The 57,671-nt window shown below is 69.7% G+C and carries 48 protein-coding genes and 1 pseudogene (1 of these 49 running past the window's edge); 28 read left to right on the top strand and 21 right to left on the bottom strand.

The window, feature by feature from the left end; translation table 11 throughout:
• A protein-coding gene (locus EV659_RS13260; protein ID WP_165878906.1) for a type I polyketide synthase crosses the window boundary here: on the bottom strand, window positions 1-6,535 show its 5' portion. It extends 3,758 nt beyond the left edge of the window; only the first 6,535 of its 10,293 coding nucleotides appear in the window; the start codon lies at window positions 6,533-6,535; its stop codon lies beyond the left edge, outside the window.
• A gap of 16 nt (window positions 6,536-6,551) precedes the next feature.
• Window positions 6,552-7,808, bottom strand: coding sequence for a cupin domain-containing protein (locus EV659_RS13255; RefSeq protein WP_132709374.1), 1,257 nt, complete (start codon window positions 7,806-7,808; stop codon window positions 6,552-6,554).
• A gap of 144 nt (window positions 7,809-7,952) precedes the next feature.
• Between EV659_RS13255 and EV659_RS13250 the strand changes: the two genes are divergently transcribed.
• The 5 genes from EV659_RS13250 to EV659_RS13230 all read left to right on the top strand — a co-directional run bounded on the left by EV659_RS13250 (window position 7,953) and on the right by EV659_RS13230 (window position 10,700).
• Window positions 7,953-8,594 (top strand): hypothetical protein, encoded by a 642-nt coding sequence (locus tag EV659_RS13250; protein WP_132709373.1) that lies wholly within the window; start codon window positions 7,953-7,955, stop codon window positions 8,592-8,594.
• Window positions 8,578-8,784 carry an MbtH family protein gene (locus EV659_RS13245; RefSeq protein WP_132709372.1) on the top strand — a complete coding sequence of 69 codons (207 nt, stop codon included), beginning with the start codon at window positions 8,578-8,580 and terminating at the stop codon, window positions 8,782-8,784. The genes EV659_RS13250 and EV659_RS13245 overlap by 17 nt, the downstream gene beginning before the upstream one ends.
• Entirely contained in the window at window positions 8,781-9,557 is a 777-nt protein-coding gene (locus tag EV659_RS13240) for a thioesterase II family protein (RefSeq protein WP_165878905.1), read from the top strand. Before EV659_RS13245 ends, EV659_RS13240 begins: the two co-directional genes overlap by 4 nt.
• Before the next feature lie 134 nt (window positions 9,558-9,691).
• Entirely contained in the window at window positions 9,692-10,135 is a 444-nt protein-coding gene (locus EV659_RS13235; RefSeq protein ID WP_165878904.1) for a RidA family protein, read from the top strand.
• Window positions 10,119-10,700, top strand: coding sequence for a RidA family protein (locus tag EV659_RS13230; protein ID WP_165878903.1), 582 nt, complete (start codon window positions 10,119-10,121; stop codon window positions 10,698-10,700). Before EV659_RS13235 ends, EV659_RS13230 begins: the two co-directional genes overlap by 17 nt.
• 39 nt (window positions 10,701-10,739) lie before the next feature.
• Here EV659_RS13230 and EV659_RS13225 read toward each other — a convergent pair whose 3' ends face one another.
• The 3 genes from EV659_RS13225 to EV659_RS13215 all read right to left on the bottom strand — a co-directional run bounded on the left by EV659_RS13225 (window position 10,740) and on the right by EV659_RS13215 (window position 14,047).
• On the bottom strand, window positions 10,740-12,173 hold the full coding sequence (locus EV659_RS13225) for a condensation domain-containing protein (RefSeq protein WP_132709368.1): 1,434 nt from the start codon (window positions 12,171-12,173) through the stop codon (window positions 10,740-10,742).
• A gap of 207 nt (window positions 12,174-12,380) precedes the next feature.
• A complete protein-coding gene (locus EV659_RS13220; RefSeq protein WP_132709367.1) occupies window positions 12,381-13,427 on the bottom strand; it encodes a RidA family protein in 1,047 nt (348 codons plus the stop codon).
• Between the two features lie 122 nt (window positions 13,428-13,549).
• Window positions 13,550-14,047 (bottom strand): RidA family protein, encoded by a 498-nt coding sequence (locus EV659_RS13215; RefSeq protein WP_165878902.1) that lies wholly within the window; start codon window positions 14,045-14,047, stop codon window positions 13,550-13,552.
• Between the two features lie 737 nt (window positions 14,048-14,784).
• On the opposite strand from EV659_RS13215, the gene EV659_RS13210 reads away from it, so the two are divergent.
• The 9 genes from EV659_RS13210 (at window position 14,785) to EV659_RS13165 (ending at window position 26,045) form a co-directional block, all read left to right on the top strand.
• A complete protein-coding gene (locus EV659_RS13210) occupies window positions 14,785-15,600 on the top strand; it encodes an efflux RND transporter periplasmic adaptor subunit (protein ID WP_165878901.1) in 816 nt (271 codons plus the stop codon).
• A gap of 60 nt (window positions 15,601-15,660) precedes the next feature.
• Window positions 15,661-17,832, top strand: a complete 2,172-nt coding sequence (locus tag EV659_RS13205) for a non-ribosomal peptide synthetase (RefSeq protein WP_132709364.1) — start codon at window positions 15,661-15,663, stop codon at window positions 17,830-17,832.
• Window positions 17,829-19,157, top strand: coding sequence for a cytochrome P450 (locus tag EV659_RS13200; RefSeq protein ID WP_132709363.1), 1,329 nt, complete (start codon window positions 17,829-17,831; stop codon window positions 19,155-19,157). Before EV659_RS13205 ends, EV659_RS13200 begins: the two co-directional genes overlap by 4 nt.
• A 179-nt stretch (window positions 19,158-19,336) precedes the next feature.
• Complete coding sequence (locus tag EV659_RS13195) at window positions 19,337-20,032, top strand: ABC transporter ATP-binding protein (RefSeq protein WP_132709362.1); 696 nt, start codon at window positions 19,337-19,339, stop codon at window positions 20,030-20,032.
• Window positions 20,025-21,167, top strand: coding sequence for an ABC transporter permease (locus tag EV659_RS13190; protein WP_132709361.1), 1,143 nt, complete (start codon window positions 20,025-20,027; stop codon window positions 21,165-21,167). Before EV659_RS13195 ends, EV659_RS13190 begins: the two co-directional genes overlap by 8 nt.
• A complete protein-coding gene (locus EV659_RS13185) occupies window positions 21,164-22,393 on the top strand; it encodes an ABC transporter permease (protein ID WP_132709360.1) in 1,230 nt (409 codons plus the stop codon). Before EV659_RS13190 ends, EV659_RS13185 begins: the two co-directional genes overlap by 4 nt.
• 144 nt (window positions 22,394-22,537) lie before the next feature.
• The gene (locus EV659_RS13180) at window positions 22,538-24,364 is read left to right on the top strand and encodes a hypothetical protein (RefSeq protein WP_132709359.1); all 1,827 of its coding nucleotides are present in this window, start codon (window positions 22,538-22,540) and stop codon (window positions 24,362-24,364) included.
• 316 nt (window positions 24,365-24,680) lie between these two features.
• Complete coding sequence (locus EV659_RS13175) at window positions 24,681-25,079, top strand: VOC family protein (RefSeq protein ID WP_132709358.1); 399 nt, start codon at window positions 24,681-24,683, stop codon at window positions 25,077-25,079.
• A gap of 69 nt (window positions 25,080-25,148) precedes the next feature.
• Complete coding sequence (locus EV659_RS13165; RefSeq protein WP_165878900.1) at window positions 25,149-26,045, top strand: alpha/beta hydrolase family protein; 897 nt, start codon at window positions 25,149-25,151, stop codon at window positions 26,043-26,045.
• A 124-nt stretch (window positions 26,046-26,169) separates the two neighbouring features.
• Here EV659_RS13165 and EV659_RS13160 read toward each other — a convergent pair whose 3' ends face one another.
• Both EV659_RS13160 and EV659_RS13155 read right to left on the bottom strand, forming a co-directional pair.
• Window positions 26,170-27,024, bottom strand: a complete 855-nt coding sequence (locus tag EV659_RS13160) for a universal stress protein (protein ID WP_132709355.1) — start codon at window positions 27,022-27,024, stop codon at window positions 26,170-26,172.
• Between the two features lie 43 nt (window positions 27,025-27,067).
• Window positions 27,068-28,558: a SulP family inorganic anion transporter gene (locus EV659_RS13155; protein WP_184409833.1), complete on the bottom strand. Its 1,491-nt coding sequence runs from the start codon at window positions 28,556-28,558 to the stop codon at window positions 27,068-27,070.
• Window positions 28,559-29,029: 471 nt separating this feature from the next.
• On the opposite strand from EV659_RS13155, the gene EV659_RS13150 reads away from it, so the two are divergent.
• The 5 genes from EV659_RS13150 (at window position 29,030) to rfbA (ending at window position 33,307) form a co-directional block, all read left to right on the top strand.
• The gene (locus EV659_RS13150; protein WP_132709354.1) at window positions 29,030-29,491 is read left to right on the top strand and encodes a hypothetical protein; all 462 of its coding nucleotides are present in this window, start codon (window positions 29,030-29,032) and stop codon (window positions 29,489-29,491) included.
• A gap of 54 nt (window positions 29,492-29,545) precedes the next feature.
• Complete coding sequence (locus EV659_RS13145; RefSeq protein WP_132709353.1) at window positions 29,546-30,124, top strand: hypothetical protein; 579 nt, start codon at window positions 29,546-29,548, stop codon at window positions 30,122-30,124.
• 215 nt (window positions 30,125-30,339) lie between these two features.
• Window positions 30,340-31,407 carry a dTDP-glucose 4,6-dehydratase gene (gene rfbB / locus EV659_RS13140; RefSeq protein WP_132709352.1) on the top strand — a complete coding sequence of 356 codons (1,068 nt, stop codon included), beginning with the start codon at window positions 30,340-30,342 and terminating at the stop codon, window positions 31,405-31,407.
• Window positions 31,404-32,423 (top strand): dTDP-4-dehydrorhamnose reductase, encoded by a 1,020-nt coding sequence (rfbD, locus tag EV659_RS13135; protein WP_132709351.1) that lies wholly within the window; start codon window positions 31,404-31,406, stop codon window positions 32,421-32,423. Before rfbB ends, rfbD begins: the two co-directional genes overlap by 4 nt.
• Window positions 32,420-33,307 (top strand): glucose-1-phosphate thymidylyltransferase RfbA, encoded by an 888-nt coding sequence (gene rfbA / locus EV659_RS13130; RefSeq protein ID WP_132709350.1) that lies wholly within the window; start codon window positions 32,420-32,422, stop codon window positions 33,305-33,307. Before rfbD ends, rfbA begins: the two co-directional genes overlap by 4 nt.
• Before the next feature lie 27 nt (window positions 33,308-33,334).
• Here rfbA and EV659_RS13125 read toward each other — a convergent pair whose 3' ends face one another.
• Both EV659_RS13125 and EV659_RS13120 read right to left on the bottom strand, forming a co-directional pair.
• On the bottom strand, window positions 33,335-36,523 hold the full coding sequence (locus EV659_RS13125; protein ID WP_132709349.1) for an efflux RND transporter permease subunit: 3,189 nt from the start codon (window positions 36,521-36,523) through the stop codon (window positions 33,335-33,337).
• A gap of 11 nt (window positions 36,524-36,534) precedes the next feature.
• On the bottom strand, window positions 36,535-37,680 hold the full coding sequence (locus tag EV659_RS13120; protein ID WP_165878899.1) for an efflux RND transporter periplasmic adaptor subunit: 1,146 nt from the start codon (window positions 37,678-37,680) through the stop codon (window positions 36,535-36,537).
• Between the two features lie 195 nt (window positions 37,681-37,875).
• Between EV659_RS13120 and EV659_RS13115 the strand changes: the two genes are divergently transcribed.
• Complete coding sequence (locus EV659_RS13115) at window positions 37,876-38,760, top strand: TetR/AcrR family transcriptional regulator (protein WP_132709347.1); 885 nt, start codon at window positions 37,876-37,878, stop codon at window positions 38,758-38,760.
• Here EV659_RS13115 and EV659_RS13110 read toward each other — a convergent pair.
• Window positions 38,697-38,939: a hypothetical protein gene (locus EV659_RS13110; protein WP_132709346.1), complete on the bottom strand. Its 243-nt coding sequence runs from the start codon at window positions 38,937-38,939 to the stop codon at window positions 38,697-38,699. The two genes, EV659_RS13115 and EV659_RS13110, sit on opposite strands and share 64 nt — an antisense overlap.
• A 149-nt stretch (window positions 38,940-39,088) precedes the next feature.
• Here EV659_RS13110 and EV659_RS13105 point away from each other — a divergent pair, with 149 nt between their 5' ends.
• The 4 genes from EV659_RS13105 to EV659_RS13090 all read left to right on the top strand — a co-directional run bounded on the left by EV659_RS13105 (window position 39,089) and on the right by EV659_RS13090 (window position 42,129).
• Complete coding sequence (locus tag EV659_RS13105) at window positions 39,089-39,499, top strand: 3TM-type holin (RefSeq protein ID WP_132709345.1); 411 nt, start codon at window positions 39,089-39,091, stop codon at window positions 39,497-39,499.
• 87 nt (window positions 39,500-39,586) lie between these two features.
• Window positions 39,587-40,294, top strand: a complete 708-nt coding sequence (cobB, locus tag EV659_RS13100; protein ID WP_132709344.1) for a Sir2 family NAD+-dependent deacetylase — start codon at window positions 39,587-39,589, stop codon at window positions 40,292-40,294.
• A gap of 120 nt (window positions 40,295-40,414) precedes the next feature.
• Entirely contained in the window at window positions 40,415-41,332 is a 918-nt protein-coding gene (locus EV659_RS13095) for a sulfite exporter TauE/SafE family protein (protein WP_132709343.1), read from the top strand.
• Entirely contained in the window at window positions 41,329-42,129 is an 801-nt protein-coding gene (locus EV659_RS13090) for a TIGR02186 family protein (RefSeq protein WP_132709342.1), read from the top strand. The genes EV659_RS13095 and EV659_RS13090 overlap by 4 nt, the downstream gene beginning before the upstream one ends.
• A 103-nt stretch (window positions 42,130-42,232) precedes the next feature.
• On the opposite strand, the gene EV659_RS13085 is transcribed toward EV659_RS13090, so the two are convergent.
• Window positions 42,233-42,550 carry a sulfurtransferase TusA family protein gene (locus EV659_RS13085; RefSeq protein WP_165878898.1) on the bottom strand — a complete coding sequence of 106 codons (318 nt, stop codon included), beginning with the start codon at window positions 42,548-42,550 and terminating at the stop codon, window positions 42,233-42,235.
• A gap of 147 nt (window positions 42,551-42,697) precedes the next feature.
• Here EV659_RS13085 and EV659_RS13080 point away from each other — a divergent pair, with 147 nt between their 5' ends.
• The gene (locus EV659_RS13080) at window positions 42,698-43,579 is read left to right on the top strand and encodes an SDR family oxidoreductase (protein WP_200287932.1); all 882 of its coding nucleotides are present in this window, start codon (window positions 42,698-42,700) and stop codon (window positions 43,577-43,579) included.
• 45 nt (window positions 43,580-43,624) lie between these two features.
• On the opposite strand, the gene EV659_RS13075 is transcribed toward EV659_RS13080, so the two are convergent.
• The 3 genes from EV659_RS13075 to EV659_RS13065 form a co-directional block, all read right to left on the bottom strand.
• Window positions 43,625-43,855, bottom strand: a complete 231-nt coding sequence (locus EV659_RS13075) for a hypothetical protein (RefSeq protein ID WP_132709340.1) — start codon at window positions 43,853-43,855, stop codon at window positions 43,625-43,627.
• A 149-nt stretch (window positions 43,856-44,004) separates the two neighbouring features.
• A complete protein-coding gene (gene bioD / locus EV659_RS13070) occupies window positions 44,005-44,691 on the bottom strand; it encodes a dethiobiotin synthase (protein WP_132709339.1) in 687 nt (228 codons plus the stop codon).
• Window positions 44,688-45,887 (bottom strand): aminotransferase class I/II-fold pyridoxal phosphate-dependent enzyme, encoded by a 1,200-nt coding sequence (locus tag EV659_RS13065; protein ID WP_132709338.1) that lies wholly within the window; start codon window positions 45,885-45,887, stop codon window positions 44,688-44,690. The genes bioD and EV659_RS13065 overlap by 4 nt, the downstream gene beginning before the upstream one ends.
• Window positions 45,888-46,091: 204 nt before the next feature.
• Between EV659_RS13065 and bioB the strand changes: the two genes are divergently transcribed.
• Complete coding sequence (gene bioB / locus EV659_RS13060) at window positions 46,092-47,054, top strand: biotin synthase BioB (RefSeq protein ID WP_200287929.1); 963 nt, start codon at window positions 46,092-46,094, stop codon at window positions 47,052-47,054.
• A gap of 67 nt (window positions 47,055-47,121) precedes the next feature.
• On the opposite strand, the gene EV659_RS13055 is transcribed toward bioB, so the two are convergent.
• From EV659_RS13055 to EV659_RS13040, 4 genes are all read right to left on the bottom strand, one after another.
• Complete coding sequence (locus EV659_RS13055) at window positions 47,122-49,149, bottom strand: TonB-dependent receptor (protein WP_165878897.1); 2,028 nt, start codon at window positions 49,147-49,149, stop codon at window positions 47,122-47,124.
• 431 nt (window positions 49,150-49,580) lie between these two features.
• Window positions 49,581-49,772: a hypothetical protein gene (locus tag EV659_RS13050; protein ID WP_132709335.1), complete on the bottom strand. Its 192-nt coding sequence runs from the start codon at window positions 49,770-49,772 to the stop codon at window positions 49,581-49,583.
• Window positions 49,769-50,200: a hypothetical protein gene (locus EV659_RS13045; RefSeq protein ID WP_132709334.1), complete on the bottom strand. Its 432-nt coding sequence runs from the start codon at window positions 50,198-50,200 to the stop codon at window positions 49,769-49,771. Before EV659_RS13045 ends, EV659_RS13050 begins: the two co-directional genes overlap by 4 nt.
• A 161-nt stretch (window positions 50,201-50,361) precedes the next feature.
• Window positions 50,362-53,112 (bottom strand): ATP-dependent DNA helicase, encoded by a 2,751-nt coding sequence (locus EV659_RS13040; RefSeq protein ID WP_132709333.1) that lies wholly within the window; start codon window positions 53,110-53,112, stop codon window positions 50,362-50,364.
• Window positions 53,113-53,180: 68 nt separating this feature from the next.
• Between EV659_RS13040 and EV659_RS13035 the strand changes: the two genes are divergently transcribed.
• Window positions 53,181-53,873: a metallophosphoesterase gene (locus tag EV659_RS13035; RefSeq protein ID WP_165878896.1), complete on the top strand. Its 693-nt coding sequence runs from the start codon at window positions 53,181-53,183 to the stop codon at window positions 53,871-53,873.
• A gap of 74 nt (window positions 53,874-53,947) precedes the next feature.
• On the opposite strand, the gene EV659_RS13030 is transcribed toward EV659_RS13035, so the two are convergent.
• From EV659_RS13030 to EV659_RS13020, 3 genes and pseudogenes are all read right to left on the bottom strand, one after another.
• Window positions 53,948-54,388 carry a metallopeptidase family protein gene (locus EV659_RS13030; protein WP_132709331.1) on the bottom strand — a complete coding sequence of 147 codons (441 nt, stop codon included), beginning with the start codon at window positions 54,386-54,388 and terminating at the stop codon, window positions 53,948-53,950.
• A gap of 140 nt (window positions 54,389-54,528) precedes the next feature.
• The gene (locus EV659_RS13025) at window positions 54,529-55,281 is read right to left on the bottom strand and encodes a hypothetical protein (protein WP_132709330.1); all 753 of its coding nucleotides are present in this window, start codon (window positions 55,279-55,281) and stop codon (window positions 54,529-54,531) included.
• Between the two features lie 75 nt (window positions 55,282-55,356).
• Window positions 55,357-55,434: pseudogene (locus EV659_RS13020) on the bottom strand (IS5/IS1182 family transposase); the annotation flags it as partial.
• Window positions 55,435-55,761: 327 nt separating this feature from the next.
• On the opposite strand from EV659_RS13020, the gene EV659_RS13015 reads away from it, so the two are divergent.
• Complete coding sequence (locus EV659_RS13015) at window positions 55,762-57,579, top strand: ABC transporter ATP-binding protein (RefSeq protein ID WP_132709329.1); 1,818 nt, start codon at window positions 55,762-55,764, stop codon at window positions 57,577-57,579.
• The last annotated feature ends 92 nt before the right edge of the window (window positions 57,580-57,671 follow it).

Here is a 57,671-nt window from a genome sequence, read left to right as displayed (position 1 = left end):
GCAGAGCGTGGGCCAAATCGGGCAACGGCGGCGGCTCGGGCGTCGCGGCCAAGGCACCGAGCGCGGCAATCTGCCGACGCAGGGCATCGGCGCTGCGGGCCGATACGGTGATCAACTGCGCACCCGGCGCCGCGGCCTCGGCGCGGGGCGGCACCGCCGGCGCCTCCTCGACCACCAAATGGGCGTTGACGCCGCCAATGCCGAACGCGCTGACGCCGGCGCGCGCCGGCCGCCCCCGATGGGGCCAGGGGGCGGCATGGCCGACCACGCGCAGCGGCGCATCGGCACGGTCGAGCCCCAGCGCCGGGTTGGCGTGGTCCAGGCCGGGCACGGGCGGCAGCAGGCGGCGTTCCAAGCACAGCACCGTCTTGATCAGGCCGGCAATGCCCGCAGCAGGGTCCAGATGACCGACGCTGCCCTTGACCGCGCCGAGCATCAAGGGATCGACACCGTCCTCGCCGGCACGCCGGGCGGCGCCATAGGTGGCGTCGAGGGCGGCGGCTTCGATGGCATCGCCGAGCGCCGTGCCGGTGCCATGGGTCTCCACATAGTCGACGGTCGCCGCGTCGACGCCGGCGGCGGCCAGAGCGTCGCGGATCACCGCCGCCTGGCCGGTCTGACTGGGCGCGGTGTAGCCGGCCTTGACTGCGCCGTCATTATTGACCGCGCTGCCGCGGATCACCGCGCGGACCCGATCGCCATCGGCCAGCGCGTCGTCCAGGCGCTTGAGCGCCACGAGCCCGCCGCCATTGGCGAACACGGTGCCGTCGGCGGCCGCGTCGAACGGCCGGCAGCGCCCCGACGCCGAGACGATGCCACCGGGCGCGGCCAGATAACCGCGCGCTTCGGGCACGGTGATCTTGACCGCCCCGGCCAGCGCCATGCGGCATTCGCCCGCCAGCAGGCTGCGCCGGGCGTGGTGGATACAGACCAACGCGGTGGAACAGGCCGTGGCGATGGTCTGGCACGGTCCGGTCAGCCCGAACTGATAAGCCAGACGCGAGGCGGCATAGTCCTTCTCGACCCCGTAAAGCACCTCGAACGGCGAAACCCCCTTCAAGGTCTCGGGCGCCTGCAACAGATTGCGCACCAGATAGGCGCTGATCCCGACGCCGGTGAACACCCCCACCGAGGTATCGCCCGGCCCGCCGACCGATGCCGGCGCCAACCCGGCATCGTCGAAGGCGTGCTGAGCCAAGCTCAGCAACAGCCGATGCTGGGGATCGAGCAGCCGCGCCTCCTGCGCCGACAGCGAGAAGAACCCGGCGTCGAACCGGTCCACATCGCCAAGACTGCCAGCCATGGGCACATAGCCCGGCAGGCCGGACAACGGATCGGCCGCAGGGTCGGGCACCGGCGCCAGCCCGCAGCCGCCGTCGACGATCAGGTCCCAGAACGCGTCCAGGTCGGCCGCGCCGGGAAAGCGCCCGGCCATGCCGACGATGGCGATGGCGTCGTCGCCCGCCGCGCGCCGACCGGCGACCGGCGGTGCCAGGCGGGTGGCAACCGGCTGCCTGCCCGCCGCCGCGTTGGCCGCCGGGTGGGCGGGCGTGTCCAGCAACGCCGCCTGCAACGCGACGGTCGGCAGACTGAACAGGTCAGCCATATCGGGCAGGCGTCCGAAGGCGTCGCCCAGCCGACGGCGCAGGGCAGCCAATGCCAGCGAGGTGCCGCCGACATCGAAGAAGGTGTCGTCGTCGCCGATATCGCGCCGGCCCAGCACCTCCACCCAGGCGGCGCGGACGCGCGCACGCACCGCCGCGCTGACCGGACCGTTCGCGCCCGGGAGCCCACCGCCGCCTGCGCCGCCGCTGCCCTTTGCCCCAGCGCTGGCGCCGGCGCCGGCCGCTTGATCGGCCGTGGCGAGAGCGACGGCCCCGGCCCGGTCCAGTTTGCCATTCGCCAGCCGGGGCAGCCGATCGACCCGTGTCAGGGCCCCGGGGATGGCGAAGGGCGGCAGGTGCCGAGCCAGATGGTCGCGCAGATCCGCCGCGGTCGGAGATCCGGCGGACGCGGCCGGCCCGGCTGCCTCGACGGCCAACGCCAAGGCGGGCCCGGCAGGCGTTTGATACAGGCCCGCAGCCGCCGCCGCGATCCCCGGCAACGCCAAGGCCGCGTGCTCCACCTCGCCCAGTTCCAGCCGCTGGCCGTTCACCTTCACCTGACCATCCAAGCGCCCCAGGCAGCGCCATTGCCCGTCGGCGCCCAGCAACGCCCGGTCACCGGTCCGAAACGCCCAGACCGCGTCGCCCGCAGCCGCCGCGTCGGCCGCCGTCCCCGCATCGCCGCCCATATCGCCGACGTCGCGTACAAAAGCCCGCCAGCGGCCGAAGCGGGCGGGGTCGACCCGGCCAAGATAGCCCGGCGACACGCCCTCACCGCCGACGATCAGTTCGCCCGGCCGCCCCGGCGGCACCGAACGACCATGCGGATCGACCACGGCAACCCGCGTGCCGGGCAGAGGCCGGCCCACCGGCACCGGATCGTCGGGCACCGTGTCGAGCCGCGCCGCCGTCGACCAGATCGTCGTCTCGGTGGGCCCGTACAGATTCCACAGCCCGGCGACGCGGGCGCTCAGATCGCCGGCCAGGCGCGCCGACAAGGGCTCGCCGCCGCACAAGGCCTTGATGGCCACGTCGGGCAGCTCCGCCGCCACCAGCGCCGACCACAGGCTCGGCGTCGCCTGCATCATGGTGATGGCGGGCGCAGCGACCGCGCTGCGGGATACCGGCGGTTGCGCGGGCGGTTGCGCGGGCTCGGACCGGTCAGCGGACCCCGGCGCCCGGTCGGACGGCGCGCCGGTCAGTCGGGCGATCAGCCGTTCCGGCTCGGCCACCGCCCGGTCGTCGGCCATCACCACCGTGCCACCGGTGGCCAGAGGCAGACCGTAGTCCACCAACGCGATATCGAAGAACAGCGGCGTGACCGCCAACAGGGTCTCGGGCCCGGACACCAAATCACTGGCGATCAGCGCCGACAGCAGCCCATCGAAGGCGGCGCGGGTCACCGGCACGCCCTTGGGCGCCCCCGTCGACCCGGAGGTAAACAGAATATAGGCCAGCGCGTCGGCGGCCGGCAGCACCGGCGTGGGGGCTGTGCGGGCCGGGCGCAGTGCGGCGTCGCGAATGTCGAGCCGGGGCAGATGCGCCAGCGCCTCGCCGGCCGCCGCCCGATCGGCCGCGGCGCCAAAGCCGGTCAGTACCAGCGCCGGATCGGCCGCGCGCACACCGGCGGCCAGCCGCGCCGCAGGCTGGGTCGGATCGACCGCCACGAACGGCATCCCGGCCATCAGACAGGCGAGCATCGCCAACGGTGCCTGGGGCGAGCGGCCAACCGGCAGCACCACCCGATCGCCCGGCTCAAGGCCGCGGTCGCTCAGATGCCCGTGGAGGCGGCCGGCCGCCGCCCACAAGGCGCCATAGCTGAACCCGCCCGCGTCGGCGATCACCGCGGGACGGTCGGGGTCGTCCACCGCCACCGCCTTGACCCGGTCGGCCAGCGACCGCTCGGCCGCAATGGCGGGGCGGGCCAGCGGTGGCGTAAAACCGGCGGTGCGCAACCGGTCGCGCTCGTCGCCCAGCAACACCCCATGGGTCTCGGGTGCGACCGCCAGCCGCTCGGGCAGCCGCATGGCATCCACCACGCCCGCCCGGCCGACGACCCGCAACGCCGCCACACCGGCCGCATCGAGGCCGATATCGAAACGCACGCCGTCACCGGGGTCCAGCGGCCGGGGCGTTGCATCGAGGCCATCGCGATGGACCACGGCGCACACGCCATAGCCTGTGGAAACCGGCCGCTCGGTACCGGGCGACGATACCGGCCCCAGCACCAGCCGGCCGCCTTCGGCCGTCGTCGCGTCGACGTCCTCGACCCACAGACCGCCGGCATCGCCGGCGCCGTCCGACACCGGCAAGCCGACCGTCCCGCCCACGCCCGCCAGATAGGCCAGCACCCGCGCCGCGCGGCCCAGCAGTGCGGCCACCGACAGGTCGGCGTCGACCGCCACGCCACGGCTGACGCGGTCGCCGACGACCAGATCATGGGGCAATCGCAACGGCGCGGGCAGATCGTCCGTCGGTGCGCGTTCCGCCGGCGGCAAACCGGCGATCGCAACCGCCGCCGAAGTGCGCGGGCGGGCGACCGGGCCGGCCAGCCGGTCGCCCGCCCGTGCGACCAGGTCGTCGAAACCGGTCTCCGCCGCCGCCAGCATCAGGCTCAGGAACGCGGCATAATCCTCGGCCAATCGCGCCACCGCCGCGGCGCCGAACACGGCCCGGCGCGCTTCGACGGTGATCGACAATCCGCCGCCCCGCCGCACCACGATGGCCATCAGGTCGAACACCACATGGGCCCGCGGTGTCCGCGGCGACGGCGCGTCGGCCGGCACCAGCGCCCCGCCGCCGGGCCGGCGGTCGGCGTCGATATAGTTGAACGCCACTTTCGACAGACGCTCCAGGTCATGCCGCCGACCGCCGCTCTTCAACAGAAACTGCGCCACCACCTCAATCGGCACCGCCTTGTGGCGCAGGATCTGCGCCTGCTCGCGCTGGGCCCGGGCGAGGATGGTCGCCACCGGCTCGTCGCCGCGGAACCGCAGTCGAGCGACCAGGTTATGGGTCAAATTGCCGATCAGGGCCGGCGCCGCGGCCTCGTCGCGTGCCGCCACCGGCGTCAAAATCGTCACGTCGCGCAGGCCGGTACGGGCCGCCAGAAGGAGTTGAAAGGCGCCCTGACAAAGCACGCTGCGCGCCAGCCTGTGCCGACGGCAAAAGGCGTCGACCGCGTCGAGCATCGACCGATCCAGCGTCACATCGGCCGACACCGCCGCGGTGTCACCGCATCGCTCGGCCCGGCCCAGCGCCGGCAAGACCGGCGCCAAGCCGCGCACCTTCTCACGCCAATAGCTCAGATGAGCGGCATAGGCACCGCCGCGAAGCGCCGCCTTCTGACGCCGCGCCAGAGCCGCCAGATCAAGGGTCAGTGGCGGCAGCGACGGCGCCCGGCCCGCCGCCAGTGCCTCATAGGCGGCCAACAGATGGGTGAACAACAGGTCGAGCGCGTCGGCGTCACAGATCAGATGGGCGGCATGAAAGGCGATCACATGATCGTCGGGACCGAGCCGGATGCAATCGAAACGGAACAGCGGCGGCCGCGCCAGGTCGAACGGCGTCTGGCGCAACTGCGTCAACCGCTCGGTCAATGCAACCTGGCGCGCGTCGGGGTCCAACGCCGACAGGTCGGAGACATAGAAGGGTAGAGGCACGGCCGCGGCGACGCGCTGACGCGGTATCTGGTCGCGATCAACCACATGGGTGCGCAATGCCGGCTGCCAGGCGATCACGGCGCCCAACGCCCGGGCGGCCAGATCGGCGTCCACCGGGCGGGGCAGGCGCTGGATCGACTGGATCGGATAGGCATCGCCCGCCATGCCCAATTGGGACAGATAGACGAACGGTTCCTGCGCGAAGGTCAGCGGCGCATCGCCTGGGTCGCCTGGGGTGCCTTGGTCGGCAGGGACGCCTGGCGCCCCTTGCTCGCCTCGCTCGGCGGCGGCGCCACGCCCACCCGGCCCGGTCGCATCGCCCGTCGCCGCGCCGGCGCGGAGATGGGCCAGCAAAGCGGGCTTGGCATCGGCCAGGGCGGTGCGCAGATCGGCGTCAATCGCGCCGGTCGGCGCTTCGATCCGCAATCGATCACCGGTTGCGCTGATCCGGCCGCCGCGCGCTTCGACGCGGGCGACCAGCGCCCCGGGGTCGTCGGCCACGGCCGGGGCGCGCGGCGCGGCAACCAGCGGGCAGCGGTCATAAAGCCGCTGGTCGTCGTCGGCGAGGAAGTATTGCCGCCATTCCAGATTGTCGGCGTCGCCGTAGACGCCCAGATCCCGATGTGGTGCCACGCTGTCCCAAGCGCCCAGACGGGTGCGTACCGTGTCGCGTGCCTTGTCGTCGATCAACGCACCGGTGGCGTGATCCATAAAGACGCTGCGCGGCTGGAACAGCAGCACCTGCGCGTCGCCCAGATTACGACTTAACCGACGCGCATAGCTGGGCGCCGCGCCGACCACGAAGAACTGATGGCGGGCGAACTCGAACTCCCAAAGCGCATCGTCGGGCGCCAGCCGGGTGGATGCGTCGGCCGGCGCCGGGTCGGCGGCCTGCAGATCGCCCAAAAGACGCCAGAACCGGTCGCCATACGCGCGGTGGTCAAGCCGGGCGCACGGTTCCAGGAACACCGCCAGATTGTTGCGCACCGCCGGCGACCCGCCCCAGACGTGGATAAACGCCGACAATGCCTCGGCGAGCCGCGCCTCCTCGCCCGCGTCGAGAAAGGCGTAGTAGATCTCCCCCCGGCTTTCCGCCCGATAGCCGAAATGGCAGGGATAGCGCTTGTCGGTCAGGCGGGCGCGATATTGGGCATACACCCGCTCGACCCAGGGGCGCGGCGGCGTGTCGGCGGCCAGGGTCGGCACCAGCACCCGGTCGTGCCAGCGCGCCGGCAACGCGACCGGGTCGGCATCGAACGGTCGGCTCACCCTGCCCTCCGCACCGTCAACGCCCGCCACCGACGGGCGCGTCGGCCAGCCAGTCCTCGGGGATCACCGGTTGATGGTAGCGGCACGTCTCGGTCAGGACCGACGAACCGTGCAGACGGCCGCGCGGCACATAGATCGCCTCGCCCGCCTTGACCCGGCAGCGCATGCCAGGCACGGCCCAGAATACCATCTCGCCGGTCTCCACGATGACCAGGCGGTGGTCGTCGTGCACATGGGTGGTCGACACCATGTGGCGCGGCTCGATGAAGGTATCGAGCGGCAACGGCACCGACAGCGTGGCCATGCGGCGCCGGCAGCGCGCCGCAAACGCGGTATGCGCCTCGAACTCAGACAACCACACCAGATGAGCCGCAAGGTCGGCTGCGAACCCGGCGGCCAACGCCGCCGCCGGCCCGCCGGTTGACCGCCACGACCCCAGATCGGTGATGACCGGTGCCAGGTCGATGTCCGCATCGCTCGGCGCCGCGGTCTGCGCGGCCCGCAAAATCCGGCCGAGCAGCGCGGCCACCGCCTCGGCGACCTCGGTCGGCTCGACAACCCGGCTTCTCAAGGCGTTGGCCAGCGCCAGCGCGGTCGGCAGATAGAATTGCCAATCAACGTGCCGGTTGCCCGGCCCATGGCCAGACGACGCAGCGACACCACCACCCGCGGCCCGACCCACAAGGCCCGCCGCGCCGCGATGCAGCGGCGCGCAGCGTGCGGCGAGCGTCGGCGTGCGTTGAAAAACCGCAACCAATGGCTGCATCTGCAAGGCCAGGGCCGCAACGCCGGTGCCCCATGCGGCGCGCTCACCCAGCGCCGTCCAAAAGCCCGGCGCCGCGAGATCGAGGCGGTCGCTCGCCGCACCCGGCGGACCGGCATGGCGCACCCGGGACGCAAAACACATGCGATCGAGGGCCGGGAGAATCGCCCGGGCATCCCGGCGGAGCGCCGGATCGCCGCCCACATCATCCGCCAAACCGTCGGCCAGCTCGTGTGCGACGAACAATAAGCGATGATAGGTCAAGGCGCGCAGGTCGACACCCGCGTCCACATCGAGCGGCCGATCGAAGCCGACCAGATCGAAATCCTCGCCCCGTTGCGGCCGGCGATAGTCGGGCCGATCCAGCGATAGCTCATCCACCTGTGCCGGGTGCAATGCCGGATGCCCGGCCAGGCGCGTAGCCATGGCCGCACAGTCGCCGAGGCCTAGCCCCCCCACAGAGCGCGCGCCAGCATCGGCCTCTGTCCGATCGGGCGTCGCCATGGTCATGAACGCTCCCCTTCATCGTTCGGTTAGAAAGCCCGTGGCAACCTCGGACATGCACTTATTGCGCGATTTATAGATTTTCTATCTCGCATGAGTTATAGGTTATTACAAATCCTGGATGCTCGCAATAAGGATGCGTTAAAAGTCATGAAACTACTATTGCTGGCAAATTGTTGGTGCGCGCTGGCAGCGCTTTGGGGGCTGGCCGGCGAGATCGAACCGGCCGCTGCCCGGGCCCCGATGGCGGACGATCCGGCCGCTCCCGACAGCGGCGCGCTGTCGAGCCGCGACGCTCGCGTTTTGCGGGTGGAAGAGACCGTCGATCCGCCGCAGCGGTTCATTTACGCGCGGTTTCACCTGCCCTCGCTCGCCGACTCCTACACCATCGAATTGCGCGAAACGCGGCGCCTTGAGCGCTTGCTCGGACACCATGGCCGCGACCGATTCGGCCCGGTCGCCTATCATGTGGATTTCGCCCAAGACGAGACCGGCGCGCTGCGGCTGGATGTGGCCGCCGCGATCCATAGCAAAGACGCCCTGGCCGCCGACGACCTGCCGCCGGGCTATGCCATCAAGACCTCGACGCCTTATCGATCGCTGACGCTGGTATTCAAGGGCTCTCCCGTGGACGCCAGCGTGTTCTGGGGCCGGCTCGAACAGATGGCGGTCGCGCGCGGGCTGACCCTGTCCGGCCGGAATCGCGAAGTGCTGGTGGACCATGACGGCTTCGTGGCCACCGATTATGTGACCAAGCTGCAATTGGGGGTGCGCCATGACCGCCGATCCTGACCCGCCGCAGGTCTTCGCCGTCGTCGTCAACGACGAAGAACAATACTCGCTCTGGCCCGACGCGCGCCCCTTACCGCCGGGCTGGCGCCGCGACGGCTTCACCGGGCCGGAGACGGCATGCCTGGCGCATATAGAGACCGTATGGACGGACATGCGCCCGCTCAGCCTGCGCCGCGAGACCGCGCCGTGAGCGGTGGGCACTGGCTGGTCCGCCTGACCGGCACCGGCACAGCCCGGCAGCGGCTGGTCTGTTTCCACCACGCCGCCGGCGGGCCGGCCTTTTTCTGGCCGGTGGCGCGGGCCATGGGACCGACGGTCGAGGTTCTGGCGGTGCAGTTGCCCGGTCGCGAACGCCGCATCCGGGCCCGCCATCTGACCGACTATCGCGCCGCCCTGGACGGCGTGACCGACGCCCTGGCCGCCGAGCCCGACAAACCGACGGTGTTGTTCGGGCACAGCATGGGCGCCGCCCTGGCCTATGACACGGCAGCCCGGCTTGGCCCGGCGCTGGCGACCGCCGCGATCGCGGTCTCGGCCCGTGCCACCCCGGGCGAAAAGCCGGCCACCGACCCCGCGACCCTGTCGGAACCCGATCTGATCGCGCATCTGACCAAGTATGGCGGGGTCAGCGACGCGGTCCTGGCCGACGCGGCTCTGCGCCGTTTGTTCCTGCCGCTGTTTCGCTCGGACCTGCGGCTGATTGCCAGCCGCCCGGAGATCACCGCCGCCACCGAGCGGCCGCTGCTCGCCCTGGCCGGCCGCAACGATCGCCACGCCCTTCCCGACGCCATGGAAGCGGGCTGGGCACCGCTGGCCCGGGGCGGTTTTACGCTCGAACGGGTCGAGGGGGGGCACTTCTTCCCGGCCGAACGCCCCGACACCGTCGCACGCTGTCTGCACCGGACGCTCGACGCGCTGGCTCCGGCGGCACCCCGGAAGCCCGCCCCCGCCTTGTCGCCCTGAACCGCACTCGGAGCGCGCCCATGCCCCCGGCCCACCGCCCCCCGCAACGGCACCGCCAATGGCCCCGGCAACAGCACCGGCAACAGCATCGGCCATACCGCGCTGCTGCACCCGCGATCCGCCGCGCGGTGGCCGTGGCGCTGGCACTGGCCAGCGGTGCGGGCATGGCCCAGACACCGCCATCGATCGACCGTTTGCACCCCCCGGGCTTGACCAGTTCCGACGGCACCCCGGCAGTGGTGGCTGTGCGCAACGCCGGCACGACCATCCACATCGCCGGCCAGACCGCAATCACCACCGACTTCGAACTGGGCAGCGACGCCTTCGAAGACCAGGTCCGGCTGGCCCTGGCCAATCTGGACCACGCCCTGGACGCCGCCGGCGCCCAACGAACCGATCTGGTGTTCCTGCGGGTCTTCTATGTGGTCGATCCACGGGTCGACCGCAGCCGCATCGCGGCGGCGTTGGACAGCTATTTCGGAACCGAGCCCCGACCCGCGATCACCTGGGTCGGCACGCCGGCCCTGGTTGGTGAGGGCATGTTGGTGGAGGTGGAAGGCATTGCCGTGGCGCCGTGAACTCCTGACGCGCACCGCCGGTACGCTGGCCCTGCTCGGCCTATCGGCGGCGGGCGCCGTCGCTGGCGGAGCGTCCGCCGCCGATACGCCGAGCAGGGCGGCCCAAGAGCCCGTTCCCTCGCCCCGCACGGCCGGGGTGACCCGCTTCAACCCGCCGACGCTGTTCGACAGTCGCGACTTCTCCCATGTGGCCGTGGTCACCGGACGGCCGGGGCGGGCGTATGTGGCCGGCCTTGGCCCGCACGACGCCGATGGGCGGATCAGCGCCGGGCATCGCTTGCAGAAACAGGTGCAGGCGGTGCTGGCCAATGCCCGCCGGGCCCTCGACGCGGTTGGCGCGGGGCCCGAGGATGTGGTGCGTCTCCACATCTATGTGGCCGACTATCACCCGATGCATGGGCTGATCGTCTCGCCCAAGGTGCGGGCCTTCTTCGACGGTCGCATGCCGGTGTCGTCCTTCGTCCCCGTGGCCGGCCTCGCCTGGCCCGGGGCACGCATCCAGATCGATATGGAAGTGGCCCTGCCGCCCGAGCCTCCAGCCGGCCCCGACGGCCGCGGCCCTTAACGCCGCGCCGGGACCGATCCCAAGCAGTTGCCCGAGCCGCTAGATTTCCACCGTCTCGGTCATCCCGTCCGGACGGGCCGTGGCCGACGGGGTCGCCAGGGGCGCCTGGCCAGCGGCGGATGAACCGACCGCAGCGCCCGGCCGCTCACTCACCGCGTCCCGGACAAATGCCGCGAACGCCGCCGCCAGGGCCAAAGCGGACCCCGGCGCCATCGCGTCATGGTCGATCTGCCACAGCGTTTCGACGCGGTCGGCGCTCTCCTCCACGGTTAGCATAACCGCCTGCAGACATCCCGCAGGCAGCGCCGCCGCCGGCCGGTACAGCCCGGTCAGAGCGCGCCATCCCTGCGGCGCGGGCAGGCCGAACCGGCGCTCGAACCGCACATAATTGAACAGGAGCCGAAACGGCGGCCCGTGCCAATCGACACCCGCCGTCGCCTGCACGGCCGACGGCGCCAGACGCGCGTGGGCACTGACCGCGTGTAACGCCTGGCCCGCCGCGCGGAGCGCCGCCGCAGGATCGGCATCGTCGGCGCCATGAACCACCACCGGCAGGGCCGCCATGTGGTAGCCGAACGCACCGCGCGCGGCCCGGCCGACGCGGCGGTCGAAGGTGGCACCCAGAACCACCGGCCCGGCAACCGGTGCGCCGGCCGCCGTTTGGCCGCGTCGGGTGGCGACGAACCGGGCCAACAATCCAAAAACAAAGGCGCAGGGTGTCATGCCCATCGTCCGTGCCGCGGCGCGCAGTCGACCGGCCGGAACGCCGGGGTCGGCGCGGTACAGCGCGCCCTCGCCGCGCCGCCAGCCCGACGCCGCCACGCCGCGTTCGGCACCATCGGCCAAGCCGGACACGTCCGTCGGCCCGCGGACACCGCCCAGATGACGGGCCCAGAACGCCCGGTCGGCCGCCCCCGAGGCCGAGCGAGCGTGGGCCTCCTCAGCCGCAGCGCGCGCTGCCTGGACCGCGGCGTCGTCCGCGACCGGCGGCGCCGGGATCGTCCCGCCCAGCTCGGCTTCGAGGAAGCGAGCGATCAGATCCAGGGTGGGGAAATCCGCACAGCGGTGATCGAGGCGTACCGCCAACAGCCGCGTTTCGCCTCCGCTGATCGAGACGAACCGGGCCATGGGCGCCCGGGTCGTATCGCCGCGCTGGCGCACCTCGGCGCCCACCACGCCGTCGACCGCCACCCGGTCGCCGGCCGACAGCCGCACCGAGCGCAGCCGCGGGCCAACCGCCGAATGCTCGGTCAGCCGCGGGCCGGCAGCGGTCTCCACCAAACGCCAGCGCAACGCCGCATGGCGCGCGACCAGGCGATCGATCGCGGCGGCCAACGCGGCGTCGGTGACCGGAGCGGCGAGCGTGAACAGCCCGACCACCTCGCCCACCGGCACCGGCGCAAACCGGCCCACGGCGTCGTGGAGCGCCCGTTGCGCGCCGGTTAACGGCAGCAGGGTCCGGGTCACCGCCATGATGCCACGCCCGCGATCGGGGCGCGTGGACCGGCAAGAGCCGCCGACAGACCGCGGCTTTGCAGCCCACCACGGAACCGTTTAACCGCCGGGGCGAAACGCCTGTGGCGTTCGACCCGACCGCTAAACCGCTCGCATTTGGGAAGACGACGCCCGCCCCTCGGCCAAGCGGGGCCACGGCGTGACCCAGCTCGATCGGCCGCGGCGCTAGTTGGCAATGATCCCGGTGCCTTCAAGCGAAACACCCAGTTCCTGGACACCACAAGCAACCCTGACCGGCTCCATTTTCATGGTCACGGCGTCGGCGTCGAACGCCGACCCGATCTCGCGGGTCATGAAGTCGGCGATCGCCCGCGAGATGACCTTCTCGCTGCCGGCGTCGCGGGCCAGGGCGAGCTTGGCGCGGTCGGCCCCCAGATTGGCCCGGCGCGACGCCACCTGACGCGGCTCGCCCGCCCCGGCGAGGACACGCAGCCCCTCGGGCACGTAGTGCACGGTCAGCGAGTCGATATCGGCCATGGACCCGCCGGCGTCCTTGACCACGGCGGCGAAATTCTCAAGCGCCGCCGTGACCTCGGCCGACAGATCACCATACCCCTTGATCATGAAGTTCTGCTGCATGGCGGTAACATTGCCGATCATCATGCGGCGTTCGGCGCTGGCGCCCCGGATCCGGGCCATGCGCTTCTGCGGCGTCAGCATTTCCGCATAGGTTTGTTCGTGGACGTTGGCCAGCGTCACGTCCATGGCCATCATCACCCCGTCGCGGCCGAGTGTGTCGACGCCGAGCACGCTGCTGACCGGATAGTCGGAAAAGCCCTGAGCCTTGGGGCCATAGTTCACGCGCGGCTGAAAGAAGGCGCGCCGGACATCCGACAAATCGGCCAGGGCGTCGAGCGATTCTTCGCTGGTCAGGCCCTTGCCGGCGAACACCAGGTCGATGCCGACCACATACAGGTCTTCGGCCCCCATTTCTTCCAACGTCGCCGCCAATTGCTTGAAGGCCGAGCGGGCCTGCGCCTTCATGCTGGTGCTGCGGTCGGTGGGATAGATGCGCTTGAGCGTGATCGGCTCGAGCCACGATTCGAAGGTCGCGCCATAGGAGAAATCCCAGCGCGGCAGCGTTTCGGGATTGTGGTAGCTGATCATCGGCCCGGCGTCGGCCTGACTATCGGCGGCCGCGGCGGTGCCCGGCATGCCCATAAGCGAGAGCGTCGCCGCGACGCCCACCAATCCTTGGAGTGGTCTCAACATGGTCCGTTCCTTTCCGTTGCAACAGGGGTTCATGCGAAACGCCGTCCGCGGCGCGAAGACCCCGGTGCCCGAACGGCGTCGGTCGGCTTTGGGTTTTGCACTCAGAGACTCTTCTTGTTGTTTCAGTTGCTCACTTTCGGTCTCATGGCGCCGACCGCGACCGCGTCCACTTGGACCCGTATGCCGTCGACGATGAGATGGCTGACGCCCGCCATGGTGGTGGCGGGCATATCCTCGCGCGCGAAAAACGCCTTCAACTCCTCCGAAATCACGAACGGGTCGCGGGGCGTTTCATAGACGTACTGGACGTTGAGCCTGATCACGTCATCGGCGCTGACCCCGGCGGCGGCCAGCGCCTCGCACAGATTGTCGAGGGCGACGCCGACCTGGCCGCGCAGGTCGTCGCCCAGAACCTCGTAAGACGCGCTGACCGGGATCTGGCCAGAGATGTGGACCGTCGCCCGCCCCGGCGGCACCACCACCGCTGAGGAGTAGGCATCGGACTCGAAAAGGCTTTCCGGGTTGACATGACGCACCTTCACCGGCGGCCCCTCGCGCCGGGCGTCGCACCCGGTCTGGGCACCGGCGATGCTGGCCGGCCCGACGACTGCCAGGGCCAAGGCGCATCCCAGGGCGGACCCCGGCCCTGCCCCCGCGGCCGACCTCGGGGGTGAGACACGTCTAGCGGCACCATATTTCGCGCATTGGTTCATTTGCGTTTCCATGTTTCAGCTTTAACGTGCTATTTTGTTGACAATTACTTGATATAATCTGGGGAGTCAATATATCCTAAGCTTCAATCATAGATAGCAGGACGCCGACGCGGCGGTACCCGATGCGCCGGACGCCACCCGCGCCCGGCGCCCGTCCCAACGCGCCCGAGGCGCGCACAGGCGGCAAATTGGCCGCTCCGGGAAAACGTGCTACGCTTGCTTAACTCATTCTGATTTTTCTCTTTCTGAGGCGCTTTGCGATGGCTCCCCCCCAGGCGTCCGACATTGCCGACAAACTGGACCACCTCAAGAATGTTCAAGCCATCGATCCGGCGCGCCAGAAAGCGGCCAGGCCCCGACGCATTCCCCCGGCGATTCTGTTTCTGGCCGGTGGGCTTACGGGCGGCGCCGGGGTGGCGCTGGCATTCCTCCTCGCTGTGCCGGGGCTGCCCCGGGTGACGCCCGGCGCGGCGACCGACGACGCCGCGGCCACGCCCGCCCCCCTCGCGGGCGGGTCACGGACTGACACGGCAACCGATGCGCCACCGCGGGCGAACGCCGCCGCCCCGGATGGAGCATTGCGCCCGGCCGCCCCCGCGACCACGGGCGCCGGCTCGTCAGCACCGCCCCTTGCCACCGCGTCGATGCCCGCCCCGACCATCCAGGCCGCCGGTTTTTCTGCCTCGGGCTTCGTGGTGGCGCGGCGCAAGGCCACCGTCTCGGCCCAGATCACCGGCCAGATCGTCCGCATCGAGGTGGAAGAGGGCGAGCGGGTCGCCGCCGGCGACGTGATCGCCCGGCTCGACGCCCAGGCGGCCGACGCCGAAGTTGCCCGCATGACCGCCGAGTTGGCCGCCGCCCGCGCCGACCGGGCCGCCGCCGACAGCCAGATCGACGAAGCCGAACGCGCCCTTGCCCGGACCCAGGCGCTGATCGAACGCGCCTTCGCCACCGAGGCGCTGCTGATCGAACGCCGGACCCGGCTGGCGCGCTTACGCGCCGAAAGCCGCCAGGCCGATGCGCGGGTACAGGCGACCAAGGCCGGGCTGGCCACCGCAAGGGTGCGGCGCGACCAGCACATCATCCGCGCGCCCTTCGCCGGCGTCGTGGTCGAAAAGAACGCCCAGCCCGGCGAAATCATCTCGCCCGTCTCGGCCGGCGGCGGGTTCACCCGCACCGGTATCTGCACCTTGATCGACATGGCCAGCCTGGAACTGGAGGTGGACGTCAACGAATCGTTCATCGCCCGCGTGCGCCCGGGCCAGCGGGTGCGCGCCGAACTCAACGCCTATCCCGACACCCCGATCGCCGGCCGTGTGGTCGCAAAACTTGCTACCGCAGATAGAAATAAGGCGACGGTTCGCACAAGAATTGCTATTCTCGACCAAAATGAGAACATTCTACCGGAGATGGCCGTAACGGTTTTCTTCCCCGCAACGCGGGACGACACGCCGGGCTGAGCCGGCCCGCGCCGACCGCGCGGCCACCGCCCCCGGCCGCGGAATCAAGAGGGCGGGCGCATGATCGACGTCTCCAGATCCGAGACACCCGAGACTGGCCGAACCGGGGCTGGCCGATCCGAAACCGACACCAAGCGGACACCGCCGCCGACCTTGCTGCATCTTTTGGCGCGGCACGCCGTCGAGCGTCCCCACCACATCGCGCTGCGCCATTTGGACGGTGACGGCCAGGTTCGCGAGGCGATCGACTATGCGACCCTGGCCGGCCGGGTCGAAGCGTGCCGCGCCCGTCTCCGCGCCCAAGTGCCGGGCGACGCCCGGGTAATCGTCGATGCGGAAACCGGGATCGACACGGTGATAGCGCTGTTGGGGATCATGGCCGCCGGGCGCTGCGCGATCCCGGTGCGGCCGACCAAATCGGCCGCCCAGGGCGCCGCACGCGCCGCCCTTGCCGAGCGCTGCGGGGCGGCGGCGCTGGTCCTCGGCGCCACGGTCCGGCCGGTCGACGACGCCGCTGCCGCACCGCCGGTCTTGCCGCTCGCCGCAGTCACCGCCCCGGCCAACCCGACAAGCGCGGCCCAACCGATGACCACCATGCTGCGACCCGACGCCCGGGCCGACCAGACCGCCTATATCCAGTGCACTTCCGGCACCATGAGCGCCGCCAAGGCCGTCTGTATCGGCCACGCCAACCTGCTGGCCAACCAAAGGGCGATCTGTGACGCCTTCGGCCACGATGGCGACACCCGAGTGGTCACCTGGCTGCCGCACTATCACGATATGGGGCTGGTCGGGACGCTGATGCAGCCGCTGTTCGTCGGCGCCACCGTGACGTTCATGGCGCCCCACCTGTTCGCCGCCAAACCGGCCCGCTGGCTCGACGCCATCCACCGCCACCGGGCGACCACCAGCGGCGCCCCCACCTTCGCCTATGAACTGTGCGTCCGGCGCATCGCAACGCCGCCGGCGGATTGGGACCTGTCCGGTTGGCAGGTGGCATTCGTGGGTGCCGAGCCGGTGCGCGCGGCGGTGCTGCGCGCCTTCGCCGACCGCTTCGCCGCGACCGGCTTCAAGGCCGACGCGCTGTTTCCCTGCTACGGGCTGGCCGAGGCCACCTTGTTCGTCACCGGCGGACCGCGCGGCGTCGGGCTGACCAGCCGGCCGCGCCCCGATGGCGGCGGCGAGGCGGTCGCCTGCGGCACCCCGGCGGCGGGCACGCGGGTCCGCATCGTCGACCCGGGAACCCTGGCATCGGTGGCGCCGGGGCGGACCGGCGAGGTCTGCATTGCCGGGCCCGGTGTCGCCCAAGGCTATGCCCACGACCCGGACGCCACCGCCGCAACCTTCGGCGCGGTGACCGACGCCGACGGCCGCGCCTATCTGCGCACCGGCGATCTGGGCTTTCTGACCGACGGGGCGCTGCACCTGGTGGGCCGGGCCAAGAACACCGTGATCTGCGACGGCGTCAGCCACTTGGCGGAGGATCTGGAAGCTGTCGCCGCGGCCGCCACCGACCTGTTCGCACCCGGCGCCGTCGCGGTCTGGCCGGGCGAACCGGAGCACGGAACCGACGATCCCGCCGACCGGCCCCCCGCCGGCGCGGCGACCGGCTTCTGTCTGGCCGGCGAGATCGCCCGCACCGCCTGGCGTTCGGCCGACGCCGACGCACTCGCCGAGCGGGTCGCCGCCGCCCTGATCGACCGCGCCGGCGCGCGGCCCGCCGCGGTCCATATCCTGCCGCCGTACAGCCTGCCCCGGACCACCAGCGGCAAGCCACGCCGACACGCCTGTGCGCGCGGCATCGCCGCCGGGCAGATCCGGCCGCTGGCCCGCTGGACCGCGCCGCACCGCCCGGTCACCGCCCCGACCGCGTCCGACGACGACGGATTACCCAACCAACCCCGAAACGGCAGCGCCGACAAAACCGAGACCGCCGGTCCGCCGGACCGGATCGACGCGATGCACCGGTTCGTGATCGGCTGGATCGCCGATGTGGTGGGGCTCGCCGCCGACCAGGTGCCATCCGACACACCGTTCCCCGAATTGGGCCTCGACTCGCGCGACCTGATGGAACTGGCCGACGCCGTCTCCGAACGCCTCGACCGCGACATCGACCCCCAGATCATGTGGGAGTTCCCAACGCCTCGAAGCTTCGCCGACGCCGCCGCCCGAATGGCCAGCGCGGATGCCGACACCACCGCCGCGGCCGCCGGCACGGACGCCGCCGAATGACCCTCGCCAGCGACCATGGCGCCCCAGCGGCAACCGCCACGCCGCCTGCGCCACCGCGCTTCAACCCGTTCACCCGCGCCTATGCCGACGACCCCTACCCCACGCTTGCGGCCCTGCGCAGCCGGCGACCGGTTCTGCCGGTCGCCGGCTGCGACGGTCGCGACTGGGTGGTCACCGGACAGGCCGCCTTACGTCACGCTCTCAGCCACCCGGATGTGGGCGTCGACGACCTGCCCGCCAGGGTCAACCGGGCCGCCGCCGAGGCCGGAGCAAGCCCATCGCTGCACACGCTGGCGCACCATCTGGGCCATTGGTTGTTCTTCATGGACGGCGCGTCCCATCGCGCGCTGCGCGGTTTGCTGGCCCCGATCGGCCGACGCGACGCCATGGTCGCCCATCGCGCGCGCCTGACCGACCTCGCCGACCGGTCCATCGACGCCCTGGCGCGCACGCTGGACCACACCGGTGGCGTCGATCTGGTGCCCGATTTGGCGGCGCCCTACGTGTTCCAGGCCAATGCGCTGGTCCTGGGGCTCGACCGCGACATGCCGGCCGATGCCTGTCACCTCGGCGGATCCGATGGCGCATGGGCATGGGCGAGCCACGCCTCGCGGCTGTTCGACATCTTCACCCAGCCGATGCCGCCACGGCGCCTAAACGCCATCGCCGACGCCGCGGCCGCGCTCGACGCACCGATCGCCGCCGCCCTGGCCACTGGCGACGTCGATGCCGACCCCGCCCGCGCCGCCCCCCTGCCGGCCCTGCTGCGACGCGGGCTCGACGCACACCGCCTCACCCGCGAAGCGGCCACGGCGCTCGTCGTGATGATGCTGGCGGTCGGACAGGACACAGCCCAAAACCTGATCGCCAACGCCATCGCCGCGCTGTTCGCGGCGCCGGACCAAGCCCGTCGGCTGACCGCCCGGCCCGATCTGGCCGCTGCCGCGGCGCGTGAATGCGCGCGCTACGACAGCCCGGTGCAGATGATCGTGCGCCGGACCGAACGACCGCTCGCATTGGGCGGTGAAGCCATCGCCGCCGGGGAACGCTTGTTCTTGATGTTGGGCGCCGCCAACCGCGACCCCGCAACCGTCAACGCACCCGACCGCCTTTGGTTGGCACGCGAGGACGCATCGCTGCTGCCGTTCGGCCACGGACCGCATTTCTGCCTCGGCGCCCAGGCCGCCCTTGTTCAGACCGAATGCCTGCTTGCTGCGCTTGCCCGGCGCGACTTCTGGGCGCGCCACCGACTCGAGGCCAGCGAACGGCTGCGCGCCCCCCATCTGCGCGGGTTCGCCCGGCTCTGCGTCCGACCAAGCGATTGATCCCGCGGCACCAACTGATCCGCCTTGGTGAAATCTTGGCAGCATGAAATTATCTTGGTAAAAGCTCCTTGGGGTTGCATCCGCGTGGTTTTCAACAATCAAAGATGACCGCCGATCGGCAGTGCCCGGCAACTTGGCCGATCGCCGCGACGGCGCGCAAACCGCACGGGAGGATCCACATGCCGATGGCCGTGGACGTGGACGGGGTCAGCAAGACCTATGTGACCGACGGCGTGAAAACGCCAGCGCTCAATGCCGTGTCGCTCAGCGTCGGCGAAGCGGAGTTCGTCGGCATCTGCGGGCCATCGGGCTCGGGCAAATCCACCCTGCTCAGCCTGATCGGCGGGCTAGAGCGGCCCGATCGCGGCCAAATCACCGTGTTTGGCCAGGATCTGGGAGCGCTGTCGGACAGCCAGTTGATCGATTTCCGCAAGCGTCACATCGGCTTCGTGTTTCAGGATTTCTACTTTCTCGAAGTCTTATCGGTGCGCAAGAACGTCGCGCTGCCGCTACGATTGCGTCGGCTGTCGCGGCGCCAGATTCGCGACAGCGTCGACACCGCGCTCGATCTGGTCGGCCTCGGCCATGTGGCCGACAAGCGCACGCGCTACCTGTCCGGCGGTGAAAAGCAACGCGCCGCCATCGCCCGCGCGTTCATCGCCAATCCCGGACTGATCATCTGCGACGAGCCCACGGGCCAGCTCGACCGCGTCAACGCCCGGCAAGTGCTGGACCTGCTGCGCGCGCTGTCGGACCGCGGCACCACGGTGGTCATGGTCACCCACGACCTGGTCGCGGCCGACGCCTGCGACCGGGTCATCCTGCTCGACAAGGGCCGCGTCGAGCCCGCCCCCCGGCAACAAGCCCATGCTTGACCTGATCGCCAACAGCCTGCGCCGCACCTGGCTGCGCACCGTGCTGATGATCGCTGCGTCGACCATGTGCTTCCTGCTCTTCGGCCTACTCGGCACGGTGTTCCTGTCGCTGAACAAAAGCGTCACCGGCGACGACAGCGGCCGGGTCATCACCGTCAACCGGATCAACATTCAACAGCCCCTGCCAGTGCGCTACGCCGACGAGATCGCGCGCACCGAGGGGGTCGCGGATGTCAGCCTCGGGGTCTGGTTTGGCGGCTATACCGAGCAGCCGGGCCAGCAGTTCCCCGCCTTTCCAGTGCGCGGCGCGCCCTATCTGGCGCTCTACCCCGAAATCGCCGTCGACCCGGCGGGACGCGCGCGCTGGCTCGACGAACGGCGCGGCGTGCTCGTGGAGCAAAGGCTGGCCGACGAGGAAGGTTGGCAGGTGGGCGACGCGGTGGTGGTCAACAGCCTGATCTGGCCGCAGCAAGACGGCTCCAAGGCGTGGTCGTTCACGGTATCGGGGATCTATCGCGACGACAGCCCGTTCGGCGCCCGCACGCTGCTGATGCACTATGATGCGTTCAACGAGGCGCGGCGCTTCGGCACCGACACCGTCGCCTGGCTGGTGTTCGACCTGGCGCCCGGCGCCGACGTGGCCGACGTGGCCCGGCGCATCGACGACCGCTATCTGAATTCGGGCAACGCCACGCGCACCCAGTCGGAAGAGGTCTATCAGCAAGCCTATCTCAACCAGTTCGGCAATCTGAGCCAGATCGTCATGATCCTGGCCGCCGCCGGCTTCCTGACCTCGTTCCTGGTGCTCGCCAACGCCCAGGCGCTGACGTTGAAGGAACGCGCGCGCGACTATGCCGTGCTACTGACGCTGGGCTTCCGGCGCGCCACCCTGGCCCTGGCGGCGGTCGGCGAGACCCTGCTGACCGTCGGCATCGGCGCGGTGATCGGGCTGTCCGTCGCCTGGGCCTATATCGTCTGGCAACCGATCGACCTGGGCTCGTTCCTGCCCGACATCGACTTCCACGGCGAGGTGCTGTGGGCGGCGCTACCGATCCTGCTGTTGCTCGCCGTGCTGGCCAGTGCTGCGCCGCTGGCCAGCACCTTCCGACTGCAGATCATGGAGTCGCTGCGATGACCGGGCCAGCATCCGGGCCGGCCGCCAGCCCGCGCCGCGACGGGGCCGCGCCGCTGTCCGCCTTGATGACCGTGATCGGCATCAATCTGGGTGTCTCGGCCCGCCGGCCGGGGCGCACCCTCGCCGCGGTCGGCGCGACAATGATCGTAGTCGCCGCCTTTCTGGCCTTCGTCGGCCTCGGCGAAGGCTTTCAACGGACGCTGGACAGCGCCGGCGACCCTCAGGTCGCGGTGGTTCTGAGCCGCGGCGCCCAGTCCGAGTCTAACTCCACGATCACCACCCCCACCGCCGACGCCCTGATCGCCGCAGCGAGCAACCTGATCGCCAGCAGCCGGCGCCCCGCCTCGCAAGAGGTGCTGGTGGTGGTCAACAGCGAACGCCGCGACACCGGCATGCCCGCCAACACGACGCTGCGCGGCGTGACCGACGCGGGCTATGCCTATCGCGCGGGCTTCCACCTGCTTGCCGGACGCCGACCGATCCCGGGCGAGAACGAACTGATCGCCGGTCGGGCCGCCGCTCGTCTCTACGCCGATCTGGACCCCGGCGCCACGGTGCGCTTTGGCGAGACCGAGTGGCGCGTGGTGGGCCTGTTCGCCACCCGCTCCATCGTCCACGAGTCGGAAATCTGGACCTCGGTGACGGCGGCGCAGAGCCTGTTCCGGCGCCAAGGCCAGGTTCAGACGGTGCGGCTCGACCTGGGGCCGGACGCAAACCTGGAAGCGCTGAGCAACTTGATCGACGACGACCCGCGCCTGTCGCTGTCGGCGGTCGCGGAAGACGCCTATTTCGCCCGTCAGGCTGGGTCGCTCGCCGCGTTCGTGCGCAAGGTGGGCTATCCTATGGCGGCGATCATGGCCATCGGCGCGATCGCCGGCATGGTCAATTCGATCCATTCGCTGATCATGAGCCGGCGGCGCGAGACCGGCATGATGCGCGCCTTCGGCTACCGGCCGGGGACGATCGCCGGCGGCATCGTGGTCGAAGCCCTGGTGCTGGCGCTGATCGGCGGCGCGCTCGGCGTGGGGGTGGCCTGGCTGGGCTTCGACGGCCGCATGTCCAGCACGCTGGGCCCGTCCTTCTCCCAGATCGTCTTCGCGTTCGACGTGTCAGGCTTGCTGGCCGCGCAGGGCATGGCTCTGGCGCTCGCCATCGGCCTGCTCGGCGGCTTGCCCACCGCCCTGTGGTGCGCCCGTCGCCCGGTGCTGGAGATGATACGGAGATGACAGCGCGCCGCACGCAGCCCGACCCTGTCGGTCGGGGCAGCCGGGGACAGTTCGGTCTCCCGCCGAGGCCGCCGAGACAGCCAGACAGCCAGACAGCCATGACGACACACCAGCCCAGGAGGTCGATCCGCCATGAACATCCGCATGTCCCGCCCCTCGCGGCGCGCGCGGCTGCGCTGGACCGTGCTGCTTGGCCTGCTCGCCAGCGCCGCCGCGGCAACGGAGGCTGCCGGCAGCCGGGCTCACACCGCTCGGACGACCGACTTGGACGCCCCCCCGCCACCGACCGCCGAGGCCGCCCCATCGACCGACCGGGCGGCAGACGCGCCGCTTGACTTGCCGGCCGGGTTCATCGGCCCCGCCCTGCCGCGCGACATAACGGGCGGTGCGCCTGCGGCGACCCTGACCGACGCCGCCCTGTTCGCTTGGCGCGACTTCCTGGCCCTCAACTGGCCGGCCGCCGCCGGGGCCCGCGGCAAGGCCCGGGCGGACGCGCCGCTGGACGGCGGCGCCTTGGGTGATGACGCTGACGGGCTTCCGGCGACGCGCGTCTGGTCCACGTTCAAGGCACGGGTCGAGACCTATCCGGGCCAGGGCGATCCGTTCGCCCCCGGTGCGGCGGACTATGGCGCCCAAGCCCCGCCGCGCTACATCTATGGACCCGATGCCGGCGACGACCCGGCGCATCCGGGCCGGATCACCCCTTGCGACCGCACCGCCGACCGCCTTGCCGTGCCCTGGCACAATCTGGACGAACCCAATCACAACAATCTGCGCGCCGGCCTGTCGCCCGAAGCCCCCTTTCCGGGTCAGCAGGTGCTCTTGGAGACCAAGATCAATCCGGTGGGCTATCGCTATGTGGCCGAGCGCGGCTGGTACGGCGCCCGATCGATCCGCAAGGCGTATCGCCGCACCGGCGATTTCATCCGCCGCGAACAACGCGCGCCGGAACCCGGCAGCACCGACGATCAGGGCCGCGCTTATGTGGTGTTTCCCGACCAGACCATGAGGCTCAAGGCCGGCTGGCGACGGCTTGGCGCGCAGGACGATCCAGCGCGCTTCCTGATCGAGCGCGTGCGCTATTACGAACCGCGCGGCGACGGCGTGTGCTACCGCGACTCCGACCCGGCGGGGGTCGGCGGCGACCAGGCGGGCGGCGAAAACGCCCGCGACCGTTGGGGTCTGCTGGCCTTCCATATCACCCACAAAACGCCGTCGGCGCCCTATTTCATCTGGGCGACGTTCGAGCATGTGGACGCGTTGGTGCGCAACCAGCCGGCCGGCAGCCCGGTCGAGACGCTCGAAACCCCCGCCGGCGGTCGTACGCGACCGGTCGAGCGCGTCTACACGCCAGCCCTTGAGGTCGTCGCCGCCGCCACCAAGGACAGCGAACAGCATGTGCGCGTGCGCGGATCGGACCCCGCCCCCGCGGGCCAAGCGCTCTATTTCATCCAGGAAGCGCGCCACGGCGTGCCTGGCGTCGAGCGCGTGGCGGTGGAGGCCCGGCTGTTCGAGACGCCGGCCGAAATCCGCGCCGTCAACCGCGCCGTCCAGGCCCGGCTGGCCGCCGCCTATCCGGCCTCGCCGCTCAGCCACTACCGCTTGGTCAGCGTGCAATGGGTGCCGGTGGACAAGCCGGTGCCCGGCCGGCCCTACACCGACGGCGCCGTCGATCCGGCGGTCTATTATGCCGCCAATGTGGTGCTCGAACCCCAGCCGGTGCACCAAGCATTCTCGGGCCAGTTCATTGCCGGCTTCACCCTCGCCAGCGATTTCCTGCACCAAGACCTGATCTTCCTCAACCCGCGGCCCAATCCAGGTAAACCGGTGTTCCTGAACACCTTCTATCAAGGCCGCGGCTATCTGGCCGGCGGCTGCATGGGCTGCCATGGCAGCCGCCAAGCCTATGGCACCGACTGGAGTTTCACGCTTTATCGCGGCCGGGTGATGGCACCGGAAACCAAGCCCTGAGCTTCGCACCAAAGTGCGCATAGCGAGCACGATTTATAATGAAACACAACGAAAACGCGATTTTCGATAGACCGAATACCTTGAACCGATTACTCTTCACCCGAGGCAACGACCGCCCGCCCTGGCGCACTCAAGCCCGGCCGGCGCTGGCCGGGGGCTCGGCGGAACACCCGGACGCGGGCGACAGCGGCGCCATGAAACGCCGGTCCGGCGGGATATCTCCGCGCCAGAACCGGGGTGCGGCACGACCCGCCGCGCGGCAGGACAGGCGGCAGGACAGGTGCCAGGAAAGGTGCCAGGAAAGGGAGAGCGACGCATGGCCCATTCGGTGGTGCATTTCGAGATCTTGGCCGACGATCTGGAGCGGGCGCAGAAGTTCTACGGCGACGTCTTCGGCTGGACATTCCAGGCTTGGGGACCGCCCGACTTCTTTCTCATCCACACGCCCAAGAGCGACGACCCCGGTATCGTCGAAGGCGCGCTGGCCAAACGGACCGCCCCGGCGGGCGACGGCGTCAACGGCTTTCGCTGCACGATCACCGTGCCGGACGTGGCCGCGGTGGCGGCACGCATCACCGAAGCCGGCGGCACCCTGCTCAACGAGCCGATGGAGATTCCCACCGTCGGCAAGGTGGCCGCGTTCAAGGACAGCGAAGGGAATGAAGTGGCGGTGATGGAGTACGACCCGGCCGACCGCCGCCATGTGAAGGACTGACCCGCGACCCACCCGGCCGCCCCGGCGCCGGCTGCGATCGCTCAACCGCTCAACGCCTGGAGAGCCATCATGCCCCGCCCGCGCTCCCGTCCCATGACCGCCACCGGCTTCGTCCTGGTCGCCGTCGGCCTGGCCGCCTGCCAGGAAGGCGAGGCCGGCCAACCCCTTGCCTGTCCCGACGTCGCAGGGCTCGGCGCCGGTCTGCATCGGCTGGAATTGGCCGGCTTCGACGCCACCGTCTCGGTGCCTGAAAGCTGCGCGGCGGGCGGCGGCGGGCCGGCCTGCGGGCTGATCGTCGAAGCGCACGGCGCCTCGATGTCCGCCGACAAGATGGACAGCGAAACCAACATGCGCCGGCTTGGCGCGCAGGCACCGGCGCACGGCGCGGCAACCCCTTATGTGGTGGTCCATCCCGAAGCCCACGGGCCGGGCGCACAATGGCAGCAAGGCGACGAACGCGGCGTGCTGGCGCTGGCCGATTGCCTGATCGCCGATCTGGGGCTCGACGGCACCCGCCGCCACATGGCGGGCTATTCGCTCGGCGGCTACATGGTCGCCGGCACCTACTGCCAAGCCGCCGGCGCCTATACCAGCTTCGCCGCCATGGCCGGCGGCGTCGACGTGATACAGCAGTGCATGGACGATACCGACACGCCGACCCGTCTGCTCTACATCCACGGCCGCGGCGACCGGATGGTACCGTTCGCGGCGGTGAAGGCGTTCATCGCCGAGGTCGCCGGCGACGCCCAGGCCGCGGCGATCCTTGCCCAGGGCCAAGGCCGCGCCCGGTTCGGCGCGCTCGACGTCGACATCCGCCTGCATGACGGCGACCGGCCGGGGCTCGTCGGCGGTCACTGCCTGCCCGGCGGGTCGGGCTTCGCCGGCTGCACCGAAGGGGCCGACTTCGACGTCGGCGAGACCCTGCTGGACTTCTTCATCGCCGCCGAGGCCGACGCGGCCGGTTGATCGGAGCGGCGCCGCCGGGTTTGCCGGGGCCGCCGGGTCTGCCGAGCCGGCCGACGCCGCCGGCGGCGCCCCGGCGGTCGACGGGGTAAGCCCCTCTAAGGGTCAGCGGCGAAGGGTCAGCGGGTCAGCGGAACAACAGCACCGGCACCCGGCACGAGCGCATCATCTCGGTGGTGGTCGAGCCGATGATCAGCGTGCGCACGCGCGAATGGCCATAGGCGCCCATGACCAACAGGTCGACGCCGTCACGCTCGATCCGCGCCTGGATGGCGGCTTCGGGTTCGCCGCTTTCGAAGCCCGCGTCGACGGTGAAGCCGGCGTCGGTGAGCAGGCGCTCGGCCTCTTCGAGCCGGCGCGAGGCATCGGCGGTCGGCGCGCCCACGGTGACCAACGAGCAGGCGAGCCCCTTGAACAGGTCGCCCTCGGCGATGTGGCGCACCGCCTTCATGGCACTGGGCCCGCCGTCGAAGGCGATCAGGAAGCTTTCGATCGGGCGGAAGGCGCGCGCAGTGACCAGAACCGGCTTGGTGGCGCCGCGGACCGCGCGCTCCAGGTTCGAGCCCAGGTGCAGCTTGGCGAAGTCCGCCGCCTCGCCGCGCTTGCCGATGACGATCAGGTCGGCGTCGCTCTCGAACTCGTGCACCGCGTCGATCAGATCGCCGTGGCGCAGCCGGGTGGTCACGTCCGCCACGCCGTCGGCGGTGACCCGCGCGACCGCGTCGTCGAGCACCTGGCGGCCGTGCTGCATCTCCAGCTTGGCACGGCGCTCGTCCAGTTCGGTGAGCTGCGCCAACAGCGTGCTGCGCGCGCCAAGGCCGATATTGCCGCTCAGATTGAGCCCGTCGCCGCCGGCCTTGCGCTTGTCGAGCACATGGATCAACTCCACCGACGCGCCGGTCCGCCGGGCCGCCCAGGCGGCGTGGTCACACACGCTTTCCGCATAGACCGAGCCGTCGATCATGGCGATCAGTTTGGTCATGGGGTCACTCCTCAGATCAGAAAATGGCACCGCACACGCCCAATCAATGGCCCATCAGGCGGTCGAACGCATCGGATTTGTCGTGGATCGCCAGCTTGTCGACGATGGTTTCGCTGGCCGCGTTCATGCCGGTAAGCGACACCTCGGCGCCCTCGCGGCGGAACTTCAAGATCACCGTATCCAACGCCGCGACGCTGGAGATATCCCAGATATGGGCCTGGCTCACATCGATGGTGACCCGTTCCACCGCCTCCTTGAAGTCGAAGGCGGCCAGGAAATCGTCGGCCGAGACGAAGAAGATCTGGCCTTCGACCCGATAGGTGCGCTGGCGCCCGTCGGCCGACAGGGTCGAGGTGACGCGGAACACCTGGGCGATCTTCCAGGCGAAGAAGGTCACCGACAGCAGCACGCCGACCAGCACGCCGATGGCCAGATTATGGGTCGCCACCACGGTCGCCACGGTGGCCAGCATGACCAGGCTGGCGCTTCTGGGGTGGGTCTTCAGGTCGGTGATCGACGACCAGCTGAACGTGCCGATGGAGACCATGATCATGATCGCCACCAGGGCGGCCATGGGGATGATCGCCACCAGATCGCCCAGGGCGACGATCAGGATCAGCAAAAACAGGCCGGCGACGAAGGTGGACAGCCGGCCGCGCCCGCCCGACTTCACGTTGATGATCGACTGGCCGATCATCGCGCAGCCGGCCATGCCGCCGATGAAGCCGGTGGCCACATTGGCGATGCCCTGGCCGTAGCATTCGCGGTTCTTGTTGCTTTGGGTATCGGTCAGGTCGTCGACGATCGACGCGGTCATCAGCGATTCGAGCAGCCCGACCACCGCCACCGCCGCCGAATAGGGCAGGATGATCATCAGGGTCTCGAAGGTCAGCGGGATGTCGGGCAACAGGAACACCGGCAGCGTGTCGGGCAATTCGCCCATATCGCCCACGGTGTTCAGGTCCACGTCGAGGAACAGCGACACCACGGTCAACACGACGATGCAGACCAGCGGCGACGGTACCACGCTGGTCAGGCGCGGCAGCAGATAGATGATCGCCAGGCCCGCCGCCACCAGCACATAGGTCAGCCACGGCACGCCGATCAGTTCCGGGATCTGGGCCATGAAGATCAGGATCGCCAGCGCGTTGACGAAACCGGTCATCACCGACTTCGAGACCAGCCGCATCAACCGGTCGAGCCGCAGCGCACCGGCCCCCAGTTGCAACAGCCCGGCCAGCACCGTGGCGGCGAGCAGATATTGCAGCCCATGGTCGCGCACCAGCGTGGTCATCAGCACCGCCGTCGCTGCGGTGGCGGCCGAGATCATGCCCGGCCGGCCGCCGACGATGGCGGTAATCACCGCGATGGAGAAAGAGGCATAAAGCCCAACCTTGGGGTCGACGCCGGCGATGATCGAAAACGCGATCGCCTCGGGGATCAGCGCCAGGGCCACCACCAGGCCGGCCAAAAGATCGGCGCGCACATTGCCCAGCCACTGGCTGCGCAAGCTCGTGAGAAGGTCGGCTGTCAACGGATATCTCCCAAAGGATCGCTGGATGAAGGCATACGTTAAAAAGGCTTCCCCACCGTCGGCGCGGCGCGCGCAAAGCCCGACGCGGCCGCCAATGACAAGGCTCGGACCGGGTCCAAGCCTGGTTTTCTCAGACGCCGCGGGCCGCGACCCCGGACGCCGTTGCTGCGCCGCAAAAAGGGGAAACGGAAGCGCATAGAGGGTTCGCCGCGCGCTGGCAACAGCGGATTGACCGCCGCGCAAAGCGCCCAGCCCGGGCAGCGCCCCGGCGCGATCACCCAGCCACCCCGCTCCCCACAACCCAGGGAAACAAAAAATACCTCCACACAATTTTGAGTATAGATTTTCTCCCTCAGACGCGATATGATCGCATTGTTGTTTCTCGCTTATTGTTAACAGTATAAGCCGCGACGCACCTAGTGGCTGCATCGCGCTACCCCGTCCCATGCTGTTTTCAACGATAGGTGACCCATGCCCCAGGACGATCTCGACCCCGAACGACTCAAGGCAATCACGTCTCAGATGGTCGAAGCGATCACCTCGCCCGCTTATGTGGAGGCCATGCGCAAGGTGAAAGCCGCCAGCAATGACAAGCGGCTCGACGAGGCGATGCGCCGATTGACACCCAAGGCATTGCGCGAGCAGGGCGTGCGCCTGCCCGAAGACATGCGGATTTCCAGCCGCTATTTCGAGGAGGGCTTCAAGCCCATCGAAGTGGGCGAACCCGCCGGCAAGCGCAATCTGCTGGCCGAGTTGCATGCCGCCGAGCCCGAGATGTTCAACCTGATCGGCCGGCTGCGCGATCGCAAGCCCGATCTCTATCAGGAACTGACCGAACGGCTCAGCGTCGAGGATGCCATATCGCCGCTCGCCTTGTGCGGCTGCGCGTGCGGCGGGGCCGCCACCGCGTGCGGCGGCGCGGGCGCCGGCTGACCGCCCGCGCCCCGCCGATCCCATTGCGTTCACTGACCACAAGGACCGTTGATCATGTCCGATAGCGCCCAAGCCATGGCCCCCGCCGACGCCGAGCGCCCGGCCCTCGACGACCCGCACGTCTATGACAATCTGGGCTTCACCCGGGCGGAATTGGCCGCCGCCATGCGCGCCACCTATGCCGAATTGATCGCCTTCGTCACCCAACCGGCGTTCGTCGCCATCTATAATGACTTATGGTCGCGCGACGCCGCCGATCGGCCGCGTTTCGTCAACGAGGTGATCGTCAACCGCGCCGAATTGGAGCGCCGCGGGGTCGATATCCCCGAGGGCATCCTGGTGCAGACCTCGGCTTTCGGCGACCGCCGGCCGACCCTGTTCGCGGTCAAGAAGTTCCTGCCCGACCGGTTTCACGATGCCTGGGAAAACGTCAATCTGACCTTCGACAATGAATATGACGACGCCGCCGTGTCGCGCGACCCCGAGATGGCGTGGCGCCGGCCGCTGCCGGTGTCGATCCAGAACACGCTGCTGGCCGAGGCCGCCGATCTCGACGCCTACCCCGATGTGGGCGCAGGCGACCGAGATTGGTCGCGCGGTCTGGGCGACACCTATTACGAACGCGACGGCTGACCGGCGCGCGCGAGCCTCTCCCACCCACCTTGCGGGGCCCGCACTCGCGGCGGCAGGCCCCGCTTTTTTGCCCCGGCGCCGGCGGCGCCGGCGCCGTGAGTGCGGCCCCGACCACCACCCCGGCATGATTGGGCCTTGACGAACGCGCGCCGATCCTGTGCCAAGAACGGGCCGGGCAATGACGCACCGGCGGCGAGCGCGGGGGCGATGGCGGCATGAAGGTGATGGTCACGGGCGGGGCGGGCTTTATCGGCTCGGCGGTGGTGCGGCTGCTGGTCGACACCCTCGACGTCCAGGTGGTGACCGTGGACGCGCTCACCTATGCGGGCAATCTGGCCTCGCTCGCCCCAGTGGCGGAGCGCCCCGGCCATCGCTTCGTCCACGCCGATATCCGCGACCGCGCCCGGCTCGACGCCCTGTTCGCCGAGGAACGCCCCGACGCGGTGCTGCACCTGGCCGCCGAAAGCCATGTGGACCGCTCGATCGACGGGCCGGCGGCCTTCGTCGACACCAATATCGTCGGCACCTACACGGTGCTGGAAGCGGCGCGCGCCTATTGGTCGGCGCTGCCCGCCGCCGCGCGCGACGCGTTCCGCTTCCACCACGTCTCCACCGACGAGGTGTTCGGCGAACTGGGCCCCGACGGCGCCTTCACCGAAGACAGCCCCTATGCGCCGCGGTCGCCCTATTCGGCGTCGAAGGCGGCGTCCGACCATCTGGTGCGCGCCTGGGCCCACACCTACGGGCTGCCGGTGCTGATCAGCAATTGTTCCAACAATTACGGCCCCTATCAGTTTCCTGAAAAGCTGATCCCGCTGATGATCCTCAACGGCCTCGACGGCCGCGACCTGCCGGTCTATGGCGCCGGTGCGCAGGTGCGTGACTGGCTGCATGTGGACGACCACGCCCGCGCGCTGTGGGCGGTGCTGACCCGCGGCCGCCCGGGCGAGACCTACGCCATCGGCGGCGGGGCCGAGCGCCGCAACCTGGCGGTGGTCGAAGCCTTGTGCGAGCGTCTCGACGCCCGCCGCCCCCAAGGCGCGCCGCACCGCCGGCTGATCCGCTTCGTCGCCGACCGCCCGGGCCATGACGCGCGCTATGCCATCGACGCAGCCAAGGCCCGGCGCGCGCTCGGCTGGCGGCCGGAGCACAGCTTCGACAGCGGCCTCGACCACACCGTCGACTGGTATCTGGCCAACCCCGACTGGTGGCAGCCGATCCGCGACGGCAGCTATCGCGGCGACCGGCTGGGCCTCGCCGCCGGATCGGGAGACCAACCATGACCGGCAACCAGACAGAGACCGGCGGGCAGACCAAAACCGGCCCGGTCCTGCTGACCGGCGCGGGCGGACAGTTGGGACGGGCGGTGCAACGCCGGGCGGCGACCGGGGCCCTGGCGCTCGACCCGCTGGACCGCGCCGGCCTCGACATCACCGACGCCGATGCCGTGCGCGCCTGCCTCGCCGCCCGGCGGCCCGCGGTGGTGATCAATGCCGCCGGCTATACCGCCGTCGACCGGGCCGAAGAGGCGGCCGAGGCGGGGGCTGTCTGGGCGGTCAATCGCGACGGTGCCGCCAATCTGGCGCGCGCTTGTGCGGCCATCGGCGCGCCGCTGATCCACCTGTCCACCGATTATGTGTTCGACGGCACCAAGCCCGGCGCCTATGACGAGGACGACCGGGCCGACCCGATCAATGTCTACGGCGCCAGCAAATGGGCCGGCGAAGCGGCGGTGCGGGCGCGCGCGCCGCGCCACCTGATCCTGCGCACCGGCTGGCTGTTCGGCCCGGACGGGCGCAACTTCGTCACCACCATGTGGCGCCTGGGCGCCACGCGTGACCGGCTGCGGGTGGTCGACGACCAGACCGGCTGCCCCACCTATGCCGACGACCTGGCCGATGCCCTGCTGAGCCTGGCACAGCGCGCGGGCAGGTTTACCACCGCCGACTTCGGCACCTTCCACATCGCCGGCGCCGGGGTGACCAGCCGCTACGACTTCGCCCGGGCGATCTTCGCCAGCGCCGCCGCTGCCGGCGGCCCGAACCCGGCGGTCGAGCCGATCGCCTCGGCCGACTATCCCATGCCCGCCCGGCGACCGGCCAATTCGGCCCTCAATACCGACCGGTTGGCGCATCAGCATGGGCTCCGCTTGCGTCCGTGGACCGACGCGCTGGCGGATCTGCTTCAACACCGTCCCGGCGTCGATCGCGACGGCGCCTCAAGCGATACAGACGGCCCAGCCGCTCCCGATGGCGCCGCCCGGGCCGCGGCCGGCATGAGGCGGAGGCGGGCGCCATGAAGGGCATCATCCTGGCCGGCGGGGCGGGCACGCGCCTGCACCCGATCACCCTGGCGATCTCCAAGCAGTTGCTGCCGGTCTACGACAAGCCGATGATCTATTACCCGCTCAGCACGCTGATGCTGGCGGGTATCCGCGACATCCTGGTGATCACCACGCCGCACGACGCGCCGGCCTTCCAAGGGCTGCTCGGCGACGGCAGCCAATGGGGCATCGCGCTGTCCTATGCCGTGCAACCGCGCCCCGAAGGCCTGGCGCAGGCGTTCCTGATCGGCCGCGACTTCCTGGCCGGCCAAGGCTGCGCGCTGGTGCTGGGCGACAACATCTTCTACGGTCAGGGACTGACCGGGAAACTCCACGATGCCGCCGGGCGGGCCCACGGCGCCACCGTGTTTGGGTATCACGTACAAGACCCGCAGCGCTACGGCGTGGTCACCTTCGATGCCCAAGGCCACGCCACGGCGATCGAGGAAAAGCCCCAACAGCCCCGGTCCAACTGGGCGGTCACCGGGCTCTACTTCTACGACGGCGACGTGGCCGATGTGGCCGCCCAGATCCGTCCGAGCGCACGCGGCGAGTTGGAGATCACCGACATCAACCGCCACTATCTCGACCGCGGCGACCTGGCGGTGGAACGGCTCGGCCGCGGCTTCGCCTGGTTCGACACCGGCACCCACGACAGCCTGGTCGAGGCGTCGAGCTACATCCAGACGATCGAAAAACGCCAGGGCCAGCGCATCGCGATCCCTGAGGAGATCGCCTTCTACAATGGCTGGCTCGACCGCGACGACCTCGCCCGCCTGGGCCGCGCGCTCGACAAGAGCGACTATGGCCGCTACCTGACGCGCCTGGCCCGCGACCCCTCGGGCACCGCCCCGGACTGAGCGCCATCGCCCTGCTGTGGTCCGCGCTTACTCCGCCGCCGCCGAGGCATCGACCGCGGCCGCCCCGGGGCTCAGCGCCGCAGGTTCGGCCGCGCCCGGCCGGTCGAAGGCCAGCGGACGGCGGCGGACCGCCAGCTTGAAGGCCGCCGGCGTGAAGAACAGAAACAGGATCATGCTCAAGCCCGCCCCGCCGGCAATGGCGAAAGCGAACGGCGACCAGAAATCGCTGCCCGCCAGGATCAACGGCGTGAACCCGCCCACCGTGGTCAGGCTGGTCGAGACGATGTGGCGGCCGCAGCGCCCGACCGCGTCGACGATCGCCGCGTCGTCGCCAGCGCGGGCCCGAGCGTCGTTCTTCAACTCCACCAGGATCACGATGGTGTCGTTGATCGCCAGCCCAAGCAGCCCCATGACGCCGACGATGACCACAAAGCCCATGGGGTTCTGACTGACCCACAGCGACAACAGCCCCAAACCGGCCGCCAGACCCGCCGACACGAAGGTGATCGCGGACAACCGGAACGAATTGAAGGTCAGCACGATGGCAATGACCATCAGCATCAACAGCACACCCACCTGGCTCATCAGCTTACCGACGGCCTCGTTGCGCTCCTCGCTTTCGCCACCGAACTCGATCCGATAGCCGGGCGGCACGTCGATGCCGGCAGTGGCCAGATGGCGCTGGAACTCGGTCAGGACATCGCCCGGCAACACGCCGTTCTCCACATAGCCTTGCAGCGTGTTGACCCGTTCGCCATTGCGCCGCGGGATGGCGCTGACCGACGGCGTCACGGTCACCTCGGCGACCGCCGACAACGGCACGCCGAGAAAGCCGTCATCCGGCCCGCGCGCCGGGTCGGCCGGTGTCAGATCGAGCCGACGCAGACCGTCGAGATCACCGCGGGTCAGCGCGCCGGTGCGGACCAGCACCGGCACCTGCTCGGTCTCCTCCAGGATCGCGCCACCGGACTCGCCGTCGACCGCGGCGCGCAACTGGTCGGCGACCCGACGCAGGTCGAGCCCGAGCGTCGCCACCGCATCCTCGTCGGCGGCCACGCTGACCTGCGGACGCCCGACCGCCAGGGTGGTGCGCGCGTGGGTCACCGCCTCGACGCGCATCAACTGGCGAAACAGTTGGTCGCCCAGATCGCGCAGGGTCTCCAGGTCGGGGCCGACCACGCGCACCTCGATGGGGGCGGGATAGGGCGGGCCCTGTTCGAGCTTGCGCACCAGCGTCCGCACCCCCGGCCAGCGCCGGTCGAAGGCCGCCTGCAGATCGGGGATCAAGCGGTCGACGGCGGCCAGATCGTCGGCGGTCACCATGGCCTCGGCGAAGCTGCCGACGCCATCGCGGTTGGACATCATGTTGTAATAGAATTTGGCGGCGGTCTCGCCCATGTACCACTGCGCCGACACCACGCCGGGGCGCGCTCGGACCAGCCGGTCGGCGGCCCGGACCACCGCCTCGGTTTCGTAGATCGACGCCTGGTCGGGCAGTTCCAGTTGGATGCGGAACTGGTTGCGGTCGCTGGCGGGGAAAAACTGCTCGGTCAGCGTGCCCGACAGGATCACCCCGGCGACCGGTAGCACCATGGTCAACGCCACGGTGAGGCGGGGATGACGCAGGCCCCAGCCGAGTGCGCGCCGAAACCCGCGAGCAAGCGGGGCGGCGGCCACGCCGTTGCGCCACCAGACCCGCCGACCCGCGCCGGCCGCCCCCCCAGGGCGCAACAGCCGCCCGGCCAGGGCCGCAATGACCGTGAACGCCAGCGCATAACTGGCGATCAACGAGGCGATCACCGCATAGGAGATGCCGCCGACGAACTCGCCCGCCGGCCCCGGCATCAGAATGATCGGCATGAACGCGAACACCGTGGTCGCGGTCGAGCCCATGAGCGGCAGCCACAGCTTGCCCACCGTGCGCGCCACCGCTTGGCCCCGGGGTTCGCCGTCGAGCAAGCGGTGCTGGATCTCGTCGGTGACCACGATCGCGTTGTCGACCATGATACCGAGACCGACGATCATGCCGGTGACCACCATCTGCTGGATCTGCATACCCGCCAGATTGAGCACCGCGAGCGCCGCCAGGGCGGCCAGGGGCAGCACCGACCCGGTGATCGCACTCGCCCGCCAGCCAAGCGTCAGCAGCAGCAGCGTGAACACGATCAGAATGCCAGCGATCAGGCTGCGCATCAGCCCCGACAGCCGGGCGTCGGTGTATTGCGCCTGCTCGAAGATCAACCGCGCCTCGACGCCCGAGGGCAGACGCGGGCGGAACTCGTCGAGCAGCGCCTTGACCTCGGCGGTCCACAGATCGAGCCGGCTGGTCTCCAGCATCCGGGCGCCGACCACCACCGCCGGCACGCCGTCTATCAACGCCAATGTGTCGGGCGGATCGGCGTGGCCGCGCGCCACATGGGCCACATCGCCGACGGTCAACAGACCGTTCGACGCCTCGGCGATCAGCGGCACGCGCCGGATGCGATCCAGGCTGTCGAGGCTGCCGTCAACCTCGACCACATAGGCGTTGTCGGCATCGGCGAGCGTGCCGGCGGCACTCTTGGCGTCGCCCTGGAACAGCCGCCGGGCCACGACCGCCGTGTCGAGCCCCAACGGCGCCAGCGCATCGGCATCGACGGTGACGGTGATGCGCTCTCCGGGCAGGCCCTGGATGCGCGTGTAGTCGGTGCCGGCGATGTTCTTGAGCCGGGTGTCGAGCTGGTCGGCATGGCGGCCCAGAATGGCATAGTTGGGGGCGCCGGGGCTGCGCCACTTGAGCGCTACGATCGCGCTCAAGGCCGAGGTGCGGTTGTCGTCGAACACCGGTTCGGTGGCGCCGGCGGGCAGGCCCACCACCTCGCCGAGCTTGTCGCGCAACCGCGCCATGGCCGGTTCGGTGTCCTCCACCTCGTCCTTGAGCGTCACCGTCACCGACGACACGCCCGGCCGCGACACCGAGCTGATCTCGTCCACCTCGGCGACCTCGCGCAGTTTGCGTTCGATGGGGTCGGTGACCAGCGCCTCGACCCGGGCGGCGTCGGCACCGGGGAGGCGGGTAATCACCGTAGCGAAACGCGGCTTGAGGTGCGGGTCCTCCAACCGCGGCATCGCGGTCAGGGCGGCCATGCCGGCGACCAGGACCAACACCAGGATCAACACCACCAGCCGGGGATAGTTGTAGAGACTGCGCCCGTTTCCAAGGCGATCAAGGGCCATGGCGGCGCACCTCAGCTATCGGCCAGGTCGACCGGGGCGACCAATTGGCCCGGGGCCACCTTGGCGACCCCCTCGGCCACGGTCAGCACGCCGTCTTCGACCGTGCCGCTCACATAGGCCCGGTCGCCCTGGGCATAGAGCAGCTGCACATTCTCGAACGCGATGCGGTAGAGATCGCCGCCCGCGGGTTCCAGCCGGTAGATGCGCCACAATCCGCGCACGTCGGCGGTAAGCGCGCGCAAGGGGGTCCAAAAGCCGGTCGCCTCGACCCGATCGTCGAGCGACAAGGTGACCAACTCGCCATCGGCCGCCGGCGGGCTTGTCGCGTCGGCGATCCGGAAGGTGGCGGTCACCGTGCGGGTGGCACCGCGCACCGCCGGCGCCACCGATTGAAGGTCGGCCGGCAGGGCCCGGCCCTGATCGTTGATCAAGGCGAACGCGGCGCCGTCGCGCAACCGCCGGGCAAAGCGCAGCGGCACGCCGACGCGCGCTTCGAGGTCGCCGGTCTCGAGCACTTGCAACACCGGCGCGCCGGCCTCGACCACCCGGCCCTCGTCGACCAGCCGGCGCTGCACCGTGCCGTCGAACGGCGCCTTGAGCTGCGCCTTGTCCAGGTCCACCGCCACCGAGGCCAATTGCGCGTCGAGCCGGGCGGTGCGCGCCTTGAGGGCGGCGACCTGCGCCTGGGTCTCGTCGAGCCGCTGCTCCGAGGTGTGACCCTGAGCGACCAGCGTCTCGATCCGGGCATTGGTCTTGCGTGCCAGGACCAGGTTGGCGCGTGCCTCGGTCAACTCGGCTTCGAGCCGCCGGCGCTCGGCGCGCAGCCGGTCGGTATCCAGCCGGGCGAGCACCTGGCCCTCGGCCACCACCGCGCCGTCGTCCACCAGCACCGAAACCACGGACCCGCCACGGTCGAAGCCCAGATCGGTCAGCCGCCGCGCCGCGACGCGCCCGGTAAAGGTGCGGCTGAGCGTGTAGCCATCCTGGATCGCCACGGTGCGCGTCGCCACCGGCAGCACGTTTTCGCGCGCCGGCACTTTGGCGGCCACGCCGCCCAGGTCCCGGTGCCCCTGCCCCGACAGACCATCGGCCAGTTTCCCGGCCGCGCCGAGCCCCACCAGGGTGGCCACCGCCATCGCCGTCAACGCGACCTTCATCGACCTTGAGCGCGCCCGCATCGGCCGCCTCCCTCTCCATGAAATCTCTCGCCATCGTTGCGGCCGGTTTATGATTCCCGCTCGCATGACAGGCGGGCTGCCGACGACCGGCTCGCAGCCTTTACAATAATCAAACTAGACCGTACAGTCCAGATAATTATCACCCCTGGCTCCGCTCTGCCGTCGAGGTTTGTCTTGTCCAAGCATCTGCCCGATCCGCCCACCACCCGACCCACCGCCCCCCGTCGCGGCCCCGATCGTCCGAGCAAGGGGGGCGCGGCCAAGGGGCGGCCGCAAAACCGGCAGTCGGGAAAAGCGCCGTCGGCGAGCGGGCAGCCCGCACAGGAGCGGCTGGGGCGGCCGGGGCGGCCACGCAGCGCCGGCAAGCACGCGGCGATCATCGACGCCGCCGGCGCCCTGTTCCTGGCCAACGGCTTCGACCGCACGACCATGGACGCGGTGGCCGAGCGGGCCGGGGTGTCCAAGCAGACGGTCTACAGCCATTTCGATAACAAGGCGGCGCTGTTCCAGGCAGTGGTGCGCCAGGTGCGCTTGTCATATCTGAGCGATCTGCCCGCGGTGGCCGGCGACCCGCGGCCGCTGCCCGAGCGACTGACCGCCGTCGGCCGGCAGTTCGTGCGCCTGATCACGTCGAATCAGGCGGTCGCCATGTTCCGGGTTCTGGTCGCACAAAGCGGCGCCGGCACCGACGAGCCGCCGGCCGCCACCCACAGGTCCGACGGACGCAGCCCCGGCGTGCCGCGCGGCGGCCGGCAAAGCGCCCTCTATTACGAGGCGGGGCCGATGATGCTGATCGACGGTATCCGGCGGGTGATGACGGCCGCACTCGCCGCCGGCGACCTGGAAGGCGCCGACGCCGACCGGATCACCATGGATTTCGTCGCCCTGCTCAAGGGCGACGTGCATATGCGTCGGGTGCTCGGCCTGCCCGTGGACCTGTCGGACGCGGCGGTCGAGGCCCATGCGGCGCGCTGCGTGGAGACGCTGCTGCGCGCCTACCGGCCGGTCTCTTCGCCCTCGGCGGCAATCTCGTCGGCGCGCATGGGCGACATCAAGTAACGCTTGTTCTTCTCGTCGCCCTTCAGGTCGTTGGGCAGCCCCTTGACCAGCATCTTGGCGTCGACGCCCTGGGCTTCATCGAACACGATGGTCGACTTGTCGCCGCCGAACCAGCCGCAGCCGGCCAGCATCAGCGCGCTCAGACCCATCAGGGCCAGACGAAAAACGGGCATGCGCATCGGGTGCCTCCTCAAGCTTCGTCTTGCTTTAACGCGCCGGGCGACAGGGCGAAAGGGCGGAAATCGTGCGGCCCGGCTTTTTGGCACGCTTGTTGTTTTTTTTAACCTATTAGGTTATATTCGATCCTCGACCACAAGGGGACAGGGCCATGGGCGTTTTCGGCAATCTGATCGGCGGCGGGGCGAAGGACGCGGTGACGGCGCTCGGCGATGTGTTCGACGCCTTGTTCACCTCGGACGAGGAACGCGCCCGCGCGGAATTCGTGCTCGAACGGCTGCGCCAACGCCCGCAAATCCTGCAGGCCGAGATCAACCGGATCGAGGCCGCCCATCGGTCGCTGTTCGTCGCCGGCTGGCGGCCGTTTATCGGCTGGGTGTGCGGCATGGGATTTTTGTGGGCGTTCCTTGGCCACCCTCTGTTCGAGTGGATCGTCGCCCTGCGCGGGCTCGACATTCCCGCTCCCGCCATCGCCACCGATCATCTGATGGAATTGGTGTTGGCGCTGCTGGGCCTCGGCACGCTGCGCACCGCCGAGAAGATGTCCGGCCGCACACGCTGAGCCGCTGCGCGCTGCGCGCAGGCCCTGGACCGACCCGCCGCCGACACGCTAGGCAGGACGGCGAGTTTTTGCCGAGGGAGCGCGGCCATGGCACGCTATCGCAATGTGGTGATCCTGACCGGCGCCGGCATTTCCGCCGAATCCGGTCTCGGCACGTTTCGCGACGAGGACGGCCTGTGGGCCAAGCACCGGATCGAGGATGTGGCCACGCCCGAGGGCTTCGCGCGCAACCCCGAACTGGTACAGGCGTTCTACAACAGCCGGCGGCGCGACCTGGCCACGGCCAAGCCGAACCCGGCCCATCTGGCGCTCGCCCGGCTGGAACGCGACCTCGGCCCCGGGCGGGTCACGCTGGTCACCCAGAATGTGGACAATCTGCACGAACAGGCCGGCAGCGAGACGGTGCTGCACATGCACGGCGAATTGCAGAAGGCGCGCTGCACCGCCTGCGGCCGGATCCATCCGTGGCTCGACGATCTGAGCGGCACCACGCCCTGCCCGGCTTGTGCGGCCACCGCCCTGCGCCCGCATGTGGTCTGGTTCGGCGAGATCCCGCTGCACATGGACGCGATCGAGCGCCACCTGGCCGAGGCCGACCTGTTCGTGTCGATCGGCACGTCGGGCGCGGTCTACCCCGCCGCCGGCTTCGTCCAGATGGCCCGCGCCTATGGCCGGGCGGCGACCGTGGAACTCAATCGGGACCCCTCCGACGGCGCCGGTTTCTTCGCCGATGGCCGCTACGGTCTGGCAAGCCAGGTGGTGCCCGCCTTCGTCGAGGAGATTCTGACCGGCTGACGCGCCTTTGGCCCTTGCCTCCGGCCCGGCGCGCATGGACAAGCGGCGGCGCTTTCGCGTATCCCTGTTAAGCGTTTGGCGGTCGCGGGCCGCCCGCTTCCAGACTGCACCGGATGGTCCATGCCCCTTTATCTGCCCATTGCTGAGATGTCGATGAACATGGCGCTGGTCATCGGCTTGGGCGCGGGCGTGGGGTTTTTGTCGGGTATGTTCGGCGTCGGCGGCGGCTTTCTGATGACCCCGCTGCTGATCTTCGCCGGCGTGCCGCCCGCCGTCGCCGTGGCCACCGAAGCCAACCAGATCACCGCCGCCAGCGTGTCCGGTGCGATCGCCCACGGCCGGCGCGGCGGCGTCGACTATAAAATGGGCATGGTGCTGGTGGCCGGCGGCGCGGTCGGCAGTTTTCTAGGCGCCCGCCTGTTCACCATCCTGCGCAGCGCCGGCCAGGTGGATCTGTTGATCTCGCTGTCCTATGTGGTCTTTCTGGGCACCATCGGCGCCTTGATGCTGTGGGAGAGCGTGCGGGCGATCCAGCGCGCCAGCCGCCGCGACGCGCCCTTGCCGCGCCGGCGCGCCCATCGCGGCATCGCGCACCGGCTGCCGCTGCGCATGCGGTTTCACAAGTCCAAGCTCTACGTCTCGGTGCTGGCGCCGCTGGCCATCGGCATGCTGGTCGGCGTGCTGGCGGCGATCATGGGCGTCGGCGGCGGCTTCATCATGGTGCCGGCGATGATCTACATCCTGGGCATGCCGACCAATGTGGTGATCGGCACGTCGTTGTTTCAGATCATCTTCGTCACCGCACTGACCACCGTGCTGCACTCGGTCAGCACCCAGACCGTGGACATCCTCCTGGCCATGCTGTTGCTGGTCGGCGCCGTGGTCGGCGCGCAGGTGGGCGCGCGGGTCGGCATGAAACTGAAGGCCGAACAGTTGCGCGCCCTGCTGGCGTTGATGGTTCTGGCGGTCGGCGCGCGCATGGCCTATGGGCTGCTGGTGCCGCCGGCCGATCTCTACAGCCTCGGGGCGGTCCATTGACCCGGCGCCGCGGCAACTGGCGCGGCGTCGCCTGGCTGCTGGCGCTGGCAGTGGCGGCCTGGGCCGCGCCGACCGGGCGCCCCGCAGCCGCCAATGACCTTCTGGCCGATCTGTCGCAGGACCGGATCGAAATCCGCTACAGCTTCGCCGGCGCCACCTTGTTGCTGTTCGGATCGATCCCCCAGGCCGACTTGCCGCACGGTGCCGCGCGCCACCTGCTGGTCACTGTGGTCGGCCCGGCCAAGCCCACGGTGGTGCGACGCAAGGGCCGCGTCGCCGGGATCTGGGTCAACACCGACGCGGTCACCTTCGACCAGGCGCCGGGCTTCTACTTCCTGGCCGCCACCGCGCCGCTGGAAACGGTACTGGACCAAAGCAGCCGCGCCACCCTGGGCATCGGCTTCGACCATCTGCCGGTGGGCGCCCCGCACGGGCCGGGCAGCACCATCGCGCCCGACGCCGCCGCGCCGTTCCGCAACGCCCTGATCCGCCGCAACCGTGCCGCCGACCTCTACCAGCAGCGCATCGGCGGCATCGAGATCATCGACGACGGCCTGTTCCGCACCGACGTCCCGCTGCCGGCCACGGTGCCGGTCGGCGCCTATACGGTGACGGTGTTTCTGGTCGTCGACGGCCGCGTCGCCGCGCGCAAGACCATTCCCATGCGGGTGGACAAATCAGGGTTCGAGCGCACGATCTACACGCTGGCCAACGAACGCCCGCTGCTCTACGGCTTGGCCGCGGTGGTCATCGCGCTGGTCGCCGGCTGGGGCGCGGGCGTGCTGAGCCGCCAATAACTCGGCCCCCGGTCAGACCAAGCCCAGACCGAGCCCAGCGCAAGACCGGCCGCCGCCGCCGGAAACCGCCCCGCCACGCTCGCCACAAACAGCAAAAATTCGATCAGTCGACCGGATCGGGACGCGCCGGGGCAGCCGATGCCGCGCCCATGGCCAGTGCGCCCATGTCCGCCGACGCCCGGCCTTTTTCGATCAGCACGGCCAGTCCTTCGTCGGCCTGATGGGCCATGACCAGCCGGTGATTGTTGTTGGCACAAAACACCGGAATATCCCGCACGGCGATCGACCGCTCGGCCCAGACTTCAAGCCGCTGACCCGGGATCATGGCCTTGAGCGCCTGGCGCACCTGGCGGATCACACTCGGCCCCTCGAGGCCGGTTGCATCCAGAAGGTGCACATGTTGATTGATGTTTTGAGGCACGTAATTCACCTAGTCCCTTTTCGGCTTCCCAGGCGTCTGCCCAAAAACGGCCGACCAGCACTGGATTGACCAAATTCTACCCGCTAGGGTCTCAATAAGGACTTAACGCCCCCAGGGCCAAAAACTGCAAACAGCAAGAAGAAGGACATGATGTTTCAAGAGAACTTATTGAACGGCTCTCACATCCTCGTCACCGGCGGCGGTAGCGGGCTCGGCTATTCGATGACCCGGGGGTTTTTGGCGTTGGGCGCCGAGGTGACCATTTGGGGCCGTCGCCGCGCCGTCTTGGACGAGGCGGCGGCGACCCTGGCCGACGAGACCGGCGGCCGGATACACACCGATGCCGTCGACATCCGCGATCCGGACGCCATCGAGGCGGCGGTCGACCGGATCTGGGCGCACAAGCCGCTCACCGGGCTGGTCAACAATGCCGCGGGCAATTTCATCGCCCCGACCGAAAGCCTGTCGCCGCGGGCGTTCAACGCCATCGCCTCGATCGTCTTCCACGGCACGTTCATGGTCACCAATGCCTGCGCCCGGCGCTGGCTCGACGCCGGCGACCGGGCCTCGGTGGTCTCGATCCTGACCACCTGGGTGTGGACCGGGTCGCCGTTCGTGGTGCCGTCGGCGATGTCGAAGGCCGGGCTCGACGCCATGACCAAGTCGCTGGCGGTGGAATGGGGGCCGCGCGGCCTGCGCTTCAACGCCATCGCGCCGGGGCCGTTTCCCACCAAGGGTGCCTGGGACCGCCTGATGCCCGACACCGGCGAAGATCTGGACCAGAAATCGCGCGACGCGATCCCCATGAAGCGCTATGGCGAGCATTCGGAACTGGCCAATCTGGCGGCCTTCCTGCTCGCCGACCAGGTCGCCTATATCAACGGCCAGACCATCGCCATCGACGGCGGCCAGCACCTCAACAATGCCGGCTCGTTCGCCCATCTGTGGGACGTGACCCCCGACCAGTGGGAACAGATGCGCGCCGCCATCGAAACCGCCAATAAACGCGACAAGGCCGGCCGGGCATAAGCCCCGGCCAGCCTTGTGACGAAATCGAAACGATCTGGACGGCGATCAGTGCAGGGTCACCGCCCCACCCGCCGGGCCGATCCGCTCGACCAGCTTGTCCTGGATGCCGAGCCACATCTCGAAGCCCAGATCGTCACCCACCAACCGCATCTTGGTGAGCGCCTGCTCAGCCGCCGGCAGCGCGCCGTCGCCCATCTCGGCCACCAGGCCGTCGGCCACATGGGCGAAATAGGCGTCCACGTCCACCGCGTCGCGAAACTTGTCCAGTGCGTTCATCACCGTCTCCCTCGGCAAAGGACCGTTGGCGAGGGATAAGCAAGCGGCATGCCAGCACCGGGCCGCGCAGCAAACCCCGGCGCTCAGGGCGCGTCACGGCCACCGCCGGGGCGCCGGCGGCACCGTGCAGGAGCAGCGCGGGCCCCGGCTCAGCCGCCCACCGCCCCGGCAAGATCGGCCAGGCCGGTCAGGTCGGGCGGCACCTCTTGCCCGGTCAAGCGGGGCAGCGCCCAAACCGGGCAGCGCAGATGCCGGCCCAGCGTCGCCACCGTCTCGGCCACCGGCACCGGCTGGTCGGGCGACTGGCTGACCACCACCGCTGCGGTGGCGAGACCGCGCGCCGCCAGCGCCTCGACGGTCGCGATGGTGTGGCTCATGGTGCCCAGATAACTGCCCGCCACCACCACCGGCGGCAGGCCCAAGGCGGCGATCCAGTCGGCGACGGTGACGCCCGGGCACAAGGGCACGAACGCGCCGCCGACGCCTTCCACCAGCACCACCCCGCGGTCCGGCAGGCCGGCGCGCGTGGCGGCGACCACCATGTCCAGGTCGAGCCGCCGGCCTTCACGCGCCGCCGCCATGTCGGGCGACAGCGGCGCCTTGAACTGCAGGGGCGACAGCGCCCGCGCCGTCTCCGCCCCCCAGGCGAGCCCTTGCGCGTCGGCCAGCCGGCGCGTGTCGCTCGCCGGGTCGTCGAGGGCAAAGCCCGAGATCACCGGCTTGAGCGCGCGCACCGCCCGGCGCTCGGCGCGCAATTGCCGGGCGAGCAGCGCGGTCACCTCGGTCTTCCCCAATTCGGTGCCGGTACCGGTGATGAACAGCCCCTTGGCGGTCATCGCCCGGTCTCCGCCACCACCGCCCGCAGGGCGTCGATCAGGCCAGCCACAGCCGCGTCACTCAGGGCCGCCGACAGGCTGATGCGCAACCGCGCGGTGCCCGGCGGCACGGTGGGCGGGCGCACGGCGACGCCCAGATAGCCGCGCGCTTCGAGCGCCGCCTGGGCGTCGAGTGCCGCCTGTTCGGCGCCCAGGACGATCGGCAGCACCGGGCTGTCGGGCGCCGGCAGGTCCAGGGCCTCGGCGACCCGTGCGGCCAGCGCCTGGGGGCGCGCGCAGCGCTCGGGCTCGGCGGCGACGATGGCGAGGGCCGCGCGCGCCGCGGCCGCCGATGCCGGCGCCAGACCGGTGGAATAGACGAAGCTGCGCGCCCGGTTGCGCAACAGTTCGATCACCGGGCGGTCGGCGCACACATAGCCGCCCTGCGAGCCGAGCGCCTTCGACAGCGTGCCCATGGCCAGCGGCACGCAGGCGCCCTCGCCCGCCCCGTGCCCGGCCGCCACCACGCCCAGGCCGTGGGCGTCGTCGACCAGCAGCCAGGCGTCGTGCGCCGCCGCCACGCGGGCCAGGGCCGCCACCGGCGCCCGGTCGCCGTCCATGGAGAACACGCCGTCGGTGAGCAACAAAGCATGGCGCGCGCCGCTGCGGTGGCGGGCCAACAGATCGTGTGCGCAGGCGGCGTCGTTATGGGCGAAACGGTGCACGGTCGCCCCGCTCAACCGCGCGCCCATGTGCAGGCAATTGTGCGCCAGGTCGTCGATGACGATCAGGTCAGAGCGCCCGGCGAGCGCCGAGACGATGCCCAGATTGGCCGCATAGCCGCTGGAGAACACCAGCGCCGCCTCAGCCCCCTTGAACGCCGCCAACTCGGCCTCCAGCGCCACCACCTCGGGGTGTTCGCCGGTGATCAGCCGCGACGCCCCGGCCCCGGTGCCGTGCGCCGCCGCCGCCGCTTGCGCCGCGGCGATGACGCGCGGGTCGTGGGCAAGGCCCAGATAGTCGTTGCTGGACACATTGACCAACCGCCGGCCGCCGCGGGTCACGGTCACCGCGTCGAGCGCCCGGGTCTCGACCGCAAGCCGGCGCCGGTCGCGCGCCGCCAGGTCGGCCAGCTTATCCTCGGCATGGGCGCGCAGCGACGCGCGCGGGTCGCCAGCGGCGGGGACGATCGGGGCGGCGGGACGGGAAGATGGCATCGGGCACACCGGGCGGGCTGGAAGGGGGAAGCGAGCGTTTCGGGCTTGGCAAGGCCCCGCCGGCCTGTCAAGCGCGTTGCCGCCGCGCCACCGCCTGGGCCCACGTCGCCACCGGCCGGGCGCGCGTTCACGCGGGCTTGCCTTGACCTGGGCGGCGCCTTGGGCGAGACCCTGGACCGGACCCAAGGAGACCCGCCGATGCCCATGGACGATCAAACCCCGCCGGCGCTGCTGCGCCACGACTGGACCCGCGCCGACATCGCCGCCCTGTTGGACCTGCCGTTCAACGAGTTGGTGTTCCGGGCCGCGTCGGTCCACCGCGCCCATCACGACCCCAACAAGGTGCAATTGTCGCAACTGCTGTCGATCAAGACCGGCGGCTGCGCCGAGGATTGCGGCTACTGCCCGCAGGCCGCGCGCTACGACACCGGCGTCAAGGCCGAAAAACTGATGCCGGTGGACGAGATCGTCGCTGCCGCCAAGCGCGCCAAGGAAAACGGCGCCACCCGCTACTGCATGGGCGCGGCATGGCGCGAGCCCAAGGACCGCGATGTGGCGCATCTGTGCCGGGTGGTCGAAGCGGTGCGCGACCTGGGCATGGAAACCTGCATGACGCTGGGCATGCTGACCCAGGCCCAGGCCGACCGGCTGGCCCAAGCCGGGCTCGACTATTACAACCACAATCTGGACAGCGCGCCCGACTTCTACGGCGAGATCATCACCACGCGCACCTATCAGGAGCGGCTCGACACCCTCGACGCGGTGCGCGAGGCGGGCATGGCGGTGTGCAGCGGCGGCATCGTCGGCATGGGCGAAAGCCGCGACCACCGCGCCGGCCTGCTCGAACAACTGGCAGCCCGCGACCCGCACCCGGAATCGGTGCCGATCAACATGCTGGTGCAGGTGGAGGGCACGCCGCTCGCCGGCACCAAGGCGCTCGACCCGTTCGAGTTCGTGCGCACCATCGCCGCCGCGCGCATCACCATGCCGCGCTCGGCGGTGCGCCTGTCGGCCGGCCGCGAGACCATGTCGGACGAATTGCAGGCGCTGTGCTTCCTCGCCGGCGCCAACTCGATCTTTTACGGCGACAAGCTGCTGACCACCGACAATCCCGAGGGCAATAAGGATATGGCCCTGCTCGGCCGGCTCGGCATCACGCCGGGCTGAGCGGCGTCGACCGCCCGACCGTCGCCGGGCCCGGCCGGGGAACACCCCAGGCCGGCCCGGCATCGCCTCAGAAATCGATCACCGCGCTGACCTGGAAGTTGCGGCCCATGGCCGGCACCCGGTCGCGCAGGAACGAGGCGGCATAACGGATCTCGTCATTGGTCAGATTGTTGGCCTCGAACAGCAGCGACAGGGGCCGGTCGTCGAACGGGCGCACGCGCAGCGACGCGTCGAGCTTGGTGTAGCCGTCGACCGGGTTTTCGTTCGGCCCGACCTTGTGTTGGTGGTCGGCCACCTCCACCGACATTCCGAACCGCCAGCGTTCGCCCTCGACCGCGCCGCCCACCTGCGCGGTCAGGGGCGGGATGCGCGGCACGTCGCCCTCGACGGCGGTGAACTCGGCGCGCACATAGTCGATCACCGTGTTGAGCGAAAACACATGGCCGGCCCATTGCGCGACCTCCAGATCGCCTTCCACCTCGAAGCCGTAGAAGCGGCTGTCGAAGGCGGCGAACTGCGCCACCGGCAGGCCCAGGCGCTCCTCGCCGGTGAACAACTCGGTGATGAACCGGTCATAGTCGGTGTAATAGCCGGTCAAGGCGCCGGTCAGCCGGCCGCTGTCCTTGCGCAGCGCCACCTCGCCGCCCAGAGCCACTTCCTTGTCGAGCGTCGGGTCGCCGACCTCATAGGTGAAGGTGGCCACATGCGGGCCGTCGGAAAACAATTCCTCGGCGTTGGGCGCGCGTTCGGTGCGGAAGGCGTTGCCGGTCAAGCGCAGGCCGTCGGTCAGGTCGTAGCCCAGGCCCACGGACGCGCTGACGGCGTTGAAGCCGGTCTTGATCCGGTTGTCGTCGGTGTCGGCATCCTGGCGCTCGAAACGCAGACCGCCGCCCACCGACAGCCGGCCGAACTCCGCCTGTTCGACCAGGAACACGCCCACCTGCCGGGTGGTGTTGGGCGGCACGAAGGCTTCCGCCCCCACGGCGCGGAAGTCGCGGTGGCGCACCTGCACGCCCGCGGCCCCGCTCAGCCAGTCGCCGGCGGCGTGGGTCAGTTCCACCCGCGCCTCGACACCCTCATTGTAGAAGGTGGTGGCGATCTCCCCGCCATCGAGTTCCGAATGCTCATAGTCGGCATAGCCCAGGCGCAGCCGCACCTCGTCGAGCCATGGCCGTTCGACGCGATAATTGCCGGCCACGTCGACGCGCAATTGCTGCTGGTCGATGCGCACCTGGGGGGCCGCGCCCTCGACCACCGGCAGGCCGTAATTCTTGTCGAAAAAGCTCACCGAGGCGCCGAGAAAACCGCGCTCGCCGATCCACGAGGCGCCGAGCGCGCCGCCCGACTGGCGCAGGTCGCTGTTGGGCGCCACGCCCTCATATTCCAGATCGTCGGGCAACGGATCGGCGGCGCGCAACGCCTCGGAGCGCAGGAAACCGGGGATCGAGATGTCGCCGGCCTGGCGGTGGAAGCCCTCGGCATGGATCGCCACCCGGTCGCCGAGGCCGGCGGTGGAGCGGCCCGAAATCTCGGTGCCGTCGCCGTTCGAGGCATAGCTCGCCCGGCCGCCGAAACTGAGCCCGCCTTCGGGGATCTCGGTGGGCAGGCGGCCGTCGAACACATTGACCACGCCGCCGACCGCATTGTTGCCATAGATCAACGTCGCCGGGCCGCGCACCACCTCGACCCGGTCGGCGTGCGCCATGTCCACCGCCACCGCATGGTCGGGCGAGGTGGTCGAAGCGTCGATCGTGCCGATGCCGTTGACCAGCACGCGGATGCGGTCGCCGCCGAGGCCGCGCAGGATCGGCCGGCTGGCGCCCGGCACGAACGACGACTGCGCGACCCCCGGCAGGCCATCGAGCGCCGCGCCCAAGGTCGGCGCCATCTGCTCGTCGAGCGCCGCGCCGTCGAGCACCGAGGTGGCCTGCAACGAATCGAACGCCGACCGACGCAGCGGGTCGGAGGTGACGACGATTTCCTCGATCGCAGGATAGGGAGCCGGGCTCGGCGTCTCGGCCATGGCCGGACCGGCCAGGACGACGGGGGTGGCGACAAGGCCGGCGCGCATCAGCGCGCGCAAGGCGGTGTCCATGGGGCGCATTCTCCATGTGTGGGACTGTGTGACCTGATCACCGCCGCTAACGCACATGAAAATGAATTGCAATAAATTTCCATTTCGGAGAGATGATGCCTCCGGACCGAGCGTGTCCCGCGCACCGCCCCGACGGTCCCGGTCCGTGGGAAGAGCGCAGGATCGGACCGGCGCAAGGCAGGCCGCAGCCCCTTCACGGCCGATGGTCCGTGCCGACGCTAGGGTCCCTTCCGCGCCGGTCCCGCCGTCCCTCCAACCGCCATGGGCCAAGCGCAGCGCAGCCCGCCAATCGCCGCCAAGCCCCCAGGCCCAGCCCGAGCCGCACCGGGCGGCACGCGCGCGGGGATGGCCGCTCGGCCTCAGCGCGGCGCGAAGCAACCGCCCCGGTGGGGCCAAGCCTGGTCAGGGGATCGAGCCTTAAAAGGCGCCGGTCAGCCGTCGAGCGCCCTCAACCCGGCCCAAATCAGCACGAACACCACCGCCGCGACGACGATGCCGAGCCAGGGGTTGCCAGCCTGCCGGCGGTTGCGCGCCGCGCGCATGCCGGCGCGGATCGGGTCATCGTCGCGCCCGTCCGATGCCGGGGACGGGCGGTCTTCGGGGGGTCGGTCCGCCGGGGTCATGACGCTGTCGCCTTGGCGCCGGCCTGGCCGGGGCGCGCGCCCACCAGGCGCGGGCCGACCAACATGGCCGCCAGCATGAGCGGCCAGGCGCGACCTTCCCAGATCCGATAGGCGGCCCCCTGCTCGGCGGCACTCATGCCCAACAGGGCGCCGATGGCGATTTCGACGCCGACGGTCAGGGCCATCCAGATCGCCCCCAACAGCCACAGGTCGGCGCTGCCGCGCGGCTCACGCAGGACCCGCAACCCGAACGCCATGGCCAGATAGACAAGGGCGATGCCGGTCGCGGTGCCCAACCACTTGGCGACCAGCGGCCCGAGCGCTGGCAGCATGACCGCGTCGCGCATCACGCCGTTGAAGACCGCGACGGCGGGCAACGCCACATAGACCCCCATGGCCTTGCCGATGAACGCCCAATTGATGGTCATGGTCCCCTCCGCCTGTGCGTGTGGCTGGCTTACGCATCCCCCGCCGGCTTGGCAAGAGCCGGTTCCGTACGGCAGCGCCCCGGTAATCGACCCCGTCACTCGCCTCCGGTACCGGTAATTGACCCCGGCCAGCGTCCCGGCACCCCGGCCCAGGCCCGGCGTCAGCGGGCCAGGAAATCGCGCACGCCGGCGACCGCCTCGGCCAGCCCCACCCGGTTCACCTCGGCACCGTCGGGCAGGCCGGCCATCAACCGGCTCGGCGCCTGGTTGTCCAACAGCACGAACACGCCGCGGTCGGTGCGCGCCCGGATCAGCCGGCCGAACGCCTGGCGCAGGCGCAGCCGCACCAGCAGATCGTCATAGGTGCGCGGCCCGAACGCCGCCTTGCGCGCCCGGTGCAGGATCGTCGGGCGCGGCCACGGCACCCGGTCGAAGATCAGCAGCTTGAGCGACGACCCCGGCACATCCACGCCGTCGCGCAACGCGTCGGTGCCGAACAGGCTCGCCCGCATCTCGGCGCGGAAGATGTCCACCAGCGTGCCCGGGTCCATAGGGTCCACATGCTGGGCATAGAGCGGCAGGCCGGCGTCTTCGAGCCCGGCGGCGATCTGGTCGTAGACCGCACGCAGCCGCTGGATCGCCGTGAACAGACCGAGCGCGCCACCGCCCGCCGCCTCGATGAGCGCGCGATAGGCACCGGCCACCTGGGCCAGCGAGCGCTTGTTCACGTCGGTGACCACGAACACCCGCGCCTGCTCGCCATAATCGAACGGCGAGGCCACCGACAGCCGTTCGCCCGGCAAGACCATGTGGGCGGCCCCGGTGCGCACCTCGGCCGAGCGCCAGTCGTCGTCCTCGGCGGCACCGTCGCGCAGCGTCGCCGAGGTGATCAGCGCCCCATGGGCGGGCTCCAGCACCGCCTCGGCGAACGGTTGGCTGGGGTCGACCCAATGGCGGTGCAGGCCCACGTCGCGCTCGCGCCCGCCCAGCCGCTCCACCGCCACCCAGTCGACGAACGCCGCCGGCGTGGTGCCGCCGACCGCTTCGAGCATCTGCTGCCAGGCGACCACCGTCTCGCGCCGCTGCTGCAGCGCCCGCGCCGCGGCGTCCAGGCGCCCGCGCGCCGGCGTGTCCAACGTCTCGGCCTCCTCGTCGAGCAGACGGATCAAGCGATTGGCAAGGGCGGCCAGGGGCTTGGCCAGATCGTCGAGGGCCACGCCAAGGTCGGCGGCGGCGTCCACCAGCCCCTCGATCGGGGTGTTGAGCGTCGCCTCCAGGCTGAAGCCGCTGCGCGCTTCGGGCGCGCGGGCCATCACCTGGGCGCGGGCGTGGGTCAAAAACCGCTCATAAGGCCCCTGCGGCTGGGCGTTGGCGACCCGGGTCAGCCAGCCCTCGCCCGGCAGCACGCCGGCCGCCGCGATCACTTCGGTGAGCAGCGGGCCGGCCTCGGCGTCGGCGCCGACCAGTTCGGCGATCCGCGCCGACAGCCCGCGCGTGCGGCTGGTCGACCGGCCCTCGCGGCCGCGCACCCAACGCCGCAGGTCGGCGCCTTCGAGCCCCGACAGGTGGCCCGAAAAGGCGCTGTCGGCGGCGTCGAACAGGTGGTGGCCCTCGTCGAACACCAGCCGGCGCGGCGCGTCGGGATCGCCGGCGCGGCGCACCGCCTGGGCCATCACCAGGGCGTGGTTGCCGACCACCAGCCGGGCCCGGCGCGCCCGCCGGGTGACCCGCTCGATAAAGCATTTGCGATAGTGGCTGCACGCCGCATAGAGGCATTCGCCGCGTCGGTCGGTCAGCCCGGCGACCCGGCCGGGGCCGAAATGGGCGCCGAGCCAGGACGGAAAATCGCCGCCGATCATGTCGCCGTCGCGGGTGAACCGGGCCCAGCGCATGACCAGCCCGATCAACACCTTATCGCGCCCGGCCACGGGCTCGGACCCGCGCGCCAGAACCGCGTTGGCGGTCTCTTCCAGGTTCAGCAGGCACAGATAGTTCTCGCGCCCCTTGCGGATTACCGCATTGGCCGCCTTGTCCCGGCGGTCGGGATAGAGCCGGTCGAGCTCCTGGTCCAACTGGCGCTGCAGGTTCTTGGTGTAGGTGGACAGCCACACCGTGCCCTCGTTGCGCTCGGCCCACAGGGACGCCGGCGCAATATAGCCGAGCGTCTTGCCGGTGCCGGTGCCGGCCTCGGCCAGCACCAGATTGGGCGCCTGCTCGCTGTGCCGCGGCGTGAACACCATGGCGGCGGTGCGCGCATAGTCGCGCTGGGTCTCGCGCGGCTCGGCACCGTCGCCCAACAGCGCGGCCAGCCGGTCCAGCGCCTCGGCCCCGGCCACCGGGTCGTCGCCCGGCCGTGGCGGCGGCGCGCCCTCTTCCCATTCGGGCAGCGCCGACCAGACCGCGAGCCCGGCCCGGCCGCCGCCGGTCTCGCCCAAGGCCCCCAACACCGGCGCCCCCCAGGGCCAGCCGCCGCGCGCCATCATCATGCCCACATCGGCCGCGCCGGCGCGAAAGCCATAGCCCGGCTCGGCCAGCTCGGCCATCAGCGCCCGGGCGGCGGCACGCACCGCGTGCGCCTGGGCTTCGAGGTCGGGGCCGGGGTCGTCGAGCGACAGGGCGCGCGCCAAGCCCACCGGTGTGGGCAGGCAGAAGCGCGCCGGGCGGACGAAAGCGAACAGTTCCAGCACGTCGAGCGCCTGGCCCGGGCTCAGCCCCAGCCGCCGGCCCACCGCTGGGGCGTTGCACAACAGATGCACCGCCTCGGCCAGCCGGGCGGCTGCTGCGTCGGCGTCGAGCCGCTCGACCCGGCCGTCGCCGGCCAGCACCACGGCGCGCCCGGCGCCGGCGACAAGCACCGGCGTGCGGTCGATCAGGCCGCCGGGCGCGGCGAATTGGGCGATGGTCTCGGCCATGGCTTCTTCTAAACTGGGAACAAACGTTGAACAAGACCGCCCAGGCGTGGCAGGATCATCCTATGACCATGAAACATCTCGTCCTGCCCGCCAACACCGACGGCCGCGATTTCTTCGTCGGCGACCTGCACGGGCTGAAGGATCGGCTTGATGCCGCGCTCGACGCCCACGACTTCGACCCGGCCCGCGACCGGCTGATCAGCGTCGGCGACCTGGTCGATCGCGGCCCGGCGTCGGCGGCGTGTCTGGCGCTGGTGGATCAGCCATGGATGTGGGCGGTGCGCGGCAATCACGAACAGATGCTGCTCGACGCGCTCGACGGCGGCGACTGGTCTTTGTGGCTGGCCAATGGCGGCGATTGGGCGCTCGACGCCGCACCGCAGACGCTGGCGGCCGCCCACGCCCGCGCCGCCGCCCTGCCGGTGGCGCTGAGCGTGGCACAACCGGACGGCGGGCCGCCGGTGGGCGTGACCCACGCGCAATGCCCGGTGGCCCATTGGGCGCAGATCGACGCCGCCCTCGACGCCCAAGGCGACGCGGCGCAGGAAGCCTTGTGGGGCCGCAGCGTGCTGCGCGCAGGCGTGGCGCAGCGCACGGGCGGCGTGCGCGCCACCGTGCACGGCCACACGCGACTGCCGGCGCCAAGGCGGCTCGGCACCGCGCTGTTCATCGACACCGGCGCCGTCTCGGGCGGTGCGCTGACGCTCGACACCCTCGACGGCCTCACCGCCCGCGCCGAGGCGCCGTTCCAGCGCGCCTGAGGCCCGTGAGCAATGACGCTGTGGGCAATGACGCTGTGGGCCACGACGCGGCGGCCCGGCGCCATGGCCCGGCATCAACCGTCGGCGGCGGCTTCAAGCGCCTCCATGTCGGCGTCGGAGAGGCCGAAATGGTGGCCCACCTCGTGGATCAGCACATGGGTGATCAGATCGCCGAGCGTCTCTTCGCCCTCGGCCCAGACGTCGAGGATCGGGCGCCGGTAGAGGGTGATGGTGTCGGGCAGCGCGCCGCTGTCGAAGTTGCTCTTCTCGGCCAGGCTGATGCCTTGATAGAGGCCGAGGATGTCGAACGGGCTGTCGAGGTCCAGGTCGCGGATCACGTCCTCGTCGGGAAACTCGGCGACGCGGAAGGCGATATCGCCCAGATAGCCGCGCAACGGCTCGGGGATCGACGCCACGGCGGCCTCGGCGAGGGCGGCGAACACGTCCGCCCCCGGCGCCCGGGCCGCCGACCAGGACGCCGCCGCTGCGGTAGGAGAAGCATCGGCTTGGGTCATGCCCCTTCCATGCCGCCAAACGCCGCCGCACGCAAGCGCGCCCGTCCGGTCGAGCCCCGCCGATCCCGCATGGCGGCGCAACACTGCCCGCCTGGCATCGCAACCGACGGCGCCACGCCAAAACCACCCGCAAAAACAATCTACAGGTCCCTCTTAATAGTATAGTCAATAACCTTTGAAATCCGCCGATACATTAGCTTGCGGGCCTCACCCAACGCCATCGGACACTCAGGCGGTCTATGTTTATCATTCGGGTGATGCCGCGCACCATTCGCTGTCCTCTTAAAAAGACGTATTTCCTTTTGTGATATGCCGCTTTTTGGCGAACCGCTTTTTGTCGCACAAATTCTTGGCTCTTTTTCTTTCAGAGCCTCATGAGCCATGTACAGTTCGAACCAGTCGGGCTCACCCCCCAAGTAGCGCTGGGCACTGCGGATATCACGATCCAAATCCCCAGCACGCAACCAAAGCTGAGCCGTAGAAGGCTTGGCAAGCGGCTCAACCACATTGCCCTGCGCGTCTTTCACCGAAAACTCGGCACATCCGAGGCTCGCTGACATCGTGATCCCAGCTGCTTCTAAGAAATATTTTCTAATGGGCGGGCCGTCCGAGACAAACTCCACCACCGCGCCAACGGTGACGAGATTGATACTCCCGGAGGTCCCCACCACGGCGTTCACCGCACCAAACAAATCCTTAGCCGCCTGATGGACGTCTTTCGAATCCACCAAATCATCGAAACCAGAAGACCGAAGAACCAAATATTTACCGTGAGAATCTTCAATCTTATCGACATAATGGAAGAAAGGTTCTTTTAGCTTCTGACACCACTTCCTCTTACCCACTTCCGAACCGTTCAATTCAACAGCCCACCGATCGCTCACCTTGCTCAATTGCCCCCACATAAATTATGCAATTTTTGAACACTGCTGAACAAAAATTTTCCGCTCACCTTTTAGGCTCCAGACTCATAACCAGTAGCGGACGAATGCGGCAATCTGGACGGCAGCGAGGAAGTTGACGGCCAAGCGGCCGTATCTCGTGGCGAAATGCCATACGACGAGTTCCCTTCCAGGGAGCTCGGATCGCATCTGAAGCCGCAGGCGAAGCCCGTTTATGGGGCCTGACCCTAGCAAGCCAACCCTCGAATGCGGCGGCCCATGCCTCGGCCTGGGCTGCCGTTTCGAGCTTGAGACCCGCTGGCTGGTAGATCTTTGGTGCGGTCTGTCGAAACCGATCCGACGTCTAAAGCACCTGTAAGCGTCGCGCGCCGCGCTCATACGTGCGACAAACATTTTGCAATATGGTGTTGCTAAATGGCCCCAGAAATGATAATGCATGTCATTCTTACCTGAATCGCTGGATGTTTGGTCATGAATGCAACGATCACAGACGATACTGATCGAACCGACGTTCACGGATCAAATTCGCCACCCGCTGCAACGGCGGAGAACGACGGCCCCGATTATCTGGCCAGTCTACGCCTCATCGGCGGCTATCTCAGCGCCTCCAGGCTCAAGATGGGCGCCTCGATCCTACTCGCAACGCTCGCCACGGCCTGTGAACTGGTTCCGGTCTGGGCGGTCTATCGCGTCCTCGATGCAGCGATCGGCGGCGCGCTAACCTGGCCATTTGCGGGCCTCCACGCGCTGGCGGCGTTAGGCGGGGTGGTCATCGGCTACGCCGCACTCGGCGTTGCGATGGCCCTCTCTCACATCGTCGCTTTTGATGCGATCTACCGACTGCGCCTCGACATCGCCCGGCATATGGCGCGTCTGCCGCTCGGCTATTTCATGACCCGCAAGAGCGGCGATGCGCGCAAACTCGTCATCGACGAGCCGGAGAAGCTCGAAACCATCGTCGCCCATGGGGTGCCGGAAGGGGTGAGCGCGTTGTCGACATGGCTCGCGGTCTCAGTGTGGCTGTTCGCTGTCGACTGGCGCATGGCGCTCGCCGCGATCTTTGTAACGCCGGTGTCCTTCGTCCTCCTTACCATGGCCATGACCCACAGCGGCAAGCGTGCCAGCGCCTATCAGGAGGCAGCCACGCGGATGAACGCCTCCATCGTTGAATACCTCGCCGGCATGCCAGTGGTGAAAATTTTCAATCGGACCGGCGAAAGCCTTGCCGAAACCAGCAAGGCTGTGCGCGATTACGCCGATATCGAAACAGAATGGGGGCGCTATTACATCCCACTCGGTGGCAGTTTTTACACACTGGTTCTCACCAATATCGTCTTTATCCTGCCAGTCGGGCTCCTCCTGTTGCAGACCGGCACGCTCAGCTTGGCAACCCTGCTGTTTTTCATGCTGCTCGGCGCCAATTACAGCCAGCCTCTGTTAAAACTGTTCAACCAGTTTCACACGCTCGCTCATATCAGCATGGGATCGACCATCGTTGCGGAGCTTCTGCAGACGCCCGCCCAGTCCGACACCGGTCGCCGCGTTGATTTTCCGCATTACGACATCGCCTTCGAGAGCGTCTCCTTCGGCTATAGCGATCATGATGTCTTGCATGGCGTGAGCTTCACCGCGCGCACAGGCAAGATCACCGCCCTGGTTGGCCCGTCCGGCTCTGGCAAGAGCACAGTCGCCAGCCTCGTTCCGCGCTTCTGGGACGTGCGCATGGGACGGGTCATGCTGGGCGGTGTCGATGTACGCGACATCGGGCTCGACCAGCTCATGGATACGGTCGCCTTCGTCTTCCAGAATACATTCCTGTTTTCCGACACGATCGCGGCCAATATTCGCTTCGGGAACCCGCAAGCGAGCGATGAAGAGGTCGAGGCGGCCGCCCGCGCGGCGCGCGCCCATGAGTTCATCAGCAAGCTGCCGAATGGTTACGACACCATGCTGGGCGAGCATGGCGCGGCTCTTTCCGGCGGCGAACGCCAGCGTCTCGCGATCGCCCGTGCGCTTCTCAAGAACGCGCCGGTCGTCATTCTCGACGAAGCGACCGCCTTCGCCGATCCGGACAACGAGGCGGCCATCCAGGAGGCTATCGGCGAATTGACAAAAGGCCGGACCCTAATCGTTGTCGCTCACCGGCTGCACACGATCGCGTCGGCCGACCAGATTCTCGTCATGAAGGATGGGCGCCTCATCGAACGGGGGCGCCATGATGATCTTCTCAAAACGGACGGCCTCTATACGCGGATGTGGCGGGATTATACCGAAGCACGCAGCCTCTGACCTTCCCCCTGAAGCCGATCCGTTCAGAGGGTGAGTATTTCGGTTGATAACATGCTCCGGCCGCCACTGGCGACGGTCTGCTGGATGGAGGG

This window comes from Rhodothalassium salexigens DSM 2132, assembly GCF_004341375.1.
Lineage (GTDB): Bacteria > Pseudomonadota > Alphaproteobacteria > Sphingomonadales > Rhodothalassiaceae > Rhodothalassium > Rhodothalassium salexigens.
The sequence above is the reverse complement of the archived record's forward strand: the minus strand, read 5'-3'. Positions and strand labels throughout refer to the sequence as shown.

What these genes read in the sequence shown, in the direction of transcription:
- EV659_RS13205 (WP_132709364.1), top strand. Translation starts at nt 15,661, where the DNA reads ATGATCGACGTCTCCAGATCCGAGACACCCGAGACTGGCCGAACCGGG.
- EV659_RS13075 (WP_132709340.1), bottom strand. Translation starts at nt 43,855, where the DNA reads ATGAACGCACTGGACAAGTTTCGCGACGCGGTGGACGTGGACGCCTAT.
- EV659_RS13015 (WP_132709329.1), top strand. Translation starts at nt 55,762, where the DNA reads ATGAATGCAACGATCACAGACGATACTGATCGAACCGACGTTCACGGA.
- EV659_RS13180 (WP_132709359.1), top strand. Translation starts at nt 22,538, where the DNA reads ATGTCCCGCCCCTCGCGGCGCGCGCGGCTGCGCTGGACCGTGCTGCTT.
- EV659_RS13225 (WP_132709368.1), bottom strand. Translation starts at nt 12,173, where the DNA reads ATGGCGGTGACCCGGACCCTGCTGCCGTTAACCGGCGCGCAACGGGCG.
- EV659_RS13220 (WP_132709367.1), bottom strand. Translation starts at nt 13,427, where the DNA reads ATGTTGAGACCACTCCAAGGATTGGTGGGCGTCGCGGCGACGCTCTCG.
- EV659_RS13030 (WP_132709331.1), bottom strand. Translation starts at nt 54,388, where the DNA reads ATGACCCAAGCCGATGCTTCTCCTACCGCAGCGGCGGCGTCCTGGTCG.
- bioB (WP_200287929.1), top strand. Translation starts at nt 46,092, where the DNA reads ATGGACGATCAAACCCCGCCGGCGCTGCTGCGCCACGACTGGACCCGC.
- EV659_RS13105 (WP_132709345.1), top strand. Translation starts at nt 39,089, where the DNA reads ATGGGCGTTTTCGGCAATCTGATCGGCGGCGGGGCGAAGGACGCGGTG.
- EV659_RS13185 (WP_132709360.1), top strand. Translation starts at nt 21,164, where the DNA reads ATGACCGGGCCAGCATCCGGGCCGGCCGCCAGCCCGCGCCGCGACGGG.
- EV659_RS13145 (WP_132709353.1), top strand. Translation starts at nt 29,546, where the DNA reads ATGTCCGATAGCGCCCAAGCCATGGCCCCCGCCGACGCCGAGCGCCCG.
- EV659_RS13210 (WP_165878901.1), top strand. Translation starts at nt 14,785, where the DNA reads ATGCCCGCCCCGACCATCCAGGCCGCCGGTTTTTCTGCCTCGGGCTTC.
- EV659_RS13255 (WP_132709374.1), bottom strand. Translation starts at nt 7,808, where the DNA reads ATGACCATGGCGACGCCCGATCGGACAGAGGCCGATGCTGGCGCGCGC.
- EV659_RS13165 (WP_165878900.1), top strand. Translation starts at nt 25,149, where the DNA reads ATGCCCCGCCCGCGCTCCCGTCCCATGACCGCCACCGGCTTCGTCCTG.
- EV659_RS13175 (WP_132709358.1), top strand. Translation starts at nt 24,681, where the DNA reads ATGGCCCATTCGGTGGTGCATTTCGAGATCTTGGCCGACGATCTGGAG.
- EV659_RS13095 (WP_132709343.1), top strand. Translation starts at nt 40,415, where the DNA reads ATGCCCCTTTATCTGCCCATTGCTGAGATGTCGATGAACATGGCGCTG.
- rfbA (WP_132709350.1), top strand. Translation starts at nt 32,420, where the DNA reads ATGAAGGGCATCATCCTGGCCGGCGGGGCGGGCACGCGCCTGCACCCG.
- EV659_RS13150 (WP_132709354.1), top strand. Translation starts at nt 29,030, where the DNA reads ATGCCCCAGGACGATCTCGACCCCGAACGACTCAAGGCAATCACGTCT.
- EV659_RS13110 (WP_132709346.1), bottom strand. Translation starts at nt 38,939, where the DNA reads ATGCGCATGCCCGTTTTTCGTCTGGCCCTGATGGGTCTGAGCGCGCTG.
- EV659_RS13035 (WP_165878896.1), top strand. Translation starts at nt 53,181, where the DNA reads ATGAAACATCTCGTCCTGCCCGCCAACACCGACGGCCGCGATTTCTTC.
- rfbD (WP_132709351.1), top strand. Translation starts at nt 31,404, where the DNA reads ATGACCGGCAACCAGACAGAGACCGGCGGGCAGACCAAAACCGGCCCG.
- EV659_RS13080 (WP_200287932.1), top strand. Translation starts at nt 42,698, where the DNA reads ATGATGTTTCAAGAGAACTTATTGAACGGCTCTCACATCCTCGTCACC.
- EV659_RS13040 (WP_132709333.1), bottom strand. Translation starts at nt 53,112, where the DNA reads ATGGCCGAGACCATCGCCCAATTCGCCGCGCCCGGCGGCCTGATCGAC.
- EV659_RS13200 (WP_132709363.1), top strand. Translation starts at nt 17,829, where the DNA reads ATGACCCTCGCCAGCGACCATGGCGCCCCAGCGGCAACCGCCACGCCG.
- EV659_RS13065 (WP_132709338.1), bottom strand. Translation starts at nt 45,887, where the DNA reads ATGCCATCTTCCCGTCCCGCCGCCCCGATCGTCCCCGCCGCTGGCGAC.
- EV659_RS13125 (WP_132709349.1), bottom strand. Translation starts at nt 36,523, where the DNA reads ATGGCCCTTGATCGCCTTGGAAACGGGCGCAGTCTCTACAACTATCCC.
- EV659_RS13190 (WP_132709361.1), top strand. Translation starts at nt 20,025, where the DNA reads ATGCTTGACCTGATCGCCAACAGCCTGCGCCGCACCTGGCTGCGCACC.
- EV659_RS13045 (WP_132709334.1), bottom strand. Translation starts at nt 50,200, where the DNA reads ATGACCATCAATTGGGCGTTCATCGGCAAGGCCATGGGGGTCTATGTG.
- EV659_RS13160 (WP_132709355.1), bottom strand. Translation starts at nt 27,024, where the DNA reads ATGACCAAACTGATCGCCATGATCGACGGCTCGGTCTATGCGGAAAGC.
- EV659_RS13055 (WP_165878897.1), bottom strand. Translation starts at nt 49,149, where the DNA reads ATGGACACCGCCTTGCGCGCGCTGATGCGCGCCGGCCTTGTCGCCACC.
- rfbB (WP_132709352.1), top strand. Translation starts at nt 30,340, where the DNA reads ATGAAGGTGATGGTCACGGGCGGGGCGGGCTTTATCGGCTCGGCGGTG.
- EV659_RS13050 (WP_132709335.1), bottom strand. Translation starts at nt 49,772, where the DNA reads ATGACCCCGGCGGACCGACCCCCCGAAGACCGCCCGTCCCCGGCATCG.
- EV659_RS13245 (WP_132709372.1), top strand. Translation starts at nt 8,578, where the DNA reads ATGACCGCCGATCCTGACCCGCCGCAGGTCTTCGCCGTCGTCGTCAAC.
- bioD (WP_132709339.1), bottom strand. Translation starts at nt 44,691, where the DNA reads ATGACCGCCAAGGGGCTGTTCATCACCGGTACCGGCACCGAATTGGGG.
- EV659_RS13120 (WP_165878899.1), bottom strand. Translation starts at nt 37,680, where the DNA reads ATGAAGGTCGCGTTGACGGCGATGGCGGTGGCCACCCTGGTGGGGCTC.
- EV659_RS13195 (WP_132709362.1), top strand. Translation starts at nt 19,337, where the DNA reads ATGCCGATGGCCGTGGACGTGGACGGGGTCAGCAAGACCTATGTGACC.
- cobB (WP_132709344.1), top strand. Translation starts at nt 39,587, where the DNA reads ATGGCACGCTATCGCAATGTGGTGATCCTGACCGGCGCCGGCATTTCC.
- EV659_RS13250 (WP_132709373.1), top strand. Translation starts at nt 7,953, where the DNA reads ATGAAACTACTATTGCTGGCAAATTGTTGGTGCGCGCTGGCAGCGCTT.